Genomic DNA, 57,671 nt, shown 5'->3' on the forward strand with positions numbered 1-57,671 from the left:
CACCACATCACACACCGGATTTATGCTAACCAACGGTAAAGGTCGGCAACAAAATATCGAGTTTCGTTTAAGCGGTTTAGTGAATAAACCCAATACTCAAACTACGCTAAAGCAAGGTGAAACCTTATTATTAAAAGGTTATAGCCACAGCACTAAGGCTGATAACTTTTATTTAGCTAAAGAGGATGAGTCTGGTGTTAAAGCGGTATTAGAAACGCAAAGTAAACTGAAGGTTGCAGCGAGAGCATCTGATAACCAAACGATTGTATATACCCAGCAACGTTATGACCAATATCCAGATTTAAAGGTTGCTAACTTAACTTCTCCAGCTAAAGCTATTCAAATTACTGAGCTTGATAAACAACGCGATGGGTTTGCATGGGGACAATCAGAGTTAGTTCATTGGCGTGACGGTGATGGCAAAAAAACTGATGGTGTATTAATTAAACCGACGAATTATCAACAAGGTAAGCAATACCCTGTATTGGTTTATTTTTATCGCTTTATGAGCGATAGATTACATGCTTTCCCTGACATGAAAATCAACCATCGGCCTAATTTTGCATGGTATGCAGACAATGGTTATGCCATTTTCTTACCCGATATTCGCTTTGAAGTGGGTTACCCAGGGCAATCCGCGGTTAAAGGATTAACATCTGGGGTACAGAAAATTATTGATTTGGGAATCGCTGACCCTGATGCAATCGGCATTCAAGGACACTCTTGGGGTGGGTATCAAACCGCTTTTGCTGTTACCCAAACGGATATTTTTAAAGCCGCAGTGAGCGGGGCGCCGGTGTCAAATATGACCAGTGCCTACAGTGGTATTCGACATGGTAGTGGCTTAGCGCGTCAGTTCCAGTATGAAACAGGGCAAAGCCGTATTGGCGAGTCGTTATTTAAGTCGCCGCAAAAATACATTGAAAATTCGCCTATATTTTATGCAGAACGTATTCACACACCAATGATGATTATGTTTGGTGATAAAGATGATGCCGTGCCTTGGGAACAAGGTATTGAAATGTATTTAGCTATGCGCCGTGCTGGCAAAGACGTGGTGTTGTTGCAATATCAAGATGAACCGCATCATTTGAAAAAGTACCCGAACAAGCTCGACTATTCAATTCGGATGATGGAGTACTTTGAGCATTACTTAAAAGGCAAACCTGCGCCTAAATGGTTAACACAAGGTGAAGCTTATCAAGAATATAAATCAGCTAATTAATGGCAACGATGGCTGATTTTAATCGTTAGCTAAACCTTGAACAAATGAAAAACCGCAATCCGCTCATTGCGGTTTTTTTGTATTTGCAAAATGCCAATAGCGACAACGTTGTTTGCGAAACTGGCGTGATAATGACGCTTGGTAATCAATGAATGAGCGCGATGGAAATAATGTTGGATAACGCTCAATAGAAGTGAGCCAATTAAAATTATCAATTGGCATTAAAGTTGCATTTGTCTCGATTAGGTTTGATCCTGTCATTGCAATGACAGCGTTAAATTGTGGGAGTTCTGGTGAGCCGTAAACCAATAACAATCCCATTTTATACTGTGTTAAATGGCGTAAAGTTAAACCGTTAGGCCGTTATTGGGTAAATACCATCAGCAAAAACATATTGTGAGGCATATTATGCAGCAAATGAATCAAATTATATTTGGTAAAAGCAGTAAAACTGCATCTAATTCGACGATAAAAATGTCGAAAACGGATGATAGTCAATCATTTGCTGAAGCATTGAGTAATGCGAGTGAAAAAAAATCTTTAACGAAGATTCATCAAATCTATTCTGATAAAAATGAAAAATCATCTGAAATAAAGTCGCACGAAACAAAATCGGCAGACAAAAAAGAGAAAAAAGATGACACCACTGACGATGGTGCTGAAATGATATTTGCCCAACTATCAATGTCTGAAAATCTTAAACGTGAAAATAATGAAGGCGGAAAAATATTGCCGTCTGATGATGCTACGGGTGACGAAAGTCAAATTTCTGCCACATCAGACGATGACACTAATTTGTTTGTTGAAACCTTACCATTAGCCACACAGCAACAAACACCTGAACAATTAATCGATAAACTCAATAATACTCAATTGCAGGACTTAATGGGGTTTAGTGGTCAAAGTAAAGCACAACTTCAAGCAATGAATAAAGCGGATTTAAACCAGTTAATCTCAGATTATAATATGCAAGCGCCTGTTGTTGATGAGTCAATTTTATCAATGGCAGAAGCAGATATGGAGGGGATTAATCCACTTGCTGCGACCCAAGGCTCTAGCTCTGCCAATAAATTAGATGCGCAGCAAGCTGCTAAAATTGATGCATTACTTAATCAAATGCCTGCTGACAACAAATTAACGGCTAGCAGCACTAAAACTTCTAGCGATAAAGCCGTGATGGACATGTTAAATCAATTACTGCCAGCGCAAGATGCCAAAGCTGATAAGGATAAACTTGCTGGCGTTAAAATTGATGAAAACATTGCTGCGCAAATGTCTTTAAAAGTGTCGCAACGAAAGCCTGAGGGCGATGTGGTTAGCTTAAGCGCTGCTGCGGTTAATTCTGCGAGTAAAAATGTGGCAGAAGGTAATATCTTAGGCGAAAAAGCAACGACTACTAATGCTGCAAAAACCGGTGGTGATACTGCCATTGAAGGCGTTATTAAATCAGTAACGAATAATGGCCCAGATAAAGCGCTTAATACGGTTAATGCGGCCATAGCTAATGCGCCAACAATGACGGCCAGTAATGCAACAGCCCAAGCCCATTTAGATAATATTAGCCTTGATGATGCCGATACGACTTCTACTATTGATGGCGTTAAGTCGTTGCAAAATCAAAGTAGTTTTACCCCTGTTCATAAGTCTGATGTGCCGCAATTTCAATTGTCGCTAAGAGCTAATGCCGAAGGAGGCAATCAGATGCAGGAGATGATCCAGCGATTCTCTCCATTAATGAAGCAGCAATTGATGACGATGGTGTCAAATGGAGTACATCATGCTGAAATTAGGCTTGATCCCGCCGAATTAGGCTCAATGATGGTCAAGATTCAAGTTCAAGGCGATCAAACTCAAGTTCAATTTCATGCCGCGCATCAACAAACCCGTGATGTATTAGAGCAAGCCATTCCAAGGTTAAGAGATATGTTAGCCCAAGAAGGAATGAATCTAACTGATAGCCAAGTTTCCCAACAAGGTTCAGAGCAACAACAAGAACGCTCTTCAGGCCAACCAATGGAGCAACATGCAAATTTGGATGAAATAGCAGCACAAGAGCCACAAGCGGTTAGAAATACTGCGGCAAGTTCTCATTCAGGTATAGATTATTATGCATAAGTAGTTAACCTATAGTAATCTGAACAAAACAATTGCAGTATTAACTAATTACGTCGTTAAGATACATGTGTCAACAATTGGAACAGATTAATCCATGGCAGAACAAGAATTAGAATTAAATGAAAATGGCGCGGGTAAAAAAAGTAAGAAGTTACTTTTTATCATTATCGGTGTGGTGTTAGTCGCTGGTATTGGTGTCGGAGCATGGTTATTTTTAAGTGGAGGCAGTAATGATGCAACCCCTACAGAAAACGCCGAAGTCGTACCAGGTGAAACAGCAAATGTCACCACTGATAATAGTAGCGAAGCCAATTATGTCGGTATGCCAAGGCCGTTTCTCTTTAACTTGCCGGGCTTAACGCGTTCAAGATTAGTGGAAATAAAAGTGCAATTGATGGTTCGCGGTGATGATGATGTATTAACTAAAAAGCACATCCCATTAATTGAAGATGCATTATTAACTACCTTTAGTGCTGCCGATTATGAAAAACTCAGTACCCAAGTGGGAAAAGATGAACTAAGAAAACTGGCATTATTGAATGTTCAAAATACACTTCAAGCAGTAACAGGTCGAAAAGTAGTTGAGAAAGTATTATTTACCGGTTTTGTTATGCAGTAATCGCTGCAACTAAAATCAAGTTAACGCAAGCAATTAAGGCCAAAATGTGAGTGATTTATTAAGCCAAGACGAGATTGATGCCCTGCTGCATGGGGTAGACGATGTTGAGGAAGATGATGTTGATGATGTTGCGGTAGCCGATGCCCGATCATATGATTTCTCATCTCAAGATCGTATCGTTCGTGGCCGTATGCCAACGCTTGAAATCGTTAATGAACGTTTTGCGCGTCATTTAAGAATTAGCATGTTTAATATGATGCGACGGGCAGCCGAAGTGTCAATTAATGGTGTGCAAATGCTTAAGTTTGGTGAATATGTGCATACCTTATTTGTACCAACTAGTTTAAATATGGTGCGTTTTAGCCCTTTAAAAGGTACGGCACTGATTACCATGGAAGCCCGCTTGGTGTTCATCTTGGTGGATAACTTTTTTGGCGGCGATGGGCGTTTTCATGCAAAAATTGAAGGTCGCGAATTTACGCCTACTGAACGACGTATTGTTCAACTACTGTTGAAAATTATTTTTGAAGATTATAAAGATGCTTGGGCACCTGTGATGGATGTTGAGTTTGAATATTTAGACTCAGAAGTTAACCCGGCGATGGCCAACATTGTGAGTCCAACAGAAGTGGTCGTTATTAACTCATTCCATATTGAAGTTGATGGTGGTGGCGGTGATTTTCATATCACAATGCCATATTCAATGATTGAGCCGATTCGTGAATTGCTTGATGCGGGTGTGCAAAGTGATAAGCAAGATACCGATATGCGTTGGTCGCAAGCATTGCGTGATGAAATTATGGATGTTGAAGTCGGCATCGATGCCAATATTGTTGAAAAAGAACTCTCTCTTCGTGAGGTGATGGAGTTACGTGCTGGCGATATCGTACCAATTGAATTGCCTGAACATATTATGATGCGCGTTGAAGATTTACCGACATTCCGGTGTAAAATGGGGCAGTCTCGTGAGAATTTAGCATTGAAAGTCAGTGAGAGAATTGCCCGTCCAGAGACAGTGAAATCAGAATTACAATTAGTCACACGCAAAGGTAAGTCGCGTGATTTGTCAGAGTTATAAGGTGAGACAATGAGTACAGAAGATACCGGTGATGATTGGGCTGCAGCAATGGCTGAACAAGCGATTGAAGAAGCAAATCAAGCTGAACAAGTCGAACTCGACGAATTAGTGGATGAATCAACCCCACTGACAAAAGAACAAGCAGATAAACTCGACTCAATTTTAGACATACCGGTAACCATTTCAATGGAAGTCGGCCGCAGCTTTATCAGTATTCGTAACTTATTACAATTGAACCAAGGCTCCGTTGTCGAACTCGATCGTGTCGCTGGTGAACCATTAGATGTGATGGTCAATGGCACACTGATTGCCCATGGTGAGGTTGTGGTCGTCAATGATAAGTTTGGTATTCGCCTAACAGATGTTATCAGCCAAACGGAACGAATCAAAAAACTGAAATAAATTAACATCTATTGAAATTGCTTGTATCTATTTGGCTGCAGGCATTTTTCCAACAGGAGCCGAGCTTTTGATTAATGCAATTTTGGCCGTAACTACCCAAGCAATAGCATCATCTCCCACCGTTATTGATATCGCTCAGAAAACGGTTGATACTTCTCCTAACGTTTCTTATGTGTCTACGATTGCGAATATGATTGGCGGATTGCTGGTTGTTATATCGCTTATTTTTGTGTTGGCTTATATCGTGAAGCGTCTCAATATTATGCCCAATCATCATGGGGTGATAAAAACAGTTGCAGTGACTTCCCTAGGCCAACGTGAAAAGTTAATGGTTGTTGAACTAAATGGACAGCAATATTTTATTGGTGTCACAGGCCAGCAAATCAGTGTCTTAGATAAGCTTGAACAGCCAGTGGTCGTGGACTCGACAACGTTTGCAAATAAGCTTAAAAGAGCAAAGGAACAACAATAATGCAAAAGTGGACGATAACTGCTGTTGTTACTGTGTTAACGATGATGATGTTAGGTCATTCTTCGATGGCAATGGCACAAGATGGCATTTTACCGGCTTTAACGGTTAAGACTGCGGCGGACGGTGGTACGGAGTACTCCGTTACCATGCAAATTCTATTGCTGATGACAGCAATGAGTTTTATCCCTGCAATGGTTATTATGTTGACCTCTTTTACACGTATTATTGTGGTGTTGTCGATATTAAGACAAGCGTTAGGGTTACAGCAGACTCCCTCAAATCAGGTACTCATTGGCATAAGTCTGTTTATGACCTTTTTTATTATGGCGCCTGTATTTGACAAGATTTATTCGACGGCTGTTGAACCATACATTGAAGACAATATGACCTTGTCACAAGCGTATGATGTTGGCAAAGAGCCACTAAAGGCTTTTATGCTCTCTCAGGTAAGAACCACCGATTTAAAAACCTTTATTGAAATCTCTGGTTATAAAAATATTGCTTCACCGGAAGAGGCCCCAATGGTGGTACTTATTCCTGCATTTATCACGAGCGAATTAAAGACGGCATTCCAAATAGGCTTTATGTTATTTGTCCCATTTTTGGTGCTTGATTTGGTTGTTGCCAGTATTTTGATGGCGATGGGGATGATGATGTTATCGCCAATGATTGTGTCATTGCCTTTTAAAATCATGTTATTCGTATTGGTTGATGGTTGGGGGCTCGTGATGGGAACCTTAGCTAATAGCTTCGGCATTTAGGATACGTTATGTCACCGGAATCCTTAATTGATATTTTTCGTGAAGCGCTTTCGGTCATTGTATTGATTGTTTCGGCCATTATTTTACCGGGGCTGTTCGTCGGTTTAATTGTGGCTGTGTTTCAAGCAGCGACCTCTATTAACGAACAAACATTGAGCTTTTTGCCGCGACTATTAGTCACTTTAGGTGCATTAATGTTTTTAGGCCATTGGTTGGTTGAAACCATGATGGATTTCTTTATTCGAATGGTGAACATGATCCCCCAAGTTATAGGCTAAGTAATGGAAATTTTATTTGCTGAAATAAGCCAAGCACTTGCTGCCTATCTGCTGCCTTTTTTTAGAATATCTTCAATGTTAATGGTGATGGCGGTGTTTGGTGCCAATACCACGCCTGCTCGAGTACGACTGCTCTTATCTGTTGCTATTACGGTTGCTGTTGCCCCCGTATTACCGCCACTTCCTGAAATCGACCTCATTGCATTTAGCACTGTATTTATCATTGCGCAGCAAATTATTGTTGGTGTTGCTATGGGCTTTGTTACTTTAATGGTGATGCAAACCTTTGTATTAACTGGGCAGATAATAGGTATGCAAACTAGTTTAGGTTTTGCTTCTATGATCGATCCTAGCTCTGGTCAACAAACTCCCGTTGTAGGTAATTTCTTTTTATTGTTAGCGACATTAATCTTTTTAGCCGTTGATGGTCATTTATTGATGTTTAAAATGCTGGTGGCCAGTTTTGAAACGATTCCGATCTCTATGGCGGGTATTTCAATTAAAAACTATTGGGAGTTGGCTAATTGGGGGGGGTATATGTTTGGCGCAGCATTAACAATGTCATTAAGTGCGATTGTTGCATTACTCATGATTAACTTATCTTTTGGCGTGATGACTCGAGCGTCACCCCAATTGAATATTTTTTCAATTGGTTTCCCTGTCACCATGGTGAGTGGGCTGTTTATTTTGTGGTTAACATTAAGTCCGATAATGGCGCATTTTTCTGAAGTATGGTTATCTGGGCAGTTATTAATGTGTGACTTACTACATCTTCAATGCCAGATAGATCGTAGTGCAACTTATTAAGGTAAGTGATGGCAGATAACGATACCAGCCAAGAACGTACCGAGGACCCCACCTCCAGGCGCCTAGAACAGGCGCGTGAAAAGGGACAAGTTGCTCGCTCAAAAGAGCTTGGCACTGCTGCTGTACTTTTATCGGCGGCTGTTGGGTTTGCGATAACAGGTCCTGCGTTAGCTAAAGCGCTCTATACTATAATGGAACACCTAATGAAAATGGAGCGTGACCAAATATTTGATACTAAATCGATGTATCGAGTGTGGGGCGTTGTGGGACTCGAGTTGGCAATGCCATTAGTGGGTTTTATTTCGCTGCTCGCGTTAGTTGCCTTTATTGGTAATATTGCATTAGGAGGCTTATCTTTTTCGACTAAAGCTTTTATGCCCAAAGGGTCAAAAATGAACCCCATGTCAGGTTTTAAGCGAATGTTCGGCCCGCAAGCGTTAATTGAGCTAGTTAAAGGGGTCGCAAAGTTTCTTGTGGTTGCTTTTTCAGCTTATTTTTTATTAAGTTCACATTTTACTGAAATATTAGGCTTGTCTGGACGCCATTTGCCCGGCAATGTTTATGAAGCGCTACATTTATTGGTTTGGTTATTTATTTTATTGTGCAGTTCTATGCTATTTATTGTGGTGATTGATGTTCCGTTTCAAATATGGAACCACAACAAACAGTTAAAAATGACCAAACAAGAAATAAAAGATGAGCACAAGGACACCGAGGGGCAACCTGAGGTCAAAGGTCGGGTAAGGCAAATGCAACGGGAAATGGCGCAGCGACGGATGATGGCTGAAGTCCCTAATGCCGATGTCATTGTGGTTAACCCTGAACATTACGCTGTGGCAGTCAAATATGATGTTACGCGCTCTTCAGCACCTTTTCTTATCGCCAAAGGCGTTGATGAAGTCGCGTTTAAAATTCGTGAAATAGCCCGTGAACATGACATTTCAATTGTATCTGCTCCGCCACTTGCAAGGGCGATATATCATACCACTAAAGTTGAGCAACAAGTGCCAGAAGGGTTATTTACTGCGGTTGCACAAGTCTTAGCGTATGTTTTTCAATTACGCCAATATCAAAAGGGGCGAGGTAAAAAACCAACACCAGTGCCTCAGAATCAGCCCATACCTGATGAACTTAAATATTAAACCTGTATATTTGGCCTAGTTTTTGCTCTGATGATGTTGCGCGTCAAAAATGCGTTGATATTTCACTACGATTGTAAAAAGGTTTCCATCGATGGACGTAAAAGCCGCTCTTGGGCAAATAAAACAAATTCGACCTTCAAGCTTTAAAGGGATTGGTACACCGTTACTGGTTCTGGCCGCTTTGGGTATGGTCGTGCTGCCTATTCCGCCGTTTTTACTCGATATCTTATTCTCATTCAATATTGCACTTGCGTTAATTGTTCTGCTTGTGTCTATTTACACTGACAGACCTCTTGATTTTGCTGCGTTTCCATCAGTGTTATTAGTTGCAACCTTATTACGTCTTGCGTTAAACGTGGCTTCCACTCGGGTTGTGTTATTAGAAGGTCATAATGGTGGTGATGCCGCAGGTAAAGTTATTGAGGCGTTTGGTTCGGTGGTGATTGGCGGGAACTATGCTGTTGGTTTAGTGGTGTTCTTGATTTTAATTGTAATTAACTTTGCTGTTGTAACTAAAGGTGCTGGCCGTATCTCTGAGGTGAGTGCGCGTTTTACCTTAGATGCAATGCCTGGTAAACAGATGGCAATTGATGCCGATTTAAATGCGGGGGTTTTAAATCAAGAACAAGCACGTGTTCGCCGTGCAGAAGTGACCAAAGAAGCCGATTTTTACGGAGCTATGGATGGTGCATCTAAATTCGTAAAAGGGGATGCGATTGCGGGAATGATGATCCTAGCGATTAATATTTTAGGTGGATTTGTCATTGGGATGGTTCAACATGGCCTGAGCTTTTCTGATGCGGTTGAGATTTATACGTTATTGACCATCGGTGATGGCTTGGTCGCTCAAATACCTGGGTTATTGCTATCAATTGCAGCCGCGTTAATGGTGACGCGTCAAAACGAATCTGGTGACATGGGGCAGATGATGATAAGTCAGATGTTTGACAGCCCTAAATCATTAGCTATTGCGGCAGGGGTATTATTTATCATGGGCATCGTACCTGGCATGCCTCATTTTGCTTTTTTGTCATTTGCAATGGTGACAACTGCTGCTGCGTATTTCGTGTATAAACGCAATAATACTAAAAAAGAACAAGCGCTTGAGCTTGCTGCTCGCGGCCCCGTAGAACCAAAAGAAACGGAACAAAAGGAATTAAGCTGGGAAGATGTGCGCCATGTGGACACCATTGGTTTAGAGGTCGGTTATCGCTTAATTCCCTTGGTCGATAAAGGGCAAGGTGGTGAGTTATTAAGTCGTATCAAGGGGGTGCGTAAAAAATTGTCTCAAGAGCTTGGTTTTCTGGTACCCGCTGTGCATATTCGAGACAATCTTGATTTGGCTCCCAATGCATATCAAATTTCATTAATGGGGGTGGTTGTTGGAGAGGCAGAAGTCAGGCATGATTGCGAGCTTGCCATTAATCCTGGCCAAGTCTATGGCAAACTTGATGGTATTGAGACTCGCGACCCCGCTTTTGGATTAGAAGCTGTATGGATATCACCAGAACAAAGAGAGCAAGCACAAACACTGGGTTACACCGTCGTCGATACCGCAACTGTTGTTGCGACGCATATAAGCCAGTTATTGAGTAATAATGCAGCTAAACTTCTTGGCTATGAGGAAGTTCAACAATTAGTTGAGATGCTAGGCAAACAATCACCTAAATTAATTGACGGCTTTATTCCTGATGTGATGCCATTAGGCCATGTTGTTAAAGTCATGCAGAACTTGCTCAATGAAGGCGTGTCGGTTAGAGATTTACGGACAATCGTTCAAACATTACTTGAATATGGTGCGAAAAGTAATGACACTGAAGTGTTAACAGCGGCGGTTCGTATCGCACTGAAAAGAATGATTGTTCAAGAAATTTCAGGGCCTGAATTAGAAATACCCGTCATAACTTTGGCTCCAGAGCTGGAACAAATGTTGCATAAGTCTATGCAGGCAACCGGTGGTGAAGGGCCGAATATTGAACCTGGTCTTGCTGAACGTATGCAACAATCACTTTTAGATGCTGCACAAAAGCAAGAAATGGTCGGTCAACCAGCCATTTTATTAACTTCAGGTATGTTAAGATCAACGTTGTCTAGATTTGTTAAGTACACTATTCCGAGTTTACGGGTGATTTCTTATCAAGAAATCCCCGATGAAAAACAAATTAGAATTGTTTCGGCAGTTGGTCAGTAACGACTCGGGGAGTTCATGAGGTGTTTAAGTGAAAATTAAACGATTTTTTGCCAAAGATATGCGTGGTGCATTGGCACAAGTAAAAGAAACATTGGGTTCTGATGCTGTGATCATGTCCAATAAAAAAGTCGCTGGCGGGATTGAAATTGTAGCTGCGGTTGATTACGACGAGCCTAAAGCGAACGTTGCTTCGCAAGCACCTGCGCCAAGCTTCATGGATGTTTCTGAAGATAAAGTTTCATTAAATACCAATAAACCGGCTATTAAAACACAGACTAAAGCTAGCCCACCGCCAGTCGCTGACTCACTACAAGCTTTGCTTGAGAAGCAGCAAAGTCGTATGAATCAACAGATGACAGCGCGTCAAAATGATGAACCAGAATTGCCAGAATGGGCTCGACAATTAGAAGCATCAACACAACCTCAGCCTCAACGAAGCGAGCTAAAAGTACCGCAGTACAATAGTCAGCCAAAAAATCATCGCCAGCAACAGTCTGCTGAGCTTGATTCCCTTCGAGAAGAAATGGCGTCACTAAGAAATATTTTAACTCATCAAGTGTCTGAGTTAATGAAAGAAGAAAAGAAGCGTACAGATCCTGTGGGGGCGATGTTAGAAAGTAAGTTAATAAGCGCTGAGTTTTCTGAGCCAGTTGCAGCAAGCCTTGCTTCATTAAGCCAAAACTATACTCCTGCTGATTTAGTGAGGGCATTACCACAAAGTTTAGCTAATTTACTGGACAATCAAGGTGATGACATCGTAAAACGTGGAGGTGTTGTTGCATTTGTCGGTCCAACGGGTGTTGGTAAGACCACATCGCTTGCTAAAATAGCCGCGCGCTTTGTTGCCCATCATGGTGCAGACCAAGTGGCAATGGTGACAACCGATCATTATCGTATCGGAGCCTATGAGCAATTAGCTACTTATGGCAAAATAATGGGATGCCCAGTTAAGCAAGCACATGATTTGTCAGAACTAGAACAAATTTTATATCAATTTAGAAATAGAAAGTTGGTGTTAATTGACACCGCAGGTATGGGCCAGCGTGATATGCGCCTGTATCAACAACTTGATAATTTAACTGCGAACAGCAGAATACCTATTCGAAGTTACCTAGTGATGTCTGCAACAGGACAGCGTCGAGTGCTACAAGATGCGGTTAATCATTTTAAGCGTATCCCATTATCGGGTGCTATATTAACCAAATTAGATGAGTCAGTATCAATTGCCGGTGCGCTAAGTGTATTGATTCAAAATGAATTACCATTAAGTTATGTGACTGATGGTCAGCGTGTTCCAGAAGACATGAAAGTTGCCGATACCTTAGCTTTAGCAAAGCAAGCATTAAGCGCTTTAAATGAAACTGAACAAACAACATCAGTCGGCATGTTCCAATAACATGACCTATGCATTTGAGTAGAGATATGACCCGGGATCAAGCAAGCGGTTTACGTATGATGAATCAACCAAATAATGAAAAAGTTAAAGTCATTGCAGTTTCAGGCGGTAAAGGTGGGGTCGGTAAAACGAGCGTCTCTATTAACACTGCCGTCGCACTTGCTGAAAAAGGCAAACGTGTACTGGTACTTGATGCGGATTTAGGCTTAGCGAATGTCGACGTTATGTTAGGCATTCGGGCTGAGAAGAATTTATCTCATGTACTTTCTGGCGAATCAGAACTAGACGATATTATTGTTCGTGGGCCTAAAGGTATCGGTATTGTACCTGCTACTTCAGGTACCCAAGGTATGGTCGAGCTAACGCAAGCTCAACATGCCGGACTTATTCGTGCTTTTAGTGAAATGCGAACGCAATTTGACATTTTAATTGTTGATACTGCGGCTGGTATTTCAGATATGGTTTTGAGCTTTTCTCGCGCATCACAAGATGTCTTAATTGTGGTATGTGACGAACCAACATCAATAACTGATGCCTACGCTTTAATTAAAATATTAAGTCGGGAACATGGTGTATTTCATTTTAAAATTGTTGCCAATATGGTTCGTAGTTTACGAGAAGGTATGGAATTGTTTGCCAAACTCAGTAAAGTTACCGACAGATTTTTGGATGTGGCACTAGAGTTAGTGGCAACCGTTCCATTTGATGATAATTTACGTAAATCTGTTCGTAAGCAAAAATTGGTCATTGAAGCATTTCCCAAATCACCAGCTGCAATTGCTTATCATGGCTTAGCGAATAAAATTTTAACTTGGCCAATTCCACAGCAACCTGGCGGTCACTTAGAATTCTTTGTAGAACGTTTAGTCCAAAGGTCAGTTCAACAAGAGGAAAGAACGAGTGAATAAAGTCGCAGCATATACTCAGTTCGATAACAAGACATCTATTGTTGAACAATATGCTCCGCTCGTAAAACGAATTGCTCACCATATGTTGGCTAGATTACCTGCGTCTGTTCAGTTAGATGACTTATTGCAGGCTGGAATGATGGGGCTTTTAGAAGCGTCATCTAAATACGATGGTAATAAAGGTGCGAAGTTTGAAACCTTTGCTGGGATCCGTATTCGTGGTGCAATGATTGATGAGATCCGCCGCGGAGATTGGGTTCCTCGTTCAGTACACCGAAATAATCGACGAATAACTCAAGTTATTGATGAATTAGAACAAACACTTGGGCGAGATGCCCGAGACACCGAAATTGCAGAAAAGCTTGAAATGACACTTGATGAATATCATCACATTTTAAATGATGTCGCAGTCGGGAAAGTAATTGGCATTGAAGATCTTGGTGTTTCGCAAGATATCATCGTTCCTGAGGATGAAAATCCAGATGAATCGTTTGAGTCCCTTGCAGAAACTCAGTTCCAATCTGCGTTAGTCGAGGCGATTAAAACCTTGCCTGAACGAGATGCTCTTGTCTTATCTTTATATTATGACGAAGCATTAAACTTGAAAGAAATTGGCGCCATTCTTGAAGTAAGCGAATCACGAGTTAGTCAGATATTAAGTCAGGCTATGTTGCGATTAAAAGGCAAGCTTAAGCATTGGACACAGAACTAATTTAATAATCAGAGCACGTAAGTGTTAGCTCACCGGAGGAAACCTTGGACAAGAATATGAAGATTCTTATTGTTGACGATTTTTCAACAATGAGACGTATCATTAAGAACTTGTTGCGAGACTTGGGATTTAATAATACTCAAGAAGCAGATGATGGCTCAACAGCCTTACCGATGTTACAAAAGGGCGAATTTGATTTCGTGGTAACGGATTGGAACATGCCTGGCATGCAGGGAATTGACCTGCTTAAAGCCATTCGTGCAGATGACTCTTTAAAGCATCTACCTGTATTAATGGTAACTGCTGAAGCAAAACGAGAACAGATCATTGCTGCCGCGCAAGCAGGGGTAAATGGTTATGTTGTAAAACCTTTTACAGCCGCAACTCTCAAAGAAAAACTTGATAAAATCTTTGAACGTTTAGGTTAGTAGGAAAATGTCATGCAGGTAGAAAATACGGGATTGATCACACTTGAACAAGCCCAAATGCTGGTTGATTTGCTCAGTGCAGAACAACAAGAACAAGCTGATGAATTAATCAGAGAGCTTGCGACACCACTACAACGTGAATTGTTTGAAGAAGTGGGGAAATTAACCCGACAACTTCATAGTGCGCTTCAAGACTTTCAACTTGATAGTCGGTTATCAGAATTAGCCAACACGGAAATCCCTGATGCTAAAGAACGTTTGAATTATGTCATTGATATGACAGAGCAAGCTGCAAATAAAACCATGGATGCAGTTGAAGAATGTTTACCTTTGGCCGATACCATTATTACCAATATCAAATCAGTAACCCCAATGTGGGACAAACTGATGCGACGTGATATTGAGTTAAATGAATTCAAAGTGTTATGTCATGATGTTCAACAATTTATGTCACACAGTGAACATGATTCAAATCGCTTACGTGAATTACTTAATCAAATTTTAATGGCACAGGATTTCCAGGATTTAACTGGGCAAATGATCCGTCGAGTCATTGACCTTGTCAGAGAGGTTGAAAATAACCTTGTTTCAATGCTGACGGTGTTTGGCGATATGCCAATGAATGAAATTGAACAAACTGAGAATAAAATTGAGGCTGAAGGTCCAATTATGGATGCTGAGTCACGTGATGACGTGGTATCTGATCAGGATGAAGTCGACGATCTGTTATCGAGTTTGGGTTTCTAATTAGGAGTCAACTTAATGTCTTTTGATGTTGATGAAGAGATACTGCAGGATTTTTTAATTGAAGCGGGTGAAATACTCGAACTTTTACAAGAGCAACTTGTTGCTCTAGAAAATAATCCTGAAGATAGTGATTTATTAAACGCAATTTTCCGTGGTTTCCACACGGTAAAAGGTGGCGCTGGTTTCTTAAGCCTAACCCCTATGGTTGATGTTTGTCATGAGGCAGAAAATACCTTTGATCTGCTCAGAACCGGCAAACGTGGCGTTAACGCGGAGTTAATGGACATTATTTTACAAGCGGTTGATTCAATCAACAGCATGTTTGAGCAAACTCAACAAGGCATTGAGCAAGAACCTGCTGCCCCTGAGCTACTTAGCAAACTAAAGCTATTGAGTTCAGGTGCTCCTTTGCCTTCAGAAATGGACGAAGAGCCTGTTGTTGAAGAGCCTGTTGTGGAGCCTCAACCTGTGAATGAGGTCCATGAAACAACGCTTGTTGAGTCAACAACACCTGCAAGTGATGGTGGAATTGATGAAATAGATGAATCTGAATTTGAAGCTCTGCTAGATGCATTGCACGGTGAGGGTAAAAGCCCAACAACGACAATGGATGCTGAAAAAGATTCAGCTGCACAGCCAAACTCAGACGATATTTCAGATGATGAATTTGAGGCTCTATTAGATGAACTTCATGGTTCAGGCAGCTTTAAATCTGAAAAAGCTCAACCAGCAGTGATTGAACAGCCTCCGTTAGTTGACGCAGATGATATTACTGATGATGAATTCGAAGCGCTACTTGATGAATTACACGGTAAAGGTAGTGCGCCGAAGAAGGTTGAGTCTGCCCCTAAAGCTCAAGAGCCTTTAACGCCGACACCTGTAAAATCGGCTGCTCCAGCACCTAAAGCTAAGCCTGCGCAGCCTAAAGCAGCAGTACCAGCTAAAGCTAAACCTAAAGCACCAGCTAAAGCTGACGCAGTAAAAGAGAAACCAACAAAAACAGCATCGGTTCCACAAGGTGAAACAACTGTTCGCGTTGATACCTCCCGTTTAGATGAAATCATGAACATGGTAGGTGAACTGGTATTAGTACGAAATCGTCTTGTGAGTTTAGGCATTACTCGTGAAGACGAAGAAATGAGTAAAGCGTTAGCAAACCTGGACTTGGTGACTGCAGATTTACAAGGCGCGGTAATGAAAACCCGCATGCAGCCAATTAAGAAGGTATTTGGTCGCTTCCCTCGCGTTGTGCGTGATTTAGCTCGTTCGCTCAGTAAAGAAATAGAGCTTGTGATGGTAGGTGAAGATACAGACCTCGATAAAAACTTGGTTGAAGCTCTTGCAGATCCACTTGTCCATTTAGTTCGAAACTCTGTTGACCATGGTATTGAAATGCCAGCAGAACGTGAAGCAAATGGTAAATCACGTACCGGAACAATTACCTTATCTGCAAGCCAAGAAGGCGACCATATTCTTTTGAAAATTGAAGATGATGGTGCGGGTATGGATGCTCAAAAACTAAAAGAAATTGCCATTAGTCGTGGTGTGTTAGATGAAGATGCTGCAGCACGCATGACTGATAACGAAGCCTATAATCTTATTTTTGCCCCAGGTTTCTCTACTAAAGTAGAAATTTCAGATATTTCAGGCCGTGGTGTTGGAATGGACGTGGTTAAAACCCGTATCGCACAATTAAACGGTACCGTACACATCGACTCTATTCAAGGCACTGGAACCATTCTTGAAATTAAGGTGCCGCTGACACTTGCTATCATGCCAACATTAATGGTCGATGTTGCCAAACAAGTCTTTGCACTGCCACTTTCAAGTGTTAATGAAATATTCCATCTTGATCTGACTAAAACTAATATTGTTGATGGTCAACTTACCGTTATTGTGCGTGATAAAGCGGTACCATTATTCTATTTAGAGAATTGGTTACATCGTGATCGCAGTCGCTTTAAACATGGTGACAAATTGCATGGCCACGTGGTAATTGTACAGCTAGGGACAGTGCAAATTGGTTTTGTAGTGGATGCATTAATTGGTCAAGAAGAAGTGGTAATTAAACCACTAGGAAGCATGTTACAAGGTACACCAGGTATGGCTGGTGCAACAATTACCTCAGACGGTGGTATTGCACTCATTTTAGATGTACCTGGCCTGTTAAAGCATTACGCCAAGAACAAGTAAATAAAACAGCACTAAGCAAGGTATTAAATGGCTATAAAAGTTTTAGTGGTTGATGATTCAAGCTTTTTTCGTCGCCGAGTGAGCGAAATTGTTAACAACTCTCCTGACCTTGAAGTAGTGGGCGTTGCGACAAATGGTCAAGAAGCTGTGACCATGGCAAAAAAATTGAACCCGCAAGTCATCACAATGGACATTGAAATGCCGGTGATGGATGGTATTACCGCTGTGCGTAAAATCATGGCAGATAATCCTACACCGATTTTAATGTTTTCATCACTAACACATGATGGCGCTAAAGCGACATTAGATGCTTTAGAAGCTGGTGCGCTAGATTTCTTACCTAAGCGATTTGAAGATATTGCCACCAATAAAGCCGATGCGATTGCATTGCTCCAACAGCGTATCAAGGCATTAGGGCATCGTCGTGTTTTTCGCACTCCACGTGCAGGCTCTGCAAGTCGTGAAACGGTTACTCCAACTGACACCTCGCGTCCGACATCGTCACTTAGAACTGCCCGTACTAGTGTTACTGACAAAGTCGCTAATAAAACGGCGCCAGGTGCAGTAAAAACGACAATTCGTGCCAGTGGTAAGAAATATAAAATACTGCTTATTGGCACCTCCACGGGTGGTCCAGTTGCATTACAAAATATTTTAACAAAGTTTCCTGCAGACTATCCGCACCCCATTTTACTTATTCAACATATGCCAGCGGCATTTACACCCGCATTTTCATCGCGGCTAAATGGTCTATGTAAGATTTCGGTCAAAGAAGCTAAAACTGGTGATGTTTTACGACCAGGGTGTGCTTATCTTGCACCGGGTGGAATGCAATTGCTGTTAGAAAAAATGGGGGCTTCTAGCCGTTTAAAAGTGATTGCAGGTAACGAAGACATGAATTATAAACCGAGTGTTGATATTACCTTTGCCTCTGCGTCTAAAATTTATGGTGGTGATGTTTTAGCCGTGGTTTTAACAGGAATGGGGGCCGATGGGCGTGAAGGTGCACGAATGTTAAAAGCAAGAGGCGCAACAATATGGGCGCAAGATGAAGCCAGCTGTGTGGTTTACGGTATGCCTCAAGCGGTTGCCTCAGCAGGTATCTCAAGCTTATCCATCCCTTTAGATGATATGGCTCAGGCCATTATTAAAGAGAGCGCTCGTGGCTAATCGTAGCAAATCTAATACGTTATTTATGTTTGCAATTTTTTTATTGATTGTCATAAGTATCGTATTGGGCTCGCTATATGTTGATGCAGCTAAAAAAAACAAGCGACTAAAACTTGATGTTGAACGCTTAACGAACTCTCAAATTTTGCTTATGGTGCCTGATGAACAAGCGGTCGATATTGCAAACTGGATGTCTTCGCATCCTCAACAAACTCAAAGTTTTGTAAAAAAAGCGCAATCAGAACATGTTTCATCTGTTGTGGTTAATGATGAATCACAAACAAAAAAAGTTTCTGCTCAGTCATCTGCTGAATCGACTAAATCAACAGAGATATCAACTAAATTTAATAATAAAACCGTTGTTCTTTCTGAAAATGAAGATGGTGTAAAAGTGATTCATTTACCTCATGGTGGTATTCGAGTAACAACGCGTGAGCAACAAGATCCTATTAATTAACTTCAGTCTTGTGAGGCAACTTTGAAAGTATGGACAATTGCTAATCAAAAAGGTGGTGTAGGGAAAACAACTACTGTTGCAAGCTTAGCTGGAGCATTAGTTAAACGCGGCCAAAAAGTATTAATGATTGATACTGACCCTCACGCATCTTTAGGTTATTACTTAGGGATTGATTCAGAAGAAGTCCCCGGTTCACTTTATGATGTGTTTGTTAATCATCAGCAATTATCTCTTGAGTTTGTAAAACAATATATATTGCCAACCCAAGTTGAGGGTCTTGATATTGTGCCTGCCACAATGGCATTAGCAACATTAGACCGAGCGTTAGGTCATCAAGAAGGTATGGGGCTTGTGCTACGTAATCTACTCACTTTAGTGGAAGACGAGTACGATGTTGCCATTGTTGACTGTCCACCGGTATTAGGTGTGTTGATGGTGAATGCGCTTGCGGCCAGTGAACATATTATTATTCCCGTGCAAACCGAGTTTTTAGCCATTAAAGGCTTAGATAGAATGCTTAAAACAATGGAATTAATGGGGCGTTCTAAACGTACTTCATATAGTTATTCAATATTACCAACCATGTACGACAAACGAACCAAGGCATCACCTATTGCACTCACGTATCTTCAAGATAAATACCTTAATGCGCTTTGGCCAGATGTTATTCCGGTTGACACCAAATTTCGTGATGCCAGTTTAGCTCATCTTCCAGCATCACATTATGCGCCACGAAGTCGTGGTGTAAAAGCCTATGACCGATTATTAGATTTTTTATTATCTCAGGAGTTTGACCATGTCAAAATCGGTTGATGAAACTGTTTTTGATTATTTTAATTTATTATTACAAGAACCTACTTCTGAGGTTGCAGAGATTGTTGCGCCTAAAGAAACGCCGACCGCTGTTACTATTGAAGCAAAAAAATCAATTGAAAGTAGGGCTGATACCAATAAACAAACAGACAATAACGATACAAAAATAGCTCACGGTAAAAGCGATAGTTCAGATAAAAGAAGTCAATTAACTCAACAACAAAACGTCGTGAATTCGCAGCAACGAAGCATTGGAAAAAAGAATTTAGCTCATCAAGTTGATGCATTAACGACAAATATGCCCAAGGTTGAGCCAGTTGATATACCTAATAAGGGGGGGCAATCAAAACCGTTTGAGCAACCTCCAGTTGATAAAGCGTCATTAGCGCGCCTACTTTCGGCTGTTTCTGCTCCAATAGAGACATCGCAAAAACCAGCAGCATCAGCGGTTGAACAGCCAAGCGAATTTGAGAAAAAGATCCACCAAAGTGCACAAAAAGTTAAGCAAGCTATTGCAGCGCAAGCGCTCGCTACTCAAAAAACGAAAAATACTCAGTTGAGTGCACAAAAGTTACAAACAGAAGATAAAGAAACCAAATCTTTAGTCGATAATAAACAAGACGAAATTTCACCTTCTCAGCCCCAAAAAGCGATTGATGAGCCACAAACTGAGCAAACGGTTAAAAACGCAACACAAGCAGATGTTAAAACCAGTGGTTCACCACCTGCTAATGTCGTTTATAATTTAAAAGAAGTGCTTGATGATGAATTTCAGGTGTTATTTTTTAATATTGCCGGCTTAACACTTGCGGTTCCGTTAGTCAGTTTGGGTGGAATTGTTAAAGTCGAGCGAATAAATAATATCATTGGTAGACCCAAGTGGTTTTTAGGTGTACAACCTCATCGAGAGGGGCAAGTTAATGTGGTTGATTCTTGTGCTTGGGTGATGCCTGAAAAATATACCTCAGAGCTACAAGCAGAAGTAGATTACCAGTATATTGTTATGCTTGAAGACAGTGATTGGGGACTGGCTTGTGAATCACTTGTCAATTCAGTCAAGATTGATAAATCTCATGTCAATTGGCGTGAGAAACCCGGTAAACGACCATGGCTTGCCGGAGTGGTAAAAGAACAAATGTGCGGGATAATACATGTTCAGGCATTAATTCAAATGCTTGAAGCGGGTTTAGGTAGTCAAGATTCGATTGACCGAGGTTAACTATGAGTGATTCAAGAAGTGTTGCAGCAGCAGCTGCTAGTAATAATGACGCAGTTCTACAATGGGTAACATTTAAATTAGATAATGAAACCTACGGTATTAATGTAATGCAGGTGCAAGAAGTATTACGTTATACCGAAATAGCGCCAGTACCTGGCGCACCCAATTACGTATTAGGGATTATTAATCTACGTGGTAATGTTGTCACTGTTATCGATACTCGTTCACGTTTTGGGCTTAATTCTGCTGAAATTGATGACTCAACCCGTATTGTGATTATCGAAGCGGAAAAACAAGTCATTGGTATTTTAGTCGATAGCGTGGCTGAGGTTGTATATTTACGCCGTTCTGAAATCGATAATGCGCCAAATGTCGGCACAGAAGAGAGTGCTAAGTTTATTCAAGGTGTTAGTAACCGTGATGAAGAGCTTCTCATTTTAGTTGATTTAGATAAGTTATTATCTGATGAAGAGTGGACCGAGCTGACTCAGCTTTAATTGTGTTATCATCCATTTATGCCAACATTTGATAAGTTTAAACTGTAGATTATTGGGATTGTAAATGGGTGACGAGTTTATTATTGCAGCATTAGGTTTTGTGATTGTTTGTTTTGTGTTGATTCTATTTTTACATCGGCAGCTCAAGAAACTAAAAAACAAAGTCGAGGCGTTAACTGTTTTACTTAAAGAGTCAGATAGACAACGTGAAACAGTAAAACGTGAGCTTCAAGAGTTACGCAGCGGAACGATTGGCATGGGGCGTAGGGTGGTTGAAATTGAGAAAAAAATCTCACAACAATCTGAGAAACTTGAAGAAGCGAGTCAACAAGACCCTCAAGCTAAACTGTATTCTCGAGCATTAAAGATGGTTGGATTAGGTGCTGGTGTTGAAGAGTTAGTGGCTGAATGTGAGTTACCAAAAGCTGAAGCCGAGCTGATAATTCGTTTGCATCGTAAGTAAATTGGCTTTAGCTGCTCTATTATAGCTAATTTGACACAATCAAATGTGTACAGCAGTTACGATAAATAAAAACCACTCAAAAGAGTGGTTTTTTTATGTCTGTTGAATATGAGCGGCTATTGTTTGATAAACACCGCAACAAACATACCATCACTATTCGCCTCTTGAGGCCACACGGTAAGCATAGTTACTTTTTCATGTGTAAATGGATGGGTTAACCGTTGTTGGCTAAATTCAGGGTGTTGTTGGGCGAAGGCATTCACTACCGCTTCATTTTCTTGAGGTGAAATAGAGCAGGTGGCATAAACTAATTTACCCCCTGTTTTAACAGCCGCAGCACTGCGGCTCAAAATATCGAGCTGTAAGGCTGGTTTATCTTCAATACAGCGAGAATCGTCTATCCAGCGCATATCTGGATTTCTTCGCCATGTCCCAGTGCAGCTGCAAGGCGCATCGACTAGCACACCATCAAACGCAGCCGCTTTAACCGGTAAAGTATTATCTTTCCAAGCCATCGTGGTGATGTTGTCAAAGTTTGCTCTTTTGGCACGCTTTACAAGCTCTATTAGCGGTTTTTTACGAATATCAGATGCAATAATGCTACCTGACGAGAATGAGTCTTGTTGGAGCATAAGAGAGCGCAATTGCAGTGTCTTACCGCCTGCACCACTGCAGGCATCCCACCATTGCTCATGTGGTTTGGGTTGACATATTTGACCAATGACTTGTGAGGCTAAATCTTGTATTTCAATCTGGCCACGCTTGTAGCTGTCAACACTTGGCAGGTTAATGCTTTTAGTGCCCAGATTTAAGGCGTCAATAAAGTGCGGACTGTCAATAGCGTGTATTTCTTGAGTTGCTAAGTTTTTGATTAATTGCTTAACATCAATGTTTTGTGCCCTTGCCCAAATTGGTGGCCTTGTGCAAAGTGCTTCGATGAGTTTAGTTTGTTGTTTTTCTGCAACGGGACAAGCCTCCCTAAACCAGTCTGGCACGAGATCGATTAAGTCTAAAGGTATGCTAGAGACGTGAGTTAATAACTGACATTTTTGTGCAGCAGATAAAACCTGTTCATCTTGGTAAAAAACGCTGAGGTCAATGCTGTGATGGCTTAATTGCAGCCAAGCTTGTGTTAGCGGTTGCCATGAATGCTGCTCTAATGCACCTGCGACAGAAAGTGCGGAAAAAAAAGTGTTACTGTCTTGATAATCACCGAATTTTTTCAACCATCCCCACCATCTAAAGACACTGAATAAGGTTTCGCGGATCACCTTGCGATCTTTTGAACCGTGTTGCTTATGTGCTCTGAAATATTCAGCCAATATGCGGTCAGCAGGTTGTTTTTGTACCATTACCTGATCAAATAATCCAAAGAGAGTATTGGCGTAACTAATGGCACGTCGTTGCATGGCTGAATCAACTTGCATGTCAGTAACCGTTAACGGCATTTTTGCTGAAGTGGTAGAAAATGTGGTCATGAAATATCTTAAAGGCTGCTTGTGACTTGAACTAAAACGAATAGAGACAGTTTACCATGCCATGTCGCTGTAACGGTAATGGCAAGTGTTTGTTTATCTAAGCTGCCGACGATTGAATTTAGTTTACTAATAAGGGAGGCTAACTCCTTTAGCCATCACCGCTTGCCGATAAATTGAATTAATCTGGATTATGTTCAAAGGTTCGCCCTTTATGTACAGATGAATGCCCATAACGTTCTGATTGTGGCTGTTGCTTAAAACTTTGTTCTTGATTCATTGCTTTAGTCATTAATTTTTTACCCAAAAAGCTAAGGGTAAGGAACATAATTGCTGCAAATAATAGTAAAAAAGGCAACAGCGCTAATGTAGCTAACGAAATAATACTGATGGCAATAAGGGCCAATATGGGGTGTAAACTTGTTAGTAACGACGCCGGTCTGAAACCATTAATATTTAATGCCATAAAACGTTGTTTAAAATTCATTATTAATCCTTCTCGTTAGGTTCAGGTTATATTGACATAAAATGTCAATAATAGTTCCCAATATCTAATATTTTTTGCTAATTTACACCTTAAAACTGCTTAATGTTTTCATTCGGTTTTACTTGAAAGCTAAGAGGTGTTGATATTTCGAGCTGATTTTGTAGCCCGAAGGGGGTCGGCTAAAAGCGTAGTAGCTAGCTTAATGTTAGTAATCTAAATCAAGAGCAAAACACAGATAAGCCATTAAGCGTTGACAATGAGCAAATTCATTCGCGCAAATGTCGATGAAATCGGGGCTGCATACTTGCTCGATTGAAATCGATTTTGTGGCGATAAAGTCTTTACGTTTGAGCTCATTAAGTAATGGGTGTGATTTATCAAATCCTTTGGGTGGGCGTATTAAGCTGTCGCCAGTAAGTTCAAAACCAGCTGTGTTTAGCTCAGCTAATGCTTGTTTATAGCCATTTGGGTTTTCATCAATACATTGTCTAATGGCGTTTAATGCTTTTGATTCTGGGTGCCAAATTCCAGCGCCTATAAAGCAGTTATCATTAGCGATATGCACATATAAACCCGGAGCATGGACATCTTTGGCTTGAAAGTGACGGAATTGAATTCCAACATTTAATTTATACGGGGTTTTGTCTTTGCTAAATCGGCTGTCTCGTTGTGGGCGCATCATACTGCCACCCACTTTTTTAGGCACCGCGGTTAGGCGTGGTGAAAACCCGAGAATATGCCCTTGCATAGCCGTTATAAATGCTAATGCAGGTGTTCTGACGTTATCTTCGTATTGTGATTGATTGGCTTTAAACCAGTCTCGGTCATTGTTATTTTCAAGTTGCTTTAAAAAAGTAAAAGTATGTGGCGTAAACATAATACCCCTTGAGATAAAACTGCAATTATAACGTGATAGGCGATCAGCAACGATTGAATATTTGGGCGTTCCATAAACTACCATGGTTAGTTTACGGAAAATATCACTTAATTCTCCCTTTTGAGATTACGCTTTTGGGAAAAGGCATTGAGGTTCATCAAATAACGCATGTTACATGCGTTATTTATTATTCTAATGAGCACTTCTTTGCCATGCATTTACGCTGGGATTGACGTGTTTACGTCAGTGCCTTTCACTTCACTGAGTTGGTTAAAGGTAGGGATTAAACATGTTGCTTGGGTTTATTATTTCACCGTAAAGACCTTTGAATTTTTATCCTGCGTCAGTGTCATTTTAACGGCGAATTAAGCTTGTTGGTTCATGTTATTGAATAATGATGTATATGTATTGTCGGGTTAAGTTTGTCTGGTTTACCGATAAATTCTCACGAGTAACGTTTCTATCTCATTTTGACTAAGGTGCATCGATGTCTACAACAAGTTTACAGATTATAGGCTGGAAAGAATGGGCTGTTTTTCCTGAGATTAATCATGAACGGATTAACATGAAAGTGGATACTGGCGCGCAAACGTCTTGCTTGCATGTGCTTAAAGTTGAGCCCTACCAAGTTGGCAGCGATGAATGGGTCAAAGTATGGTTTCAACCTGAGCAGGACAGTGAACGTGAAGTTGTTAAGTCATTTGCTGTATTTGATCGAAGGCGCGTTAAGAGCTCTGGCGGGCATACTACGCAGCGATATGTGATTAAAACCCCTGTTCAAATAGGTATGCTGCATTTTGAGATAGAATTAACCCTGACTTCTCGCACTGATATGCGCTATAGAATGTTACTGGGTCGCCAAGCGTTGTCTAAGCGTTTTTTGGTTGACAGCTCCGTTAGCTATTTGCTTGGGGAGTAATTGATGCGTATTGCAATTTTATCTCGAAATGACAATTTATACTCAACACGGCGATTAAAAGAAGCGGCCACTTTTCGTGGTCATCAGGTAGATATTATTGATGTGCTGACGTGTTATATGAACATCAATATGCAGGCTTCAAGTATGCATATGCGAGGTCAGGAATTACCCAAATATGATGCGGTTATTCCAAGAATTGGTGCGTCGGTTACCTTTTATGGTACGGCGGTACTGCGCCAATTTGAAATGATGTCCACCTATCCGTTAAATGAATCTGTCGCCATCTCTCGCTCTCGCGATAAGCTGCGTTCGTTACAATTACTCTCTCGACAAAATATTGGATTACCGATCACCGGATTTGCTAACAAACCCGCAGACATTCCTGATTTACTCGATATGGTTGGCGGCGCACCTTGCGTGGTTAAATTGTTAGAGGGCACGCAAGGAATTGGTGTCGTGTTTGCTGAAACACGCCAAGCTGCTGAGTCAATCATTGAGGCGTTTATGGGATTAAAAGCCAATATCATGGTGCAAGAGTATATTGAAGAAGCAAATGGGGCTGACATACGTTGTTTCGTGATTGGTGATAACGTGATTGCTGCGATGAAAAGGCAAGCTATTGCAGGGGAGTTTCGTTCCAATCTACATCGAGGTGGTCAAGCAACGGTTGTCCAATTGACAGAACAAGAACGGTTGACGGCAATTGAGGCGGCTAAAACGATTGGTTTAAATGTTGCTGGAGTTGATTTACTGCGTTCAAAAGATGGCCCTTTAGTGATGGAAGTGAATTCATCTCCAGGGTTAAAAGGAATAGAGTCTGCAACGGGCATTGATGTGGCTGACAAAATGATTCAATTTTTAGAAGCACAACACCCATAAATGATACGACTATAGCGGTGAATATTACTCATATAGAGGCCGTAATAATGTTATTTTAAATAAAAATTTATCACAGCCACTGAGATGCTCTTGTTGTGGCTGTGGTAGGTGTTACATCAATTAATGTGAAGCTTTAAATATTTCACTAAATGAAGGACGTTGGTTGATTTCGATAGGAATATTGAGTTTTCTTGCTAGGTCACTTGCGGCGATAATGCCGCGAATATGGTGTAAATTCTGATCAATTACTAACATATGACGGCGACCTGTTTCTTGTAATACGCGCACAACATCTTTTACTTTTGCTGTTTTTATTTCTTCAAAATCAAAAGCCTGAATTGAATCTCGACTGATCATAATGTCAGTTACTAATAATTCATCGATAGTATTTCCCAGCGCCTTAGCTTTCACCATTAGATTATGTTGATCTAACTCTTGTTGCGAAACCACCCCTAAAAACTTATCTGTTTTATCGATAACGATACGCATATAAGCATGGGTTTTTTCCATGATTTTTATGGTGGCCATTGCGGTTGTTGAAGCATCTATAACGATGGGTCTTGCGACATCAAAGTCGGTAAAAATTTCGAGCGCGGAATCATCTAAAAACTTATGTTCTGGTTTTGCAGACCAAAGTAAGTGGTCAATTTCTGCTGTACTAAAAAGTTGCAATTTTCTCATTGGACGCTCCTGTGTTGCTTCTAAGGAAACTTACTCTATGTCATTAATATGCAAGATATATGAACCGCTTAAATCATATTTATCTAAATAAGAAATAAGTTGATAACTAAACAATAGAACCAAATCTTAGTTGGGATCAAGAATATTAATTACATTTAATTTTGGTTAATTACTTGACGGTTATGTTAGTAATTCGTTAGGAGTATTTGTAAGTCTAATGAATGCGTAGAGTGCTTGCTATGACTGGTGAGTGTACTTTTTGCTTAGCAAATTTAGCTGTTACTAAAAAATACACTAACAAAGTGTTAAGTTATTGAACGACTTGTTGTTTGTTTGGTGTTTGTTTTATTTCTGCTAAGCATGTATTAGCTGCTTTACTGTGTTTCTTAAGGTGTTTTTATAGGGAAATTTGAGATAAACAGCACGCTAATTCCTCTGTTTTTCTTGTTATACAGGTGGCCGATTACAATAAAAATGGCTTTAGCATTGATACCGATATACGCTTAAAAGGCAAAGATTCGTGCGCATTATTGTTCGTAAAACAGGCTTTATATCGTTGGCTTTTAATCGTAATAGTGCCTTAAAACACTCAGATAAAACCAAGAAAATAGTTAATGAACATCGAATTAAAAGCAGATTAAGGCAAGCGAACGGTAGTCGATTCGCTTACTATTTTGCCTGCGATAATCAAGTTACGTGTTTTGTGAGTTGATATTTTATAAGCATGGCAATTCCCTAAGCACTAATTAGCAGTGTATTAACGGGCGAGTATAAATTCGCTTGTTTGCCAATAAATTGCGGCGTTAGGATGTAATGATATTGCGTTTCTCTAGATAAGTATAAATTTGTGACACAATCGCAATTAAGCTAATCGTGAACACAATTCGAGTCCACAGCACCACATTGATATCTGCGCCAATAAGCAGCACAAGGGCTGTATCTTCAAACATGCTGTGTAAAATATTTAACAGCATCACGGTAATGTAAGCATCTTTACGGGTTAGTGTGCCTTTTTTAGTTTCACTAATAATCAACCCGCCACCATATGATAACCCTAAGGTTATACCGATAACCGCTAGGTTTGCCGCCGCTTTACCTACTTTCAACAGTTTCAATAAAGGCATCATCAACAAAGCAATAAGATGCTCAATTTTGAGGATTTTCATTAAACGTAGAAGGGAGATTAATGCTGCAATAATCACAAAGATCATCAGCAAGCCTTCTATTTGCGTGATAGACCAATCCAGTAAATTTTCGTCAAGATGGGCTTCGGTATCCCATAAAAACACTGCCGTGTGCGCATTGACGTCAAAAGACATGAAATAAAGGTGTTGGAGCCAAGCGAATAAAATACCGCCGCCGATTCGAACTAATACCGTTGACCACACCGGTACGCCAGCTTTTTTAGCAATGATGCCTTCAACAGGAAGAGCATGGGTAAAGAGCATCAATGTACTTAATACCGTGATCTGCGCAACGCTAAGATCGACACCAGTATTGACCAACACCATAATGCCTGTGTACAAGTTAGTGAGCATGGTTGTCGCCCACACTAATGCCATTGTGCCGGGTAATCCAAGTAAAGACATCAGCGGCTCTAGCAAATGTCCAAGTAATGTGATCCCACCGAATTCATCTGCAATTTTGATTAAGATGATCATCGGGATCATTATTTTAAATAAAGACACGGTGGTAGAGATGATGTCTCTTGCTAACTGTTTTAGTCCAATTACCACTCGGTTCATTCATGTATCCTTGTTCATTCTCATGTGCTTACGTTGGTCAATCAATCACAAGAAAAATGTAAAATTAGCACATTTAAATTTGAGAGCGGATTATATCTTTTGCTGGCTCGGTATTTAAATACATCCTACAAATGCATTGGGTTAATCGATGCTATATAGGTGAATTTTATAAAGAGTTTAATGTTTGTGCGATTATTGGTGACATGACTGTTAATCGTATTTCAACGCCATTAACGCCTACGCCTAAAGCTGCGATTTCCATGTATTCAAGTAACATCTCATATTCCTGCTATTGCCGTTGTCGTTTATGAAAAATGAGTAGGCGTAAAGGCGTTTAATATCGCATCTAAGTTCAACGGCTTTGTCCAATTCGTTTGGCCTTCTTTAGGTCACAACTTGATTGTTGAATAGTTAGTTTAGACGCTATCAATTAAGATTGACGGTTAAATATACTGAATAAGGCAATAGCTGGAATGAGTACTGTGTAGTGGTTTTAGGGCAAGACATTGGCATATAAAATGCAAAAAAGCTGACTTAATATCGTTTAATGAGTCAGCTTGTTTTAACGGTAATAAGGTTGAGTTATGGCTTAAGGCTCAATACCTTATCGATATCAGCAGCACAATGGCGCTCAGGCACTTGCTCCCATTTTTCGCCCCAAGCGCGGTTAACCACAATACCGCGTTTTACTGCTTGGCGTTGTTCAATTAATTTAGCCCATCGCACAACGTGTTGGTAACTGTTAACGTCTAAAAATGTGGCAGCATCATATAAATTGCCCAACACTAAATTACCGTACCATGGCCAGGTTGCCATATCAGCAATACTGTATTCATCGCCTGCTAAATAAGTGTTATTAGCGAGTTGTTTATCAAGTACATCTAATTGTCGTTTCGCTTCCATTGAGAAACGATTGATTGGGTATTGAAATTTCTCTGGAGCATAAGCGTAAAAGTGACCAAAGCCTCCACCTAAATAAGGCGCAGATCCCTGTAACCAAAATAACCAGTTCATCACTTGTGTACGTTTGGCTCCTGTGGCAGGTAAAAAATGGCCAAACTTCTCCGCTAAGTGAAGCAGTATCGACCCTGACTCAAACACATTGACTTGTGCATCGGTGTCATATAAAGCTGGAATTTTCGAATTAGGGTTAATTTCAACAAAGCCAGATGAAAATTGGTCACTGTCGCCTATTTTAATCATATAGGCGTCGTATTCTGCTTCTTTAACGCCAAGCGCTAACAACTCTTCTAACATGATGGTTACTTTTTGACCATTGGGTGTTGCTAAAGAATGTAATTGGAGTGGCTGTTTGCCAACGGGCAGTTCTCGTTGAAAGCGTGCGCCTGAATCAGGGCGATTAATACTGCCCCATTTGCCGCCATTTTCATCTTCCATTGTCCATATGTTCGGTGGGATAAATTCGTTTGTCATAAGTTAACCTCAAGGATGAGAAATCGTTTGGACGTTCTGAACTAATCAGTTCAGATGTTGATTGAATATAAAAAGGTATTCAGAAAAATTTCACTATAAACCTTAATAAGGATAAATAATGCTGATCTTTAATATCGATAATAACCTTATCTAATATGATAAATGTGATGTCATGGGAGGAAAAGGGTTTGTCCTAAAACAACGGTTAATTTGTTTTAGGCATTAGGCTGTAAAAAGGGCGCAATATGCGCCCTAGAATCATTAGTCACAGCGGGGTTGTAAAGCGCGGCACAAGCATGAATAAGCCAGAGGATAGCTTATTTCATTAGTGCAACCGCTTCCATGTCGAGTTCAATATCAGTACAGCCTTTTGCGCAATAAATACCTGGAGCCTTGCCGCTGACTTTGGCATTTTTAGTATTAGGCGGCAATTGGAGTGTGAGCGGCTTTTTACATTCACTGCATTCAGCACTGTTGCCTTTTAGCATGCGTTTTATCAAGTTTTTATGTTGATTAAACGACGCGAGGGTTGTGTCATTCACTGCTGAAAAATCTAATTTTTGGGTTTCGCTCATAGTAAGACCTAATGCAAACATGTTGAGTAAGTCAGCCACGGTGCTTAACACACGCTGGCTGAATAGATAATGTGTCTGTGTTACTTGATGTTAATGACGGCGAAACTTTAACTTTGTTATCACCGTGTCACCTTCAGCTTTATTATTTGCGCTAGTTCACTTTATCGCTAGGTTGCCAACGCTGCAGTTCCGCAGGTAGAGCCACACCTTGCGCGATTAATAAGTTAACGCGAGCGTGGTAAGCTGCGCCGTGCATCAAGTGTTTTGCCAAGTCTACCGCATTTCGCTGGGTATAATCATCTAAATAGCTGCCTTTTGCCCATTCGTTGAACGCGCCAAGTGCGGGGCCTGCCCAAATTTGGTAATCCATTTCACGGCCAGCTTCACCAGAATTAGACCAACGGCTTGATAAACCTAAATACCAACGGAAGATGAGTGCCATTTTACGCTTAGGGTTACCTTCTGCACGTTCGATTTGCTTTGGGTCGCGCTCGTTAAAGTGGGCCACAGTGCCGGCCCAAATATCATCAAGCGTTGAGCGAAACACTTGTTTTTCAAGCTTTTCACGTTCTTCAGCAGGGATGGCTTCAATCGACTCATAACGGGTATAAATCTCATAAAGTTTATTAGCGCGCATTGGGAATAAGGTGCCACGTTTTACCACTTGTAGCTTAACGCCCATTTCAAACATGTCAGCTGCTGGCGCCATGGTGACATCGGCCATTTCAGTTGTGGCAAGTAACCTGCGAGTATGTTCGCTGGCGCCCGCTTCAACACAAGCTTGGTTGATTGAGCCTGTCACAATATACGCAGCGCCCATATTAAAGGTTGCTAGTGCTGCATCAGGTGTGCCGACACCGCCACCACACCCTACACGGATAGGTGTTTTATATTGGTACTGTGCTTGGATTTTGTCTTTTAGCGCTAAAATCGTCGGCAATAAGGTCACTAATGGACGGTTATCTGTATGGCCGCCAGAATCAGCCTCTGCAGTTACATCATCTGCCATAGGCACTAATTGGGCGAGCGCCATTTGCTCAACGGTAATCAAGCCTTCATCAACCAGCTTTTGCAGTATTTTAGCAGGAGCTGGTTGCATAAACTTACTCGCCACTTCTGTGCGGCTCACTTTAGCAATCACTTTGTTGGCGATAACGATTTCACCATGTGAGTCACGACTTAATCCCGCTGCGCGGTAATAGACAATTTGTGGAGTTAAGCCTAAAAATGCTGAGGCTTCTACTGTGCGCACGTTATGTTTTAAAAACAGCTCTACACTGCCTCGCTCTAATGCTGGCTCACTTGGGCTGTGGATTAAGTTGAACATGTACGGGCCATTTGGCAGTGCCGTTTGTATGCGCTTAATGGCTTGCTCTACGCGTGATGGAATTAAGCCAGCTGCGCCAAATGAACACAAAATACCCGCTTGACCGAGTGCAATGACCAGTTCTTCAGACGAAATACCGTTAGCCATTGCGCCAGCATAGTAAGCGTATTTAACCCCATGAACACGGCGGAAGTTACTGTCGCCTAGGCTTTGAGTGCCTAAAGCAGGGGCAAATGCACTTACGGGTAATGCGCTTGCTGGCGTATTCATTGATTGGTTAATCACATCCGCTTGGTGTGAGATACCTAAGCCAAGTTCGGGTAAATTAACCAAGTAACAAGGCTGAGTCAGATCTTTTAGGTTTTTCGCTATTTCAGTACGTTCAAAGCTTGCATGCTCAGGCGATACTTGCCAAGGCCATGGAGAAAGTTGTTCATGTTGAATGCTTGTTGTCATTATTGTCTTTATGCCTCTTCAATACAGATAGCGATATCTTTTACTTCATAAATGCGCAAACCGTCTTTGCTCAGGTTTGCGTCACCGACGATGATGCGTTTGCCGTTTTCATCTTTTATGGCACTTATGTGCACGTCCAACGACATTTGCTTATTCAATGGGTTAATTTGGCCGCGGTACTTCCATTTGATATCAGATAAAATTTGGCCAAATTTAGGGTTAGTGAAGCCTTTGCCTAAGTCTTTACTGATGGCGTAAGTTTGCATTAACTCGATAATGGCTTCAACGCCTAATGAACCTGGCATGACAGGATCTTGATGGAAGTGGAATTGGAAGAACCAATCACTTGGGTCAATGGTGCGAGAGGCCGATAAGTAACCTAAGCCATTTTTACCGCCTTTATCAACTATTTCAGCTTTGTCGATAAAGTTAAGTTGACCGCCTGCTAAGCGATAATGGGGTTGATTAGCGGGAGCATGGAACACGCGAGATTGCTTATCCAGTAAATCAACAGTGATATCAGCAGGGACGTTGTTTTCAACGTGCCAAGGCTGAGTAATACGGCCATTATCAATACCTAACTGGTTTTTAAGTGCATCGCCTTTAAAGTAGCCAAATACAGCGCTACCTGTATAGAAAGGCTCGCCATCAACACTTAAATCAAAGCTGAAACTTTGAATGATGTTGCTGCCTGCAATCACGGTTGATAGTAGTTTTGAGTCATTAACAATGGTCTTGCCGCGTAAATCAACATCACGTAATAGTTCACCACTACCATCAAGGTTACGGAAGAATAGCTCTTGCCCTGGGAAGCCTAATGTGGTGCCCATGTAACCTGAGATAAAGCCGTTAGGTTGCAGTGAAATTTCCATCAATATTGAATACGGCATGACGGAGGCATGGCTGTTTTTAGCAAAATACCACGCATCGGTTGGTACTTCATATTCTGCGATACACGATGACGGTTTTTTAAGCTCGCCACGTTTGCCCTTAATATCAACAACTCGGGTGGTTAGCTGTAAGTCGCCACATGGCGTGCGCGGCGGGATAAAGCCACGGTAAATACTAAAGTCTGGGCCAAAACAGTTTTCAATGTCACCGGTTGCAAACTCAAACAGATGGTATGCCGTGAATGGCAGCATATCAGGAGTACGATTTGGGTAATCAGGTAAAACAGGTGCTTCAACATGTTGCAGCGGAATAACACCTTTATTGGTTGGTGCGCTTAAGTCTGGTAATTGCGTCATTAACGGTGCATTTAATGATGCAGGCGTGTTGTGGCTATTGTTCTTTTGGACTGTGCCTGAGGTTGTATGTGTTTCACAAGCGTCGGCAGTGTAACGGGTACATTCACTTTCTTCTTTAATCATCACCCCGAGGTTTTGGAAGTCTACCACCGCTTTACCATTGAGCAATATTTCAATATTCGCTTTAGCATATGGGCGAGGGAGAGTACCAATTTCAGTAACTTCCATGCGGTAAGTCAGCTCACCATGTTGCGGCAAGACTTGGCCACGACAACGTACTTTTTGTGAAGCATTCTCTAAAGGCTGGAAACGGCCATTTTCAACTAACGTATGCATACCAATGTGCAGCATAAAGAACTGCAATAATTGGCCACAACCTTCAGCCATCAATGAGCCAGCCATTACTTGGTCGCCCTTAAAATGACAAGGGAAGTACCAATGATCAGGTGCTAATTGTTTATGACCTTCAATAAAGCCTAAGCCCCAAGCGCCGCCATGGACATCTAAATTGCCGACTTGCTCAATCATCAAGAATTTTTCAGAGGCAAAACACAATGAGTCTTGCTTACCTGATGCTTGCTGGTGGTTATGGTGCTCGCCAGCAAAACAGCTGCCAATATCAGCATTTAATAAATGATGGATTTGGCCATAGTCAAACTGGGTCTGAGCACAATGTAATAGTGGTTCAAAACGAGGTTTGTTTGGTGTATTTAACGCTGCTTCACGGGTTTTGATTTCATCTTCGGTATAAATAACCCCTTTACCATCATCTAATTCTTGGTCAGTAAAGAAGCCAGCGCAGCCGCCGTCCATTTTTAATACCATCTTATCGCCGACGAAACATTCGTAAGAGAAAAAGAATAATAGTGTCTCGCCATTTTTAGCGAAGTTGTTGATTTTAATGTCGTAACGTAATGTGTCGCCGCCACGAGGTAAATCGCCTAAGAAAGTTAGCGTACAATCAAGTAAACGATAAACGCGCTCACCTTTGTTTTCAAAATCAATGCCTAAATAACTGATCAGCATTAAATCGCATTGGCCTGATTCAACGGCCACCGCCCATGGGATTTGGCCATCGACTAAGTAAGGCGCATCTTCAGGAATGTCATACTCGGTGGTCATGCTACAAGGCTTATATTGGTTCATCGTCGCGTCTAATTTCGTCACACGAGACACCAATAAGTAATCGGTTGTAGGCAGGCGAACGCGGCGAGCGTAGTTATCAATCACCGCGTAATCTGGGCCGAATACTTTGGCAATATCACCTTCGGCATATTCTACTAAATCGGCATAGTTCCAAATACATGGCTTATCCGCTGGGATAGGCGCTGTGTAGGGCGGCACATTGGCATGATTTGGACGTAAGATTGGCGCAGAAGCTACTGGCTCGGCTAACACATTTGCTGCTTGTAAAGCTGCAGTAGGTTGTGCAACCGATTGCGCAACATAAGGCTGACCATTTGCTTGGGCAATCTCTTGCTTTAACAGCGCATCAGCGACTTTTAAGCCTTGCTCACGGCTCTTTAAAAAGGCTAATTGCGCTTGATGTGCTAACCATTGGTTTTGCTCAAAAGCGCTTAAATGCGCAGGCGGCACTTGGCTAACTGTTGCAGCAGAGCGATTGACTGATGATGTTTGAGAGGCTTGTGCTGTAGGCGGAAACTGGGTTGAACGATCAGAAAACGGCATAGTGGTCTCTGTTGTCTTTGTATTATTGTTATTCGGGACATGTTGTGGTGCGACAAACTGATTGCGTTCACACATATTGACTAACCCAGTGGATTCAACAGGTATTAACTGCGCAGTTTTAGCTCGAATACTGTCAATCTCAGCAATCGGGGTATCAACAATATGTTGATAAATATCGCGGCCGCCTAAACTTACCTGTTTTACAAGGGTGCGCTTTTGGGGGGATTGTTGTCCGATATTTGTGTTGATACGCGTGTGTACCGCATTGGCTTGTTGAGTGTTTTGGCTAATAAGCAGTTGCGAACATTGGTTTTCGCTCAACGTGGCCACAATGGTGTGGTGAATTAACGCGTGATGATTTTGTTGGGTTTGCAAAAGCGCGTGTAATAGGCTGGTAATGCCTGAGGCCGCGAACGTATGGCCGATACATGCTTGTGCTTGGGTTGTCACCGACTGACTATAGTGCTGTGACAGCGATTGAGCTGTGTGAATATCGGCAAAGTCGGGTGCTTGGTTAAGCGCTAATAGTTGAATGTTGTCAGTCGTTAATCCTGTTGGCGTGAGTAGCTCATCAGTGATTAACGCTAAGTTTTCAATGTGGCCAAAAGCTAAGCTGTCAATGGTGGCGTAGCTTTGCCATTGCGCTGCTAAACCCTTGGTTGTTGATGCAATTGATTGGACATCAACTAGCGTATCAACGGCGCCGAGTGCTTGATGAATGAGGTCGATGTTTTCATTAGCGTTGTCATTGTCATCGCTAGCATTAGGCTTATCACTGTAACCAACAGCCGTTTGCAACACAATTGCGCCAGCGCCTTCACCAACATTAAAGTGTTTGTCTTTGGCGGTGTTAGCAAGCTTGGCCGTTTTAAGGACGATATTTTCAATACTGCCCGACAAGTCTACAGCGGCAATAATTACCGCATCTAAAGGCGCTTGACGAGACTCCATTGCCAATAAGTTTTGCGCCACATCAAGGCAGCGATTAACGGATTGCTCACCCGCCGAAATAGTAAAGGCTGGGCCATTAAAATCCCATAATGATGAGATGCGCGATGCCATAATATTACCAATAAAGCTGGTGTATTGATTTAACTTGGCGGCATCTAACACACTGTCCATGGCAATGGTTTCTAATGCTTGATATTCGCTATCAGATAAGCTCACGCCATGAGCGCTTAAGCTGGCAGCAAGTTGAGTGTGCAAATTAACGCGGCCGCGAAATTGATGTAATTCAAGTTCTGTTTCCATCGCAACCAGAACAGCCACTTTGCTACCTGTTTTTAACTTGGCATCATTAATGGCTTCATCGGCCACTTTCATCAATAACAATTGCTGCGAGATTAAACGGTCATCTTCATTTGGTGGCACTTTGAAGCGTAAGAAGTCAAAATCAAAGTTGTCAATATAAGCCCCCGTTGGTGCAGTTTGTTTAAGCCCAAATTGCTGCAATAACTCAGGGTGTTTATCTAAGCCTTTCCAGCGTTTAGTTGGCAATGTGGTAAATGCGGTTTGATTGTTATTTACCGCGTCAGCAAAGGCATTAACGGTCGATAGCGAACCAAAGTGCGACGCCATGCCGGTAATATGCATTGGCGTTTGAGCGTTGATTGTCGTTGCTTCACTTGTACTTGAGACAGCACTGGCATTTGTATGCGTTTTACCTTGATAAGACTCAATCAATAAGTGGGCATTACAACCACCAAATCCAAACACCGAAACCCCAGCATGACGTGCTGAATTGCCGGCTTTATCAGGCCAAGGCAATACATCATTGGGAATGGTGTCATTGCCAAACATGCCTGAAGGGGATGAAATAGGCGCACTGATATTAATGCTGGGCGGCAATACGCCTTGGCGCATGGCAAAAATCATTTTCATGATCCCCGGCATACCCGCAGCCGTTAATAAATGGCCTAAGTTAGACTTAGCAGACCCTATCAGTGGTGGCTGATTACCATTTAATTTGTCGCTAAAAAAACGCTCCATTGTGGTCAATTCAACTTTGTCACCAAGCGGCGTTCCGGTGGCGTGACATTCAATCACTTCAACTTTTTCAGGGCTAAAACGCGCTGTACCTATATGAGCATCATGCATGGCGGCATCAGCATAAGCACGTTCGAACGCTTTTACTTGACCGTCACTGTTGGGGCTCAGTACAAATTGGCCTTTACCGTCGTTTGATAAACCAATGCCATTGACTAATGCGTAAATATGGTCGCCATCTCGCTCGGCATCTTCTAAGCGTTTAAGCACTAAAACACCAGCACCTTCACCGGCAAATAAGCCTTTAGATTGGCTGTCAAACGGGGCGGAGAATCCGTGTTCGGGATAAGCATGGAAAATAGAGAAACCCATATTAATAAAGAATGGGTCAGCGCCAGAAACTGCGCCGGCAAGCATCATGTCGGCTTTACCTGTATGCAAATAATCACAGGCCAGTTTTAATGAGTAAACCGAGCTTGCACAAGCTGCATCAAGGCTCAATTGCGCAGCGCCTAAACCCAGGGCATCGGCCACTAACTTAGAGGCATTATGCGCAATCGCGCCATTTGATAATGATGCAAGCTCACCTTGGGCAAAAACGTCACTGTCAAAGCCTTGAAGGGTAAAATTAGCTTGTTGCAGTTTATGTTGTAAGGCTTTTTCTACCGCGCTGTGATAAAGCGGGATAAACAATTCATTTGATTTAGCCGTAGGGAACGACAAGGTTCCCATGACAATGCCGGTGCGATGTAATGCGCTGTTGTTTTGTGGGTCGGTAATATCAACACCGGCATCGACCAATGCTTTGCGCGCGGTATCAGTTGCCCATAAAAAACTCTCATCAAGGCCATTAAATTGCTCGGCGGCAATGCGATAACCACTGGCATCAAAACTGAAGTCTTTAATGTAGCCGCCTTGGTCACAATAAAAGCGGTCTGACTGACCTTGCACGCCTTGAAAATCAGCTGGGTTGGCATTGAGTTTTTGCTGACTAATCGTGCTGCGAGAGTCTTTTTTATTTAATAAATTTTGCCAAAACTTAGCCGGCGTGTCTGCATCAGGGTATTGAGTGGCTAACCCTACAATGGCGATTTTGGGAACAGTTGATTGAGAACTCAAGATTGTTCTCCTTGTAATTGAGGCGTTAACTGGGCGGCAACGTTTTGCTGGCGTGTTTCAAGCGCATGAGTTGCGGCCAATAAATGAGATAAGCTGTCAGTGACATAATTCAAAGATAAAGGCACTTTGTGGCTGATAAGCTGGGCGATACATTTAAGCAGCGCAGTTTGGTCGTCACCTTTGGCGTTTGCGGCAATGGCCGTAAAGGTTGGATTTGACTTCACATGGGCGTTGCTGGGCTTTGCATTACGAGCAATTTTATCGATTAAGGTACTGGTTTGTCTGTCTGCACCTATTTCAACAAATAAGCTAGCACCAAGTGTGCGTGCATGGTTTACCAACGCGGTAAAATCTAAAGGCTGGCAAAAAGTATCGGCAATCGACTTAGCAATAGCATCACTGTTTAGTAAAACGGGTGATTTGCTTGCGGCGCTGATAAATTTAATCTGGCTTGGCAAAGTATCAAGTAGTGCTTGCTCGCGTAAGGGTTGCTGATAAAACGCATGTACTTTGTCATGAATGAGCATCGCAGGTTTGGTGTGCATGGCTGTAACACGGTTTGCTGCAATGCCACGTTTGCCCATGTGTGATAATAATGCTTTGCAGCTTTGCTCGCATCCCGCGATGACGCAGGTATCACCTTGTTTAATGGCAAGGTAAACCCGAGGATAGTCATCTAATAGAGCGTTAATTTCTGACGGAGCAGCACGAACCACAAAGCTGTTCCATACAATGTCTTCACCGTGCGTAAGTTGCCATGCTTGGCGCACGCAATTTAGCTCTCCGGTGATGTCTGAGATAAAAATAGGATCATGTTGAGTGGTTTTAATCAGATTGTATGGGTTTTTCCATACATTTAGGCTAGCCCACATTGCGGCTTCACCCATTGAATACCCCATTGCAAATTGCGGTTTAATCCCAAAGTACTCACTGAGGACTTTGGTTAATATATAGCTTGCGCCAGCACCTGCAATGGCTAATTTATCCAAGCTCATGTCGCTAATTTTTGTATGCTCAGCATATATGCTGTCAGCTTGTAACATCGCTTTGAGGTCCCCCTCTCGTTCAAGCTGGGCAAAAAGTGCAGGGAAGTAGCGTGGTAATTGTGCCAGCATGTGCGGATAAACCGTGCCAACTCCCGGATAAACAAAACACACACCATTAAGCCCAAGCGCTTGGTGTTGATTAACGCTTAAGCAGCTACCTGCTGGGGTTTTGTAATCTATTTCTGTCGTGGTAGTTGATGCGCTATCAGTGGTCGCATGAATCTTTGCTAGCATCGCTTGTATTTCAACGATGGCTGTTGCCAATGAGCTGGCCATGATCACCGCCGATAAGGCTCGAGTTTGATCAAACTCACTGATGGTTTTAAGCATTAAAGCAAGGGTTTTACTGCTTTTTAGCGGGTTTGCACTATCGCATGGGCTAGGATCTTGGTGTGGATGTAGCGCTTTTAATTCTAAAGATAACTGCATTAATGCTTGCACCATGTCCGCTAATGTTTTGGCAGCAATGGGAAAAAATAGCCTGTTTTCATCTAACATCGAGCTTGCTTGGGCAAGCTCTGTGCCTTGAACAAAAACCGCCGCGTGTTGCAGATTATTTTCAATAAAGTTGAAGCTAGCAACTCGGCTTTGATGCACTTGAGTAAACCAATACTTTGGCGTTGCTGGGCAGGTATTGGTTTTTGTATCAACTTGTTGATTTGGCAAGCTGCGCATAGCCATATTGCCAATAAGTAACAGCAACTCGGCAAACTTATCGCTGTAGCGATGTAAGTGACTCACATCAACTTGATAGGGCGTAATATGGGCGCGCTTAGCTTGAGTTAAAGCTAGATTGATTGCGGTTTGTCGCGTCTCAGACTCACCTAAACCTGTTAGATAAGCATGAGGATGACAGCGATGCTTTGCTGCCACAATTGCCGGCATCATCAATAAACGAAATGGCAGCGCTGGATGGCTAAGTAACACGGTTTGTTGCTGCTCAATATGGGCAATAGCCTGAGCAAAATAGTCACTAAAACTTGATGATTGTTGAACAGCTGTAGATGAGTCATTGCCAGTAGAAGCATTATTTTCTGCGCTATCTAAACTTGAAACATCAATTTCAAGGTCAATGGCTGATTCGCCGATAGCTTGTGCTAGTGAGCAAGGTTTAATTGCAACAAACATGTGATTGAAAAGATGCTCACCACTTAGCGCCGTTCTGTTTGCTCTCAGGTTTTTGGCCGTTTGCGTATTTGCCACCAGCTTTAACGCTATTCGCATACTGTTAATCGTTGCTGTTTTTGCAGTCAGTTGATTACTCACACAGACTCCTGCAAATCAGCTAATGCTTTAGCTGGGGCTAAAAAGGCCTCATTCAAGCTTTTGCTGATGGTCGTTTTTGCGCTTAGCATAGTGCAGCTTAAGCGGCCATCTTGGTGATAAAGGGCAATATCAGCCATTAACGAGCGGCTGGTACTTTTAAGCACATTGAGCACTAAGTAACCTTTATCGCCAGAGGTGAATGGGGCGTAAGTGGTTAACTCACCAATGGTTGACGGTAAGCTTGCAGCATCGTGTTTGATACGCGCCCACACTAACATGGCTTGTAAAAGTAAGTCTTCAGCAAAAGCCTGACTGCCACCTAACGCCATCTTCGGTGTAAAGCTTGCGCAATCTACAGGGTTAATTTGAGGCAACTCAACTGAACAAACCAATTGTTCATCGTTGGCAATTAACAACTGCTTTATTCCTTGTAGGCGAGGGCCGTGGAATAAACTGCCATTTCTATACAATTCATTATCAGTGCTAATGACTTTACCTGAGTTTGCTAGTTGCTGGGCATTCTTTGCTGCTGTCGGTAGCGTGGTTGAAACCGCTTCTTTAGCAACTTTCTCATTAATAACCTTCTCATTAATAATTAGGTTTGCTTGATACTGAGGTCTTAGCAAGCTATCAACGGCATCACTTTGCATACGACTACCAATCAGTGCTTTTAAGCCTAATTGCGTTTGCGTCAATGTCAGCGTTAATACTTGTGGTTCTTTAGTCTCGAAAATAATGCCTTTGAGCAATTTATAATCTTGAACCGTCACAGGTAGACCACACAATTGCTGCGCTGTTTCACGCATCCATTGTATGGCGCACACTGTTGGCAGTACTGGATTACCCGCAATGCAATGATCTTCAAGGAAGGGCATAGCAACAGGGTCTAGTACTCGTTCAACACTCACCGTGTTACTCATAACACGGTGACTTGCAGCATTATTTAAAGAAAGAATCAGCGAACCCTCGGCATTAAGCGAAGAGTCCGCATTACGCTTTTTTATAGCTGCGCCTGTTTTAGCTGCTGAGCTTGAGCCCTGCATACTTGAACCAATTAATAGCTGTACACCTGACTCAGACAATAGGCTGTGAGCAAACAAATTTGCGCCTTTATCAAGTGGAATTACGTATACGCCGCGCTCAACAAACATTTTCTTCAATGCTGAACTCACCATTCCGCCATCCCAAGGACCCCAGTTAAAGCTCATCACTTTTGCTTGCGGGTAGTTAGCTGCAAGTTGCAGTGCTGTCTTATTGAGGATCTCATTAGACATTGAGTAGTCGCTTTGGCCAGTATTGCCATAGAAACCTGCTGCTGATGAGAACATGGCGACCAGTTTTAACTTACTTGCATCAATCGCATTGATGATGCCGGCAAAGCCAGACACTTTAGTGCCATATACACGGCCTAATTCAGCTAAGGTTTTGTCTTGAATATGTTTATCAGCGAGTACACCCGCACCATGAATGATGCCTGTAATCGGTTTAACATCTGCAAGTGATGACCTAATGGCTGCATCTGAACTGACATCCATGCTGATGTACTGCGCACTTGCACCAACGTCTTTGAACGCGGCTAATGCACGATCAATTTCTAAACTGCTGGTAATCGGCCAAACTAAGGCATCAATTTGCTTAGGTGTTGGCTTGTTACCTTGAGATTGAATAAATCCGATTGCAGCGGCTTTTAATTGGCTGGAGTTTACTTCACTAGCGTTAGGCGCAGCCGCTATGACACTCTTTGCCCACTGAGGTAAATTACCGGCTAAATGCGCACTGCGACCGGCTAGGATAAAGTGCGACTGAGTTTGCTTAGCAAGAGTTAAGGCGCATTCAAATGTGACGCCTTTCGCTCCGCCAGTCACCAGCACGGTATCTTCACTGTTTAGTGATGCGCCTTGGTAACGGGTGGCGGCACCAGTTGTGGCTGATGCTGTGGTTGCGAAGAGTGTATGACGACCTTGGCTGCTAATACCCACTTCAGCAATTGCAGTATCAACATCAAATAATTCTGCAATTACCGCTTGTGCTAACTCGACAGCCTCAAAGCTTGGGGTAATATCCAATGCTCTACAGAACACAGTTGGCCACTCATGACCTAATGTTTTCGTTAAACCAGATAATGCCGCTTGGTTAAGCTCTGCTTTTGCAAGCTCGTTACGGTTTAAGTAACCGAATCCACCATCAATGCGGCTAACAGTCATAAAGCTTACGCGCTCAGTTTTAGCCAGTTCAGCAAATGATTGCTGAAGGTGTTTAGCCATCAAGAAAGCTTGTTCAACAGAGGTAAAACCAGCATCACTTAACGCAAGTGTGTTCTTTGTTGTATCAGTTGCAAGTTGAGGCTGTAAATGCACAAAGCCTGCGATCTTATGTTGCTTGCTAATTTGAGCAATGACATCACTAATCGCGTTGTCATTGACCGCAGATAAAGTGAAACTAGCGATATCACTGCTGAGCGGTGATTGCGCCAATATCACTGACTCAGGGCTACGAATAACGGCGACGGTTAGGCCTGTTGCTACTAGTTTTTCAGCTAAAACACCTGCGTTATGGCCGTCATCATTGATAACGATACAAGCGTCTTTTGAAAAACCGTCAACTAACTTATCCGCCGCGGGCAGCTTTTTTAGCGCAACTTCCTGATGAGGAGGTAAGTCAGTTGCTAACTCAGCTGTGGCAGGTGAAGTGTCAGTTGAGCTTAGCGTTGGCTGAGAGCCTTCAGCTGCACTTGTTGAAAGTTTAGCGCCTTCAGCAGGTAGCTTAGAGTTCATGTAGCTAACGATTTCACCCAGTGTACGACACTCAGCTAAATCTTCAGGGTTAAGCTCTGGCAGTGTTGGCAGTTCGTCTTGAACCGTCCCTAGAATTTCAACACGCTTGATTGAATCGATACCTAAATCGGCTTCCATATCCATGCTTAATTCAAGCATTTCAGTTGGGTAACCGGTTTTTTCAGCAACCACAGTCATCATAGTACTTTGTACTTGCTCAGCTGTTAATGCAGACAAGGCGCTCAAGGCTGTTTCTGCGCTCAAGGCTGTTTGTGCACTTAAACCAGATGCTTGATCAGCTGAAGCGGCTAGAGTTACAGACGTTGCGGTTGTTGTAGCAGTAACCGCAGCAAGCTTAGAATTCATATAGTCAACAATTTCACCAAGGGTACGACACTCAGCTAAATCTTCAGGGTTAAGCTCTGGCAGTGTTGGCAGTTCGTCTTGAACAGTACCTAAAATTTCAACACGCTTGATTGAATCGATACCTAAATCGGCTTCCATATCCATGCTTAATTCAAGCATTTCAGTTGGGTAACCGGTTTTTTCAGCAACCACAGTCATCATAGTACTTTGTACTTGCTCAGCTGTTAATGCAGACAAGGCGCTCAAGGCTGTTTCTGCGCTCAAGGCTGTTTGTGCACTTAAACCAGATGCTTGATCAGCTGAAGCGGCTAGAGTTACAGACGTTGCGGTTGTTGTAGCAGTAACCGCAGCAAGCTTAGAATTCATATAGTCAACAATTTCACCAAGTGTACGACACTCAGCTAAATCTTCAGGACTTAGTTCAGGCAGTGTTGGCAGTTCGTCTTGAACAGTACCTAAAATTTCAACACGCTTGATTGAATCGATGCCTAAATCCGCTTCCATATCCATGCTTAATTCAAGCATTTCAGTTGGGTAACCGGTTTTTTCAGCAACAACAGTCATCATAGTGCTTTGTACTTGTTCAGCACTTAAATCTGATGTTTGAGTAGCTGCTACTTGAGAGGCGCCTGCTGCGGCCTGTGTATTAGCGCCTGCAGCGGGTAGTTTGCTGTTCATATAGTCAACAATTTCGCCAAGGGTACGACACTCAGCTAAATCTTCAGGGCTCAGCTCTGGCAGTGTTGGTAGTTCGTCTTGAACCGTCCCTAGAATTTCAACTCGCTTGATTGAATCGATGCCTAAATCGGCTTCCATATCCATGCTTAATTCAAGCATTTCAGTTGGATAACCGGTTTTTTCTGCAACCACTTCAAGCATAGTGTTGAGTACTGTTTCTGTGCTAAGACCTGAAGCAGCAGGGGCGGAAACGGCTGTGTGAGTTGCATTTGCAGTGTTGCTGTTCATAGCGCCTGCGGCCGGTAGTTTACTACCCATATAGTCAACGATTTCGCCAAGAGTACGACACTCGGCTAAATCTTCAGGGCTTAGCTCTGGCAGTGTTGGAAGTTCGTCTTGAACAGTACCTAAGATCTCTACACGTTTGATAGAATCAATACCGAGATCTGCTTCCATATCCATGCTGAGTTCAAGCATTTCAGTTGGGTAACCTGTTTTTTCTGCAACCACTTCTAACATAGTATTCAGAACTTTTTGTGAGCTCAGGGCTGTTTGCGCGCTTAAGCCTGCTGGATCAGTTACTGCAGGTGCATTTATTACAGGAGCGGCTACAGGAGCAGGTGCTTTAACTGGTTCTACCCGTGGAGCAGGAGCGGCCATCGCGGCAGCTTGATCTATACGTGTGGCTTTTGCTACTGGAGTGTTAACTGCTGGAGCAGGTACAGGAGCCGCTACTTTCACTGCTTCAACTACTGGTGCAGCAATCACTGGAGTCGTAACGACAGGTTTGGTCGTTGCCGGCATATTAACAACGGCAGTTGCTACAGGAGCTTGGTCTGTCAGCATACTCAAGGCATTTTGGCTAGCTTGTGCTTGCTGCTCAAGGAACAAAGTATGGCTTTGCAAAGTTTGTGCTTGATGCTGGTGGAATAACTCCATTGAACGTTGCAAGCTCTCTGGAATAGCGTGTCCTGCGGCGGCCATTTTACTTTGCTCGGTCATTAGGTGAGTAAAGGTATCGCCATATTGCTTCGGAATCGCTAAGAACTGCTGGTGCACATCAGCCGCTTGCTGTTGCGCGTTAAAGAAGGCTTCTAAGCTGCCAGTCGCTGGCGCAGTTTGAGCTTGTGTTTGAGCTGTGATTGACTGAGTCGACTGCCTAACAGTGGCTGCAGCATTGGATGCTGTTGTCGCGTTAGATGCGGCAACTTCAACATATTCAGTTTTAATGACTTCTTTTTCCACAATCTTCTCTACTATTTTTTCTACCGGCTTCTCGATAACTTTTTCTACAATTTTTTCAACCACTTGTGAACTGACTTGACCTGTTGCTAATGACTTTTCCATTTTGGCGCGAGTGGCCTCACTAATATGGTTAGCTGCGCAGAGTTTGACGTTCATGCCTTTAGGTATTGTTGGGGCGGCTATTTTGGCTTGATAAGGGTCAATTTCAGTTAATGGTGCGCCTAAAACGTTAAGTTGCATGGCGGCAACACGTAATTGCACATCACTATTGCCCTTAGGGTTTGGATTGATACTGATAACGGATACCGCTTCCGCTTTATTACCTAGGGTCGCTTCAACCAGTTTTTGGAGAATGTTTTTAGGGCCAAATTCGACAAATACGCGCGCGCCAGCATCATACATGTTGTTTAGCTGGTCAGTGAAACGCACTGACTGCAACATGTGCTGCTTGAAAGCGGCTTTAATTGATTTAGCATCTTTAGGGTGTTTGTCGCCCGTTGCATTTGAGAACAAATCGACTTTGCTGGCAGTAAATTTAGCGTTATCAATTGCCTTGGCAAACGGTTTTTGCGCATGACCGACAAGTGGGGTGTGAAAAGCCCCTGATACTGGCAATGCAATGGCTTTAAAGCCTAGTGCGCTAATGGCGTTAGCTGCATTTGCACAAGAGTCAGTTGGGCCAGCAATGACTAATTGGGTCGCAGAGTTATAGTTAGCGACTTTCACGCCCTCAAACTCACTGATGCAGGTTTCTAGTTTGGCGATATTATCACTATTGGCGGCATCATTTGCGTTAGCTGGCAAGATAATGGCATACATGGTGCCTTTGTCTAATTCATTGCCGTCTTTATCAACGGCTGATGCTGCCATTGCAGCGCCACGGGCAAATGATAATTGGTAGTAATCATCATTTGATATCACACCCGCTGCACATAATGCTGACAGTTCACCAAAGCTGTGGCCGGCAAACATATCTGCGCTAAAACCTGATTGAGTAAACAATTGGTATTGGCTCATGCTTACTACACCAATGGCGCTTTGTGCGTTATCAGTGCGGGTGAGTAAAGCTACTTGCGCATCTTTATCTGCTTTTTCAAATGCAGGAATAGGGAACATGACTTTTGATAATGGCGTTTTATCAAAGCTTGCAAATACCTTGTCGGCTTTGACTAATTGCTGGCGCATTTCAGGGAAGTGACATGCCACTTCAATACCCATGTTGAGGTACTGAGAACCTTGACCTGCAAATAACGCCGCCACTTTTGGTGCGTTAGTCGCTTTCTTGCCTTTAGTTGTCTTTTGGTTGGCATTAATCGTGATGAGTGCTGATGAACGGTAGCTAGTACCTGATGGTAGTTGCCATGCATCAACATCATTATTTAGCTGCTTTAACGATAAACCAAGCTGGGAGGTTAATTCATTAAGGCTTGAGACCACAAGGCCTAAACGCGCAGCTGAGTCATCAAGCTTACGCACAGCATAAAGCTTGGCGATGCGAGTGAGCTCTGCTTGTTCGATACTGCTGTTGTCAGTCCCTTTTAGGCTACTGATTTCAGCACTAAGCTGGTTCACTTCTGCAATTAAGGCCGCTTTGTTATCAGCGCTAATGAGTATGCTTTGTGCTACTTGGCGTTGACGGTACTTCTCATCACGACGGTGCTCTGGGCTGTACTCTTCTAATACTAAATGGAAGTTTGTGCCACCAAAACCAAATGAGCTAATACCGGCGCGTCGCGGTGTGCCATCTGGGCGAGGCAGCCATGGACGTGTTTGGGTATTAATGAAAAACGGTGAATCCTCAACATTAAGCTTAGGGTTTGGTTTAGAGACGTTAATGGTTGGTGGCAGCACTTTATGGTGCAGGGCAAGGGCTGCTTTAATGACACCAGCAGTACCTGCAGTTGATTTAGTGTGACCCACTTGCGACTTCACTGACCCTAAAGCAATGTGCTGCTTGGCGGCGCCGTTTTCACCAAATACAGATTTAAGACCGTTAAACTCGGCAACATCACCAGCAGCAGTACCTGTGCCGTGCGCTTCAATTAAGCCAACTGTTTCAGGGGCAAAACCAGCGTCATCATAAGCACGTTTTAATGCTTTTGCTTGGCCTTCAGGACGCGGAGCGTAAATACTCTTAAATTTACCGTCTGATGAAGCGCCGACACCTTTAATTACAGAATAAATACGGTCGCCATCACGCTCTGCATCTTCAAGACGCTTAAGCGCTACCATGCCGATACCTTCACCAATCATCATGCCTTTTGAGTCGATATCAAATGGTTGAATGGTTTCATTGGTGGTGAATGCGGGGGTTTTTGAAAAACTCATGTACATCGAAGGTGAGTTATCGGTACACACACCACCGGTTATCATCATTTCACTGCGCCCTTCAACCAGCTCTGTCAGTGCCATACGCATTGCGGCAAGTGAACCTGCGCATGCCGCATCGACCACACAGTTCATGCCGCCTAAATCGAAGCGGTTAGCAATACGACCGGCAATTACGTTGCCTAGCGAACCTGGGAATGAGTTTTCTTCCCAGTGAATATATTGGTCTTGGAATTTTTTGATCAGCATATTGCTGTCAGTATCGCTTAAGCCGCTGCTTTTAAATACTTTTTTAAGTACTGGATATTGTAGACGTGCAGATAAGCTTGCATTGATCTTTTGACCGCCCCCCACGCCGAGTGTGATACCGATTTTATCTGTATCGTACTCTGATGTAACCCCAGCATCAGCTAAGACTTCTTTGGCAATAACCAATGAAAGTAATTGTGAGGTATCAGTTAGCTCTAAAATATTAGGTGGCAGGCCAAACTCCATTGGATTGAAGTCAACTTCTGGGATAAATCCACCGCGTTTACAGTAGCTTTTATCTGGGGTGCTTTTATCTGCATCAAAGTAATCTTCGGCGCGCCAGTGCGATTCAGGGACGTCAGTAATTGCATCAATCTTTTCGCTGATTAAGTCCCAAAACTTATTTAAATAACGCGAGTTTGCAAAGATGCTCGCCATGCCGACGATAGCAATTGGCATGTCTTTAAGGCGTTTATTTAAGCGAGAGTCTTGCTCTATATTTGCAGTCTCTTGCGGTTGTTCGGTTTGGCTCATAGTGAGTCTCCAGTGTTCAGCTTATCCGTAGCTGAATGATTTTTCTGTTGTGCCATTTTGGGTGCATTTTCGACAGTTGCGCCAGGAAAACGGACTAAAAATGTATGGTAATTTTTGACTAATAGCTTACGTAAATGAAACGGGCCGTGCTTTAACACATAAGCAATATAGCGATTTGTGGCTTGAGTATGACTGTCTTGATAAATGTCTAAATAGATCCAATCAGTCGCAAAATCGACCCCCAATAAAATGGAGTAACGGTCTGCTTGAGTGAGTTGCGGTGGTATGGTTAACGAAACCACTTGCACTACGCTATCTGGGGTTGCCTCGGGCAATGCCAATGTGGCGGCTAAGGTTTGTGGATTTAATGTGTATGTCGCGACATCTGTGCCTTGAACGATAGGCAATTGATTGAAATAGCGCTCTGGCACATGTGGGCTTTCAAATGCATCTAACTTGGATACCCCATAACGCTTTAAGCACCTTGCTAACCCTGAACGCGAAACATTGGGGTTAATAAATTTTTGAGTAATTTTGAGCAATTTATCAAGTGGCATCTTCAGTTGATAACGCAGTCCCACAACCACATATTCTTCCATTGGTGAAAGCGTGGTTTTTAAATGATGGGGGGTATTAGGTATATCGCTAATGGAGTCGCGTTTACGCCATTTTCTGACGGTAGCTTCTGAGATATTTAAAATTTTTGCCAGTTGACTCACGCTATAGTCTGAACGTTGAATAAATTGACGCATTTCCGGCGTGGTAGTCGCGTTTCTATGCCTGTTTGGTGATGTTTTTTTAGCCAAACGGTCCGCATCAGTAGGTTGGGGATTATTTTTATCTGCACTATCAGCGGTTTTTGGCTGCGCCATAAGGTCTTTTTTCCAATAAATGGGAGCTTAGTTGGCCATTATATTGGCAACAAATAACTTACTTAGACTAAATGAACTATGCACAATACAGTAGCTTTTGACTCGATACAATCACCTGGGACTTAAAATGCAACTTAAACGGAAACAAGCCATTGGTTCGCGGGCTTCATTGGTCATAATCGTGTGAGTCATAGGGATATAGGTGTTTGAATATGGTTATTTTATTCTATATAGGCATAATGTTGTCTTATTTTGCAACGCTCGCGTTATCCCTATTGTAGGGTGACTTTAGTGTGAATAATTACCCGAGACTCGAATATGTCAGCGTTTGTTTACTTTTTACCATTAACTGAAATACAGATGTCAGCGCCGTTACAGGCACAGTTATTACGTTGGCTAAGCGCGGATGAGTTGGCAAGAGTGAACAACATTACCCGTTCAAGTCAGCGCCAAATACAAGCGCTTTATGTGCGCGTCGTATTACGTATGGTATTGTCTCGCCATGGAGATATCACGCCGCAAGCATGGCAATTTGACTATGGTTCACAGGGAAAGCCTGAGTTAATAAAGGCGCAATACTTAGCCACCGGACTGAGCTTTAATATAAGCCATAGTGGTGAATGGTTAATGATTGGTTTGTTAAAGCAAGCGCCTGATGGCTTGCGGGTGACAGATAAACCTTTATTCGGGGTAGATATAGAAAGAAATCGTGACAAAACTGACATTTACCCTATTTTAAATCATTATTTTAGCCCGCAAGAAACCACACATTTACTGGCATTGGATGAGCAGTATCAGCGGCAGCGCTTTTTTGATTTATGGTCGATAAAGGAATCGTACATTAAAGCGGAAGGTTCGGGTTTAGCGTTGTCACTTAAATCATTTAGTGTCAATTTTTCCGCCCAGCAAACCAGTGCCGTTGAGTTAAACACTCAGGGGGCATTGCCGTTAAATGAGTCGTTAAATAAACGATTACCAGACCCATTAGTCCCGTTAATGGCTCAATCAGCATCAACTAGGCTAAATGTGGTTGAACGCATTGCTATCGATGTTGATGATTCTCACCGTTTTTCCCATGACCGAGATTGCTATGGTGCTCAAAACTGGCATGTATTTATGGGGCGGCTTAATCAAACCTATCGCTTTGCCGTGTCGGTAAATATGGCGGTCAGTAATAATGGAAGCAATACCATCAATCAAGTAGCCGACAATAACGTAACCAGTAATAACAGGGCGCGATTAAGTGACCTTGATAACGCAAGTCACAATGAATCCGCGCCCGATACTATAAGTCATCCTTTAGCTTGCGCAACTGGCAATAGCGCTAATCCGTTATCAGCGTGGCAGTTTTATCAACTTGATTGGCAGCATTTACTGTTTGAGAATGGCTTAATATAAGGCTTATTTATTGATTTAATCTACCAATTCAATGGATAAGGCCTCTAAGAGGCTTAATGCTTCAAAGCGTGAAAATGTCGCTTGGGTTATGGTGTTTTGGTGCAGGTCAATGTGGTAATTCATTGCATCAGTAAAGTTACATTGTTTTAGGTTGGTTCGCATAAATTGTGCGTATTGTAAGTCACTATTTTGCAGTGATGATGCGGTTAAATCAGTATCGGTAAAGTCGACATTTTTAAGTTTACAATCAATAAACTGACTACCTTGTATCACCAACCCGTAAAACGATGAATCAGTTAATAAGCATTGGTTAAAACGCAGCATCGGGTCATTATGAAGGCTGGGCCAGTCTGCTTGAGTCCAGTCAATGCCGGTTAGTTTCGAATCAGTAAAGCTTACCTCATAAAATGCACTAAATGGCAGTTTTGCCAAGCTTAAGTTGACCTGTTGAAACTGACATTGCGCAAACTTACAATGCCTGAAAGTGGATGCAGAAAAGTCGCACTCAATAAATTGACAACACTCAAACTCTACGTGGGTAATTGTGGCAGCGCTTAAGCTAACGCCTTGAAATACCTGCTGGTAGTAATATTGATTATCTTCAATCTGCATGACTTTTCCTTTGATCCTTTTGCAAAATAGCATGATAAATAATCTAATAGCGCAAGTAGGAGCGTCTTGCGATGGCTATTGATATCTAATGCTGCCATTTTAACGTATGAAGACTTAATCTAAAAACGGCATTTTCACACTTCTGGTTATTAAAAGCCCCTGATGAAAGGGCTAATTTCAAGCTTTGTTTATTGAAGACTTTCATCTAAATCATCTGTTATAAAAGCAAGAGTGTTACAAAGCGAGTGTGGTAAGGCGCTTTTTAATAAAAGGCATGCAAGAAAGGCTTTTTTAGAAAAGCATGTGGGCAAAGCCCACCCATAAAAAACAGGCAAGCTTGGCTTACCTGTTTTATATCTGCTTAAAGGTTACTTAAGCGGCACTATTTCAAAGTGTGGGTTAAATTCAACCATGGTGGACATGATGTTTGAAAACGCTTGTTGGTCGCCATCAATAGTGGCCGCACCCGAGGCAAATAAAGCCTGTAAACTGGTTTGCCCAAGCAGTACATTGACCACATCTTGCTTGTTAAGAGTTAACGTCGCGTCTGCTTTTTTAAGCTTTTCAACACTGATGTTGCTTAAATTACCGTTACTCATTTCAACAAAAAGGTAATCGGTATGTTGGCTATTAGCACCTGTGTCATGGGTGACCACATTAAGGTTAATGTTGCCAAGCTTAGCCGCTTTAATGCTATCGACTTTAACCGCTAAGAAATCAAACAAAGTAGGCATGTCCATTTCGCTCAGCACATCTGCCGATGCGGTTTTAGGTGTACCAGGCTGAATGCCAACACGTAATTCTTGTGCGCCAGTTAAGTAAATATTACGCCATCCAGCTCCTTCAGCTTGATACCCAAGTTGCTCATAGGTGTCAGCTAACAGTTGCCTGGCAGGCTCATATTGAGGTTCGGCGGTGACAACCTTATTAAGCGCGGTGGCAACAAAGCGGTATTCGCCTTGGCTATAATCTTGTTTGGCTTTGGTCATCACATTATCTACACCGCCCATGTATTGAACAAACTTAGTTGCTTCAGCTTTGGTGGTTAGCGGATTAAGATTGGCGGGGTTCATGTCAAAATAACCTAGGTACATGTTGTAAACTGCTTTGGCATTGTGACTGTATGTACCGTGATACCCATTGGTATACCATTCTTGTTGCACTTGCTCGGGAATGGTATCCATAATGGCGTCCCCAATATCTTGAATTACCACACCTTGGTTAGCTAAACGTAATGATTGGTTATGCACCAAACCATAGTTGTCACGTTGCATGCGCAAGTAATAATTAACCGCGTTGTTCCCCCATACTGGCGCTGAATGCGAACCAAATAACACTTTAACGTCGTCACCAAATGCATTAATCATTTCGTTAATGTCTTTTGACCATTTTAGCGAGTCACGTACTTTTGCGCCGCGCAACGTGTAAATGTTATGCATGCCATCATAAGTTAGTTCAGCGCTCCAAAGGGCATTCATCGACGGGATATAAGTGATCATTTCACTGGCAGCTTCAGTGCCAGAGGCATCCATAAACACCATTTCAAGGCCGTCAATGGTTAAGGTTTCCCATTTGTTTTTCTGATTAAGCTCATAGTCGGGCTTAACGTAGGTTATTTCACCTTTTGATATGCCTTTTGCTAAGGCAGCATCAACAATACCGTGGTCATGCTTACCTAACGTTGCGCCATATTGATAAGCCGCGCGGCGACTCATCACATTGCCAGCGAGGACATTTTCGTCAATGACTTCGCTGGTAATATTGTGCGAACCATAGACTTTTACCTCAGGATAAAGCGCTTGGATTCCGCGTGCGCCGCCAAAGTGATCGGCATGACTGTGCGAGTAAATCATTGCGACAACGGGAAGATCTTTACCTTCAGGTAAGTGCTCAAAGGCAAACTTAATCGATTGCTGCGCTGCTTCTTGGGTTAATAGGACATCGTAAACAATCCAACCAGTTTTACCTTTAATTAAGGTTAGGTTGGATAAGTCAGTTCCCCGTATTTGGTAAATGCCGTCGGTTACTTTATATAAGCCGTTAGGCACCATATTTAACTGGGCTTGACGATACAAAGAAGGGTTAACTGAATCAGGTATCTTGTCACTGATAAAGCTAAATTCAGCCCGCAGTATCTTGGCAGTGGCTTCATCAAAAGTGGCAATTTTATTGCGACTAAAGCGCTCAAAGGCGGCTTGGTCATCAAAATTTAATGTGGCAGCAAGCGCCTGATTATGTTCAATGGTTGCTTGGCTTGCGGGTTTGCCGTGGTAGTCGACAGTTATGTGGTCATGCTCATGTTGTGCTGCAGTCACTTGGGCGCTAACCGTTAAACTGATTACTAAGCAAATTAATGATTTTTTCATGGTAAACCTCGGTCATTCATAGTTGATGAGGCTAATTTAACAATTCAAAACCATAAAATAACTATAGCGAAATAGTGTTAACACATTCATAAAATAAATGTATCGTGATGGATAAGCGCAATAATATTGATGTACTTAGTCGATGTGTTGACTACCTAGCAAGGAACAAAAGGAGTGTTGGTGTGGAGCTAAATAAGGCAAATGAGTTAACCGATTTAGTAGATTACAACAAAGAACAAAGGTTGGATCTCAATTTAATCCGCGTGTTTTGCACTGTATGTGAATATCAATCGATTACGCAGGCTGCAGATGCGTTAATGCTGACACAGCCCTCAGTTAGCAACGCCATAAACCGCTTTAAAGTTTTGGTTGGTGCACCGCTGTTTTTTCGTCAAGGCAGAGGAATTGCCATGACTGCGATAGCTAAGCATTTGTATAACGCTTTAGCGCCCATGCTAGTTGAGATAGAACAAACCGTGCAAAGCGTAAAAACCTTTGACCCTAATACGGCCAATCGCGTTTTCACTGTAAATGCCAATGAGTCTTTTATTGATTTAATTCAAGTTGAAATTGAACAGGCAACGGCAACATTACCAATTGAAATAGTGTTCAATGAGTCAAATGTGGATGAACAGGAGCTGTATCAAGAGCTTCAGTCTCAACAACTGGACTTAGCGCTAGATATCGTTGCGCCCAAAGAAGCCAGTTTTAAAAGTCAATTAGTTGCAAGTGAATCTCTGGCATGTGTGTCGCGTGGCGATCACCCGCAATTTGCTCATGGTATCGATCAAGCCAGTTATTTTGCAGCTAAACATGTGTTTTACCGTTTTCAACGCCAAAATCAGCGAGTAGCAGAGTTAATTGCAACCCGTCATTTACCCACAAGGCAAATGCAGGGGGAGAAGTCTTCTTTATTAAGTATGTTATCAGCGGTCAGTAAATCTGACGCAATCTGTATTTCGCCTTATACGTATGCCAAAAACTATCAGCAGGTATTCAGTCTTAATATTATGGAAATGCCATTTCCTAGCCAAAAAATGGATATATACAGTGTGTGGACAAGCAAAAATCACCAAGATCCAGCCAATAAATGGCTACGAACGGTGGTGAATAATGCGGTCGCGAAGGTGTATCAAAAAACTGTGGTTTAAGTTGTTTTTAAGCTAACTCAATGACAATAACAACAGCTGATTCAAATGTGCTATTTGGACGGTTTGTCAGCACTAATGGTCACGTTTATGGTGATTTTACGCTTAAAGCCAAGTAAAAGAACGAGCAAGTCAATTAAGCAATAAAAGGTATAACTAAATGAGTGAACAGACACAATCACAGGCGCGCTTGAAAGAAGTTGAAAAAAAGGTGAAGCTGCTCAAATTAATAGAAGCCCCCGCCATGATAGTGATTGGCTTGGGTATTTACGCGATGTTTAGCGCAAATCCAGCTGCGCTGCACCCGATATTAGCGGACTCGACCATTGTTAATGGTGCGCTTGCGGTTGCAGTGCCGTGGGCGGCATTTTGTATGTTTAAGTCGGTAAAGCTTTCGATAGAAAAAAGAAAGTTAAAACAAAGCCTAAGTTAATCTTGTCATCACTTTATTTTGATTTGTTACGTTGAGTTAGCAGGATTATTTTAATCAGGCTTGGACACGGTTACTGTCGCTGCGCTGTTTAACACGGCATTAACCGTGAATACGTTTTAGGTTTATTTGCGACAGTATGTCGTTATCGCAACACTTGGGTAAATGCAGTATTAGTATGTTATTTGAAGCTGCTGATCCGTATTTGACTAAGATACGCTTATTGTTTACAGCAACCAAAGCCGATTAACCCTTTAGCGTTTTGGTGCGTTAATCCGCTTTTATCCCCTTTATGTTCACTTCAACACGGCGCATTACTCCTATTATTAGCCGCTTTTTTATTACAATGCCATTGCAGCATATTGTGCAATAAACGCCTTCATTAGCCCTGCGTTCAGATAATAATTTGATGACTGTTCTATATATAAATTAATGGTTAGTCGTATTTTGGGGGGCAATATCTTGTTATTGGTTAGCTTGCGTCAGAAAATCGGAGGGGGTTATAAACGCCAAATGGGGGAGGAGGCGCAGAAATTGTATCTTTGTCGCAATTTTAAAAAAATTCATCTTTAATCGTCGCTTAATATTTAACATATTTTTGAGTGTTTTTTATGCATTATTTAGATTGATAAGCCACATATTAGTGTTGATATAAAGCGATGTTTTTTTGTTGACGATTAATTGTTAGTTTTTTTTACATTATTTTTGCAAATTTTCTTGTTTATAATGCTTATTTTGATGCGTGTTATTTGCCTTTGAAATATGAAAAGCACCATTAATCTTCCTTATTTATACCTTAATTTATCAATCAAATTTAGGTACTACTGATATTGCTTTTTAGTTAAATCGCAAGTCATTTATAATAAATGTAACGTTAATATACACAGCTTTATATAAATATAAAGCCAACGTAAGTTTGTTTTTAAAATAAAACGAGCTACCGTTTTTTATATGTGGTTTTTATGTTTATTCGTTGAGTGATATTAAAAAACCCCAAATATCATAGGTTTTTGTGTAAATTGATTGTGCGCCAATAAAAACAGTTGGTGGCGATTTTTAGGTGTTTTGTTACAGTGTTAGGTACGTTACTCAGCTTGTACCAGCTGACAATGTAAGCTTTCAACTTATGAGGTTTGCTGATTTTATTTTGCTTGATACACACTATCTTGAGAGTTATTTCTTTTAATACTTAGCGTAAAAGTGACTTTTTATCATTAAGCGAATTGTGATGTATTCACTGAATATCGCTTTGTACTTTAGCAGACAGTTATTTATCACTGCCAACTCAATATGTCTTCCTGTATTTGGTGTACATTCTATTTACAAATGTATGCTTTTGTAAGGCTCTGTTTTTTACTATTTAAGTTATT

At 42.0% G+C, this 57,671-nt stretch carries 41 protein-coding genes and 1 pseudogene (1 of these 42 only partly in view); 28 read left to right on the plus strand and 14 right to left on the minus strand.

The features are described from left to right. From G3R48_RS04915 to G3R48_RS05025, 23 genes and pseudogenes are all read left to right on the plus strand, one after another. Window positions 1-1,225, plus strand: the end of a protein-coding gene (locus G3R48_RS04915; RefSeq protein WP_380714560.1) for a S9 family peptidase. 1,544 nt of this gene lie to the left of the window's left edge; only the last 1,225 of its 2,769 coding nucleotides appear in the window; its start codon lies off the left edge, out of view; its stop codon occupies window positions 1,223-1,225. A 408-nt stretch (window positions 1,226-1,633) separates the two neighbouring features. Continuing rightward, the gene (locus G3R48_RS04920) at window positions 1,634-3,340 is read left to right on the plus strand and encodes a flagellar hook-length control protein FliK (protein WP_153662630.1); all 1,707 of its coding nucleotides are present in this window, start codon (window positions 1,634-1,636) and stop codon (window positions 3,338-3,340) included. Window positions 3,341-3,434: 94 nt separating this feature from the next. After that, a complete protein-coding gene (gene fliL, locus G3R48_RS04925; protein WP_153662628.1) occupies window positions 3,435-3,959 on the plus strand; it encodes a flagellar basal body-associated protein FliL in 525 nt (174 codons plus the stop codon). Window positions 3,960-4,005: 46 nt separating this feature from the next. Next, entirely contained in the window at window positions 4,006-5,037 is a 1,032-nt protein-coding gene (gene fliM, locus G3R48_RS04930; RefSeq protein ID WP_212593225.1) for a flagellar motor switch protein FliM, read from the plus strand. A gap of 9 nt (window positions 5,038-5,046) precedes the next feature. Then, window positions 5,047-5,439, plus strand: coding sequence for a flagellar motor switch protein FliN (gene fliN / locus G3R48_RS04935; RefSeq protein WP_153662626.1), 393 nt, complete (start codon window positions 5,047-5,049; stop codon window positions 5,437-5,439). A gap of 31 nt (window positions 5,440-5,470) precedes the next feature. After that, window positions 5,471-5,911 (plus strand): flagellar biosynthetic protein FliO, encoded by a 441-nt coding sequence (fliO, locus tag G3R48_RS17220; protein ID WP_228497334.1) that lies wholly within the window; start codon window positions 5,471-5,473, stop codon window positions 5,909-5,911. A gap of 41 nt (window positions 5,912-5,952) precedes the next feature. Then, window positions 5,953-6,672 carry a flagellar type III secretion system pore protein FliP gene (gene fliP / locus G3R48_RS04945; protein WP_380714558.1) on the plus strand — a complete coding sequence of 240 codons (720 nt, stop codon included), beginning with the start codon at window positions 5,953-5,955 and terminating at the stop codon, window positions 6,670-6,672. Window positions 6,673-6,680: 8 nt separating this feature from the next. Further along, on the plus strand, window positions 6,681-6,950 hold the full coding sequence (gene fliQ, locus G3R48_RS04950) for a flagellar biosynthesis protein FliQ (RefSeq protein WP_153662622.1): 270 nt from the start codon (window positions 6,681-6,683) through the stop codon (window positions 6,948-6,950). A gap of 3 nt (window positions 6,951-6,953) precedes the next feature. Next, complete coding sequence (gene fliR, locus G3R48_RS04955; protein ID WP_153662620.1) at window positions 6,954-7,757, plus strand: flagellar biosynthetic protein FliR; 804 nt, start codon at window positions 6,954-6,956, stop codon at window positions 7,755-7,757. Between the two features lie 8 nt (window positions 7,758-7,765). Continuing rightward, the gene (gene flhB / locus G3R48_RS04960; protein ID WP_153662618.1) at window positions 7,766-8,899 is read left to right on the plus strand and encodes a flagellar biosynthesis protein FlhB; all 1,134 of its coding nucleotides are present in this window, start codon (window positions 7,766-7,768) and stop codon (window positions 8,897-8,899) included. A gap of 91 nt (window positions 8,900-8,990) precedes the next feature. Next, on the plus strand, window positions 8,991-11,090 hold the full coding sequence (gene flhA, locus G3R48_RS04965; protein WP_153662616.1) for a flagellar biosynthesis protein FlhA: 2,100 nt from the start codon (window positions 8,991-8,993) through the stop codon (window positions 11,088-11,090). A gap of 28 nt (window positions 11,091-11,118) precedes the next feature. Further along, window positions 11,119-12,508 (plus strand): annotated as a pseudogene (flhF, locus tag G3R48_RS04970) (flagellar biosynthesis GTPase FlhF). Window positions 12,509-12,512: 4 nt separating this feature from the next. Beyond that, window positions 12,513-13,394 (plus strand): MinD/ParA family protein, encoded by an 882-nt coding sequence (locus G3R48_RS04975; protein ID WP_153662614.1) that lies wholly within the window; start codon window positions 12,513-12,515, stop codon window positions 13,392-13,394. After that, a complete protein-coding gene (locus G3R48_RS04980; protein ID WP_212593227.1) occupies window positions 13,387-14,106 on the plus strand; it encodes an RNA polymerase sigma factor FliA in 720 nt (239 codons plus the stop codon). Before G3R48_RS04975 ends, G3R48_RS04980 begins: the two co-directional genes overlap by 8 nt. Before the next feature lie 44 nt (window positions 14,107-14,150). After that, the gene (gene cheY / locus G3R48_RS04985; RefSeq protein ID WP_153662612.1) at window positions 14,151-14,534 is read left to right on the plus strand and encodes a chemotaxis response regulator CheY; all 384 of its coding nucleotides are present in this window, start codon (window positions 14,151-14,153) and stop codon (window positions 14,532-14,534) included. 12 nt (window positions 14,535-14,546) lie between these two features. Further along, window positions 14,547-15,281 (plus strand): protein phosphatase CheZ, encoded by a 735-nt coding sequence (locus tag G3R48_RS04990; protein ID WP_153662610.1) that lies wholly within the window; start codon window positions 14,547-14,549, stop codon window positions 15,279-15,281. Between the two features lie 15 nt (window positions 15,282-15,296). Then, a complete protein-coding gene (locus G3R48_RS04995) occupies window positions 15,297-17,474 on the plus strand; it encodes a chemotaxis protein CheA (protein ID WP_153662608.1) in 2,178 nt (725 codons plus the stop codon). 27 nt (window positions 17,475-17,501) lie between these two features. Next, window positions 17,502-18,644 carry a protein-glutamate methylesterase/protein-glutamine glutaminase gene (locus tag G3R48_RS05000; protein ID WP_153662606.1) on the plus strand — a complete coding sequence of 381 codons (1,143 nt, stop codon included), beginning with the start codon at window positions 17,502-17,504 and terminating at the stop codon, window positions 18,642-18,644. Beyond that, a complete protein-coding gene (locus G3R48_RS05005; RefSeq protein ID WP_323741251.1) occupies window positions 18,637-19,101 on the plus strand; it encodes a membrane anchored protein in chemotaxis locus in 465 nt (154 codons plus the stop codon). Before G3R48_RS05000 ends, G3R48_RS05005 begins: the two co-directional genes overlap by 8 nt. A 21-nt stretch (window positions 19,102-19,122) precedes the next feature. Continuing rightward, window positions 19,123-19,914 (plus strand): ParA family protein, encoded by a 792-nt coding sequence (locus tag G3R48_RS05010; RefSeq protein ID WP_153662604.1) that lies wholly within the window; start codon window positions 19,123-19,125, stop codon window positions 19,912-19,914. Beyond that, complete coding sequence (locus G3R48_RS05015; protein ID WP_153662602.1) at window positions 19,898-21,133, plus strand: chemotaxis protein CheW; 1,236 nt, start codon at window positions 19,898-19,900, stop codon at window positions 21,131-21,133. The genes G3R48_RS05010 and G3R48_RS05015 overlap by 17 nt, the downstream gene beginning before the upstream one ends. 2 nt (window positions 21,134-21,135) lie before the next feature. After that, entirely contained in the window at window positions 21,136-21,630 is a 495-nt protein-coding gene (locus tag G3R48_RS05020) for a chemotaxis protein CheW (protein ID WP_153662600.1), read from the plus strand. A 64-nt stretch (window positions 21,631-21,694) separates the two neighbouring features. Then, window positions 21,695-22,093, plus strand: a complete 399-nt coding sequence (locus G3R48_RS05025) for a DUF2802 domain-containing protein (RefSeq protein WP_153662598.1) — start codon at window positions 21,695-21,697, stop codon at window positions 22,091-22,093. A 116-nt stretch (window positions 22,094-22,209) separates the two neighbouring features. Here G3R48_RS05025 and G3R48_RS05030 read toward each other — a convergent pair whose 3' ends face one another. From G3R48_RS05030 to G3R48_RS05040, 3 genes are all read right to left on the minus strand, one after another. Continuing rightward, entirely contained in the window at window positions 22,210-23,571 is a 1,362-nt protein-coding gene (locus G3R48_RS05030) for an RsmB/NOP family class I SAM-dependent RNA methyltransferase (RefSeq protein WP_153662596.1), read from the minus strand. A gap of 178 nt (window positions 23,572-23,749) precedes the next feature. Beyond that, entirely contained in the window at window positions 23,750-24,055 is a 306-nt protein-coding gene (locus G3R48_RS05035) for a hypothetical protein (RefSeq protein WP_153662594.1), read from the minus strand. Between the two features lie 205 nt (window positions 24,056-24,260). Continuing rightward, window positions 24,261-24,932, minus strand: a complete 672-nt coding sequence (locus G3R48_RS05040; protein ID WP_153662592.1) for a DUF2461 domain-containing protein — start codon at window positions 24,930-24,932, stop codon at window positions 24,261-24,263. A 487-nt stretch (window positions 24,933-25,419) separates the two neighbouring features. Between G3R48_RS05040 and G3R48_RS05045 the strand changes: the two genes are divergently transcribed. Together G3R48_RS05045 and rimK are read left to right on the plus strand one after the other, a co-directional pair. Beyond that, window positions 25,420-25,851 carry an ATP-dependent zinc protease family protein gene (locus G3R48_RS05045; protein WP_153662590.1) on the plus strand — a complete coding sequence of 144 codons (432 nt, stop codon included), beginning with the start codon at window positions 25,420-25,422 and terminating at the stop codon, window positions 25,849-25,851. Window positions 25,852-25,854: 3 nt separating this feature from the next. Then, a complete protein-coding gene (gene rimK / locus G3R48_RS05050; protein WP_153662588.1) occupies window positions 25,855-26,730 on the plus strand; it encodes a 30S ribosomal protein S6--L-glutamate ligase in 876 nt (291 codons plus the stop codon). 120 nt (window positions 26,731-26,850) lie between these two features. Here the strand turns inward: rimK and G3R48_RS05055 are convergent, their stop codons facing one another. From G3R48_RS05055 to G3R48_RS05095, 9 genes are all read right to left on the minus strand, one after another. Further along, the gene (locus tag G3R48_RS05055; protein WP_153662586.1) at window positions 26,851-27,411 is read right to left on the minus strand and encodes a CBS domain-containing protein; all 561 of its coding nucleotides are present in this window, start codon (window positions 27,409-27,411) and stop codon (window positions 26,851-26,853) included. A gap of 803 nt (window positions 27,412-28,214) precedes the next feature. Continuing rightward, a complete protein-coding gene (locus G3R48_RS05060; RefSeq protein WP_153662584.1) occupies window positions 28,215-29,156 on the minus strand; it encodes a nucleoside recognition domain-containing protein in 942 nt (313 codons plus the stop codon). A gap of 582 nt (window positions 29,157-29,738) precedes the next feature. Continuing rightward, window positions 29,739-30,590, minus strand: a complete 852-nt coding sequence (gene yghU / locus G3R48_RS05065; protein WP_153662582.1) for a glutathione-dependent disulfide-bond oxidoreductase — start codon at window positions 30,588-30,590, stop codon at window positions 29,739-29,741. 317 nt (window positions 30,591-30,907) lie between these two features. Then, window positions 30,908-31,165: a hypothetical protein gene (locus G3R48_RS05070; protein WP_153662580.1), complete on the minus strand. Its 258-nt coding sequence runs from the start codon at window positions 31,163-31,165 to the stop codon at window positions 30,908-30,910. 151 nt (window positions 31,166-31,316) lie between these two features. Next, complete coding sequence (gene pfaD / locus G3R48_RS05075) at window positions 31,317-32,948, minus strand: eicosapentaenoate synthase subunit PfaD (RefSeq protein WP_153662578.1); 1,632 nt, start codon at window positions 32,946-32,948, stop codon at window positions 31,317-31,319. An 8-nt stretch (window positions 32,949-32,956) separates the two neighbouring features. Then, window positions 32,957-38,989 carry a hotdog fold thioesterase gene (locus tag G3R48_RS05080; protein WP_212593228.1) on the minus strand — a complete coding sequence of 2,011 codons (6,033 nt, stop codon included), beginning with the start codon at window positions 38,987-38,989 and terminating at the stop codon, window positions 32,957-32,959. Then, the gene (locus tag G3R48_RS05085) at window positions 38,986-41,301 is read right to left on the minus strand and encodes a PfaB family protein (RefSeq protein ID WP_153662574.1); all 2,316 of its coding nucleotides are present in this window, start codon (window positions 41,299-41,301) and stop codon (window positions 38,986-38,988) included. The genes G3R48_RS05080 and G3R48_RS05085 overlap by 4 nt, the downstream gene beginning before the upstream one ends. Then, window positions 41,298-49,475: a type I polyketide synthase gene (locus tag G3R48_RS05090; RefSeq protein WP_212593229.1), complete on the minus strand. Its 8,178-nt coding sequence runs from the start codon at window positions 49,473-49,475 to the stop codon at window positions 41,298-41,300. Before G3R48_RS05090 ends, G3R48_RS05085 begins: the two co-directional genes overlap by 4 nt. Continuing rightward, on the minus strand, window positions 49,472-50,347 hold the full coding sequence (locus G3R48_RS05095; RefSeq protein ID WP_228497332.1) for a transcriptional regulator: 876 nt from the start codon (window positions 50,345-50,347) through the stop codon (window positions 49,472-49,474). Before G3R48_RS05095 ends, G3R48_RS05090 begins: the two co-directional genes overlap by 4 nt. A gap of 318 nt (window positions 50,348-50,665) precedes the next feature. Between G3R48_RS05095 and G3R48_RS05100 the strand changes: the two genes are divergently transcribed. Further along, entirely contained in the window at window positions 50,666-51,745 is a 1,080-nt protein-coding gene (locus tag G3R48_RS05100; protein WP_153662570.1) for a 4'-phosphopantetheinyl transferase family protein, read from the plus strand. 15 nt (window positions 51,746-51,760) lie between these two features. On the opposite strand, the gene G3R48_RS05105 is transcribed toward G3R48_RS05100, so the two are convergent. Then, window positions 51,761-52,357: a pentapeptide repeat-containing protein gene (locus tag G3R48_RS05105; protein WP_194823853.1), complete on the minus strand. Its 597-nt coding sequence runs from the start codon at window positions 52,355-52,357 to the stop codon at window positions 51,761-51,763. 368 nt (window positions 52,358-52,725) lie between these two features. Next, complete coding sequence (locus G3R48_RS05110) at window positions 52,726-54,723, minus strand: alkyl/aryl-sulfatase (protein ID WP_153662566.1); 1,998 nt, start codon at window positions 54,721-54,723, stop codon at window positions 52,726-52,728. Window positions 54,724-54,905: 182 nt separating this feature from the next. Here G3R48_RS05110 and G3R48_RS05115 point away from each other — a divergent pair, with 182 nt between their 5' ends. Continuing rightward, the gene (locus tag G3R48_RS05115; protein ID WP_194823852.1) at window positions 54,906-55,874 is read left to right on the plus strand and encodes a LysR family transcriptional regulator; all 969 of its coding nucleotides are present in this window, start codon (window positions 54,906-54,908) and stop codon (window positions 55,872-55,874) included. A gap of 157 nt (window positions 55,875-56,031) precedes the next feature. Then, window positions 56,032-56,304 carry a hypothetical protein gene (locus G3R48_RS05120; protein WP_153662562.1) on the plus strand — a complete coding sequence of 91 codons (273 nt, stop codon included), beginning with the start codon at window positions 56,032-56,034 and terminating at the stop codon, window positions 56,302-56,304. Window positions 56,305-57,671 lie beyond the last annotated feature (1,367 nt).

Source organism: Shewanella intestini (assembly GCF_018221465.1).
Taxonomy (GTDB): Bacteria; Pseudomonadota; Gammaproteobacteria; order Enterobacterales; family Shewanellaceae; genus Shewanella; species Shewanella intestini.

What these genes read in the sequence shown, in the direction of transcription:
- G3R48_RS04920 (WP_153662630.1), top strand. Translation starts at nt 1,634, where the DNA reads ATGCAGCAAATGAATCAAATTATATTTGGTAAAAGCAGTAAAACTGCA.
- fliL (WP_153662628.1), top strand. Translation starts at nt 3,435, where the DNA reads ATGGCAGAACAAGAATTAGAATTAAATGAAAATGGCGCGGGTAAAAAA.
- fliN (WP_153662626.1), top strand. Translation starts at nt 5,047, where the DNA reads ATGAGTACAGAAGATACCGGTGATGATTGGGCTGCAGCAATGGCTGAA.
- fliP (WP_380714558.1), top strand. Translation starts at nt 5,953, where the DNA reads ATGATGATGTTAGGTCATTCTTCGATGGCAATGGCACAAGATGGCATT.
- fliQ (WP_153662622.1), top strand. Translation starts at nt 6,681, where the DNA reads ATGTCACCGGAATCCTTAATTGATATTTTTCGTGAAGCGCTTTCGGTC.
- fliR (WP_153662620.1), top strand. Translation starts at nt 6,954, where the DNA reads ATGGAAATTTTATTTGCTGAAATAAGCCAAGCACTTGCTGCCTATCTG.
- flhB (WP_153662618.1), top strand. Translation starts at nt 7,766, where the DNA reads ATGGCAGATAACGATACCAGCCAAGAACGTACCGAGGACCCCACCTCC.
- flhA (WP_153662616.1), top strand. Translation starts at nt 8,991, where the DNA reads ATGGACGTAAAAGCCGCTCTTGGGCAAATAAAACAAATTCGACCTTCA.
- G3R48_RS04975 (WP_153662614.1), top strand. Translation starts at nt 12,513, where the DNA reads ATGACCCGGGATCAAGCAAGCGGTTTACGTATGATGAATCAACCAAAT.
- G3R48_RS04990 (WP_153662610.1), top strand. Translation starts at nt 14,547, where the DNA reads ATGCAGGTAGAAAATACGGGATTGATCACACTTGAACAAGCCCAAATG.
- G3R48_RS04995 (WP_153662608.1), top strand. Translation starts at nt 15,297, where the DNA reads ATGTCTTTTGATGTTGATGAAGAGATACTGCAGGATTTTTTAATTGAA.
- G3R48_RS05000 (WP_153662606.1), top strand. Translation starts at nt 17,502, where the DNA reads ATGGCTATAAAAGTTTTAGTGGTTGATGATTCAAGCTTTTTTCGTCGC.
- G3R48_RS05015 (WP_153662602.1), top strand. Translation starts at nt 19,898, where the DNA reads ATGTCAAAATCGGTTGATGAAACTGTTTTTGATTATTTTAATTTATTA.
- G3R48_RS05020 (WP_153662600.1), top strand. Translation starts at nt 21,136, where the DNA reads ATGAGTGATTCAAGAAGTGTTGCAGCAGCAGCTGCTAGTAATAATGAC.
- G3R48_RS05025 (WP_153662598.1), top strand. Translation starts at nt 21,695, where the DNA reads ATGGGTGACGAGTTTATTATTGCAGCATTAGGTTTTGTGATTGTTTGT.
- G3R48_RS05030 (WP_153662596.1), bottom strand. Translation starts at nt 23,571, where the DNA reads ATGACCACATTTTCTACCACTTCAGCAAAAATGCCGTTAACGGTTACT.
- G3R48_RS05035 (WP_153662594.1), bottom strand. Translation starts at nt 24,055, where the DNA reads ATGAATTTTAAACAACGTTTTATGGCATTAAATATTAATGGTTTCAGA.
- G3R48_RS05040 (WP_153662592.1), bottom strand. Translation starts at nt 24,932, where the DNA reads ATGTTTACGCCACATACTTTTACTTTTTTAAAGCAACTTGAAAATAAC.
- G3R48_RS05045 (WP_153662590.1), top strand. Translation starts at nt 25,420, where the DNA reads ATGTCTACAACAAGTTTACAGATTATAGGCTGGAAAGAATGGGCTGTT.
- rimK (WP_153662588.1), top strand. Translation starts at nt 25,855, where the DNA reads ATGCGTATTGCAATTTTATCTCGAAATGACAATTTATACTCAACACGG.
- G3R48_RS05055 (WP_153662586.1), bottom strand. Translation starts at nt 27,411, where the DNA reads ATGAGAAAATTGCAACTTTTTAGTACAGCAGAAATTGACCACTTACTT.
- G3R48_RS05060 (WP_153662584.1), bottom strand. Translation starts at nt 29,156, where the DNA reads ATGAACCGAGTGGTAATTGGACTAAAACAGTTAGCAAGAGACATCATC.
- yghU (WP_153662582.1), bottom strand. Translation starts at nt 30,590, where the DNA reads ATGACAAACGAATTTATCCCACCGAACATATGGACAATGGAAGATGAA.
- G3R48_RS05070 (WP_153662580.1), bottom strand. Translation starts at nt 31,165, where the DNA reads ATGAGCGAAACCCAAAAATTAGATTTTTCAGCAGTGAATGACACAACC.
- pfaD (WP_153662578.1), bottom strand. Translation starts at nt 32,948, where the DNA reads ATGACAACAAGCATTCAACATGAACAACTTTCTCCATGGCCTTGGCAA.
- G3R48_RS05090 (WP_212593229.1), bottom strand. Translation starts at nt 49,475, where the DNA reads ATGAGCCAAACCGAACAACCGCAAGAGACTGCAAATATAGAGCAAGAC.
- G3R48_RS05095 (WP_228497332.1), bottom strand. Translation starts at nt 50,347, where the DNA reads ATGGCGCAGCCAAAAACCGCTGATAGTGCAGATAAAAATAATCCCCAA.
- G3R48_RS05100 (WP_153662570.1), top strand. Translation starts at nt 50,666, where the DNA reads ATGTCAGCGTTTGTTTACTTTTTACCATTAACTGAAATACAGATGTCA.
- G3R48_RS05105 (WP_194823853.1), bottom strand. Translation starts at nt 52,357, where the DNA reads ATGCAGATTGAAGATAATCAATATTACTACCAGCAGGTATTTCAAGGC.
- G3R48_RS05110 (WP_153662566.1), bottom strand. Translation starts at nt 54,723, where the DNA reads ATGAAAAAATCATTAATTTGCTTAGTAATCAGTTTAACGGTTAGCGCC.
- G3R48_RS05120 (WP_153662562.1), top strand. Translation starts at nt 56,032, where the DNA reads ATGAGTGAACAGACACAATCACAGGCGCGCTTGAAAGAAGTTGAAAAA.